The organism is Kitasatospora sp. NPDC056076, from assembly GCF_042266305.1.
Taxonomy (GTDB): domain Bacteria; phylum Actinomycetota; class Actinomycetes; order Streptomycetales; family Streptomycetaceae; genus Kitasatospora.
Map to the genome: position 1 here is coordinate 114,372 of NZ_JBHJWG010000005.1, position 56,745 is coordinate 171,116.

General features: G+C 74.1%; 50 protein-coding genes and 1 pseudogene (2 of these 51 running past the window's edge). 23 read left to right on the forward strand and 28 right to left on the reverse strand.

The genetic code is table 11. The features are described from left to right. Window positions 1–3,864: the 3' portion of a LamG-like jellyroll fold domain-containing protein gene (locus tag ACFC1T_RS06200; protein WP_375884212.1), read on the forward strand. It extends 3,702 nt beyond the left edge of the window; the window shows 3,864 of its 7,566 coding nt (coding positions 3,703–7,566); its start codon lies off the left edge, out of view; the stop codon is at window positions 3,862–3,864. Between the two features lie 66 nt (window positions 3,865–3,930). Here ACFC1T_RS06200 and ACFC1T_RS06205 read toward each other — a convergent pair whose 3' ends face one another. After that, window positions 3,931–4,809: an SDR family oxidoreductase gene (locus ACFC1T_RS06205; protein WP_375884214.1), complete on the reverse strand. Its 879-nt coding sequence runs from the start codon at window positions 4,807–4,809 to the stop codon at window positions 3,931–3,933. 84 nt (window positions 4,810–4,893) lie between these two features. Here ACFC1T_RS06205 and ACFC1T_RS06210 point away from each other — a divergent pair, with 84 nt between their 5' ends. Next, window positions 4,894–5,478 (forward strand): TetR/AcrR family transcriptional regulator, encoded by a 585-nt coding sequence (locus ACFC1T_RS06210; protein WP_375884216.1) that lies wholly within the window; start codon window positions 4,894–4,896, stop codon window positions 5,476–5,478. A gap of 97 nt (window positions 5,479–5,575) precedes the next feature. On the opposite strand, the gene ACFC1T_RS06215 is transcribed toward ACFC1T_RS06210, so the two are convergent. Then, complete coding sequence (locus ACFC1T_RS06215) at window positions 5,576–6,205, reverse strand: TetR/AcrR family transcriptional regulator (RefSeq protein WP_375884217.1); 630 nt, start codon at window positions 6,203–6,205, stop codon at window positions 5,576–5,578. A gap of 249 nt (window positions 6,206–6,454) precedes the next feature. Here ACFC1T_RS06215 and ACFC1T_RS06220 point away from each other — a divergent pair, with 249 nt between their 5' ends. Next, window positions 6,455–7,690, forward strand: a complete 1,236-nt coding sequence (locus tag ACFC1T_RS06220; RefSeq protein WP_375884220.1) for an MFS transporter — start codon at window positions 6,455–6,457, stop codon at window positions 7,688–7,690. 116 nt (window positions 7,691–7,806) lie between these two features. Here ACFC1T_RS06220 and ACFC1T_RS06225 read toward each other — a convergent pair whose 3' ends face one another. Continuing rightward, entirely contained in the window at window positions 7,807–8,097 is a 291-nt protein-coding gene (locus tag ACFC1T_RS06225; protein ID WP_375884461.1) for a muconolactone Delta-isomerase family protein, read from the reverse strand. 21 nt (window positions 8,098–8,118) lie between these two features. Further along, window positions 8,119–8,484, reverse strand: a pseudogene (locus ACFC1T_RS06230) (YybH family protein); the annotation flags it as partial. A gap of 188 nt (window positions 8,485–8,672) precedes the next feature. Here ACFC1T_RS06230 and ACFC1T_RS06235 point away from each other — a divergent pair. Continuing rightward, window positions 8,673–9,035, forward strand: a complete 363-nt coding sequence (locus ACFC1T_RS06235) for a DUF1304 domain-containing protein (RefSeq protein WP_375884222.1) — start codon at window positions 8,673–8,675, stop codon at window positions 9,033–9,035. Further along, window positions 9,032–9,649 (forward strand): TetR/AcrR family transcriptional regulator, encoded by a 618-nt coding sequence (locus ACFC1T_RS06240; protein WP_375884224.1) that lies wholly within the window; start codon window positions 9,032–9,034, stop codon window positions 9,647–9,649. The genes ACFC1T_RS06235 and ACFC1T_RS06240 overlap by 4 nt, the downstream gene beginning before the upstream one ends. 19 nt (window positions 9,650–9,668) lie before the next feature. Here the strand turns inward: ACFC1T_RS06240 and ACFC1T_RS06245 are convergent, their stop codons facing one another. From ACFC1T_RS06245 to ACFC1T_RS06260, 4 genes are all read right to left on the reverse strand, one after another. After that, window positions 9,669–10,544, reverse strand: a complete 876-nt coding sequence (locus ACFC1T_RS06245; RefSeq protein WP_375884227.1) for an alpha/beta fold hydrolase — start codon at window positions 10,542–10,544, stop codon at window positions 9,669–9,671. Window positions 10,545–10,601: 57 nt separating this feature from the next. Then, window positions 10,602–11,741: a glycosyltransferase family 4 protein gene (locus tag ACFC1T_RS06250; RefSeq protein ID WP_375884464.1), complete on the reverse strand. Its 1,140-nt coding sequence runs from the start codon at window positions 11,739–11,741 to the stop codon at window positions 10,602–10,604. A gap of 92 nt (window positions 11,742–11,833) precedes the next feature. Continuing rightward, window positions 11,834–12,955 (reverse strand): fatty acid desaturase family protein, encoded by a 1,122-nt coding sequence (locus ACFC1T_RS06255; protein ID WP_375884230.1) that lies wholly within the window; start codon window positions 12,953–12,955, stop codon window positions 11,834–11,836. A 282-nt stretch (window positions 12,956–13,237) separates the two neighbouring features. Next, window positions 13,238–14,167 carry an NAD-dependent epimerase/dehydratase family protein gene (locus ACFC1T_RS06260; protein WP_375884232.1) on the reverse strand — a complete coding sequence of 310 codons (930 nt, stop codon included), beginning with the start codon at window positions 14,165–14,167 and terminating at the stop codon, window positions 13,238–13,240. Window positions 14,168–14,281: 114 nt separating this feature from the next. On the opposite strand from ACFC1T_RS06260, the gene ACFC1T_RS06265 reads away from it, so the two are divergent. Continuing rightward, entirely contained in the window at window positions 14,282–15,250 is a 969-nt protein-coding gene (locus ACFC1T_RS06265; protein WP_375884235.1) for a GlxA family transcriptional regulator, read from the forward strand. Window positions 15,251–15,372: 122 nt separating this feature from the next. Here the strand turns inward: ACFC1T_RS06265 and ACFC1T_RS06270 are convergent, their stop codons facing one another. From ACFC1T_RS06270 to ACFC1T_RS06285, 4 genes are all read right to left on the reverse strand, one after another. Beyond that, the gene (locus tag ACFC1T_RS06270; RefSeq protein ID WP_375884237.1) at window positions 15,373–18,024 is read right to left on the reverse strand and encodes a TIM-barrel domain-containing protein; all 2,652 of its coding nucleotides are present in this window, start codon (window positions 18,022–18,024) and stop codon (window positions 15,373–15,375) included. An 88-nt stretch (window positions 18,025–18,112) separates the two neighbouring features. After that, entirely contained in the window at window positions 18,113–18,943 is an 831-nt protein-coding gene (locus ACFC1T_RS06275) for a carbohydrate ABC transporter permease (RefSeq protein ID WP_375884239.1), read from the reverse strand. Continuing rightward, window positions 18,943–19,815: a carbohydrate ABC transporter permease gene (locus tag ACFC1T_RS06280; protein ID WP_375884241.1), complete on the reverse strand. Its 873-nt coding sequence runs from the start codon at window positions 19,813–19,815 to the stop codon at window positions 18,943–18,945. The genes ACFC1T_RS06275 and ACFC1T_RS06280 overlap by 1 nt, the downstream gene beginning before the upstream one ends. Before the next feature lie 118 nt (window positions 19,816–19,933). Then, a complete protein-coding gene (locus tag ACFC1T_RS06285; RefSeq protein ID WP_375884243.1) occupies window positions 19,934–21,214 on the reverse strand; it encodes an extracellular solute-binding protein in 1,281 nt (426 codons plus the stop codon). Window positions 21,215–21,612: 398 nt separating this feature from the next. On the opposite strand from ACFC1T_RS06285, the gene ACFC1T_RS06290 reads away from it, so the two are divergent. The 10 genes from ACFC1T_RS06290 to ACFC1T_RS06335 all read left to right on the forward strand — a co-directional run bounded on the left by ACFC1T_RS06290 (window position 21,613) and on the right by ACFC1T_RS06335 (window position 35,075). Further along, window positions 21,613–23,079, forward strand: a complete 1,467-nt coding sequence (locus ACFC1T_RS06290; protein ID WP_375884246.1) for a transferase — start codon at window positions 21,613–21,615, stop codon at window positions 23,077–23,079. Window positions 23,080–23,288: 209 nt separating this feature from the next. Beyond that, the gene (locus ACFC1T_RS06295) at window positions 23,289–23,921 is read left to right on the forward strand and encodes a DUF4328 domain-containing protein (protein WP_375884247.1); all 633 of its coding nucleotides are present in this window, start codon (window positions 23,289–23,291) and stop codon (window positions 23,919–23,921) included. 5 nt (window positions 23,922–23,926) lie between these two features. Beyond that, window positions 23,927–24,397, forward strand: coding sequence for a hypothetical protein (locus ACFC1T_RS06300; protein ID WP_375884250.1), 471 nt, complete (start codon window positions 23,927–23,929; stop codon window positions 24,395–24,397). Then, complete coding sequence (locus ACFC1T_RS06305) at window positions 24,394–24,684, forward strand: hypothetical protein (protein ID WP_375884252.1); 291 nt, start codon at window positions 24,394–24,396, stop codon at window positions 24,682–24,684. The genes ACFC1T_RS06300 and ACFC1T_RS06305 overlap by 4 nt, the downstream gene beginning before the upstream one ends. A gap of 263 nt (window positions 24,685–24,947) precedes the next feature. Further along, window positions 24,948–25,100, forward strand: a complete 153-nt coding sequence (locus ACFC1T_RS06310) for a hypothetical protein (protein ID WP_375884255.1) — start codon at window positions 24,948–24,950, stop codon at window positions 25,098–25,100. Next, window positions 25,097–26,053: a trypsin-like peptidase domain-containing protein gene (locus ACFC1T_RS06315; protein ID WP_375884257.1), complete on the forward strand. Its 957-nt coding sequence runs from the start codon at window positions 25,097–25,099 to the stop codon at window positions 26,051–26,053. The genes ACFC1T_RS06310 and ACFC1T_RS06315 overlap by 4 nt, the downstream gene beginning before the upstream one ends. A gap of 4 nt (window positions 26,054–26,057) precedes the next feature. Further along, complete coding sequence (locus tag ACFC1T_RS06320; RefSeq protein ID WP_375884260.1) at window positions 26,058–27,611, forward strand: hypothetical protein; 1,554 nt, start codon at window positions 26,058–26,060, stop codon at window positions 27,609–27,611. Window positions 27,612–27,704: 93 nt separating this feature from the next. Beyond that, window positions 27,705–28,796 carry an AAA family ATPase gene (locus ACFC1T_RS06325; protein ID WP_375884263.1) on the forward strand — a complete coding sequence of 364 codons (1,092 nt, stop codon included), beginning with the start codon at window positions 27,705–27,707 and terminating at the stop codon, window positions 28,794–28,796. Between the two features lie 11 nt (window positions 28,797–28,807). After that, on the forward strand, window positions 28,808–34,783 hold the full coding sequence (locus ACFC1T_RS06330) for an SAV_2336 N-terminal domain-related protein (protein ID WP_375884265.1): 5,976 nt from the start codon (window positions 28,808–28,810) through the stop codon (window positions 34,781–34,783). Between the two features lie 4 nt (window positions 34,784–34,787). Then, window positions 34,788–35,075 (forward strand): DUF3027 domain-containing protein, encoded by a 288-nt coding sequence (locus ACFC1T_RS06335; RefSeq protein WP_375884268.1) that lies wholly within the window; start codon window positions 34,788–34,790, stop codon window positions 35,073–35,075. 17 nt (window positions 35,076–35,092) lie between these two features. Here ACFC1T_RS06335 and ACFC1T_RS06340 read toward each other — a convergent pair whose 3' ends face one another. From ACFC1T_RS06340 to ACFC1T_RS06380, 9 genes are all read right to left on the reverse strand, one after another. Then, window positions 35,093–35,980, reverse strand: a complete 888-nt coding sequence (locus ACFC1T_RS06340) for a 2OG-Fe(II) oxygenase family protein (protein WP_375884269.1) — start codon at window positions 35,978–35,980, stop codon at window positions 35,093–35,095. Between the two features lie 121 nt (window positions 35,981–36,101). Further along, window positions 36,102–37,046, reverse strand: coding sequence for an SAM-dependent methyltransferase (locus ACFC1T_RS06345; RefSeq protein ID WP_375884272.1), 945 nt, complete (start codon window positions 37,044–37,046; stop codon window positions 36,102–36,104). After that, window positions 37,043–37,684 (reverse strand): cysteine hydrolase family protein, encoded by a 642-nt coding sequence (locus tag ACFC1T_RS06350; protein ID WP_375884273.1) that lies wholly within the window; start codon window positions 37,682–37,684, stop codon window positions 37,043–37,045. The genes ACFC1T_RS06345 and ACFC1T_RS06350 overlap by 4 nt, the downstream gene beginning before the upstream one ends. Next, window positions 37,681–37,938, reverse strand: coding sequence for a hypothetical protein (locus tag ACFC1T_RS06355; protein WP_375884276.1), 258 nt, complete (start codon window positions 37,936–37,938; stop codon window positions 37,681–37,683). Before ACFC1T_RS06355 ends, ACFC1T_RS06350 begins: the two co-directional genes overlap by 4 nt. A 28-nt stretch (window positions 37,939–37,966) precedes the next feature. Further along, the gene (locus ACFC1T_RS06360) at window positions 37,967–38,500 is read right to left on the reverse strand and encodes an EF-hand domain-containing protein (protein WP_375884278.1); all 534 of its coding nucleotides are present in this window, start codon (window positions 38,498–38,500) and stop codon (window positions 37,967–37,969) included. A 272-nt stretch (window positions 38,501–38,772) separates the two neighbouring features. Then, window positions 38,773–39,528 carry an FAD:protein FMN transferase gene (locus tag ACFC1T_RS06365; RefSeq protein WP_375884467.1) on the reverse strand — a complete coding sequence of 252 codons (756 nt, stop codon included), beginning with the start codon at window positions 39,526–39,528 and terminating at the stop codon, window positions 38,773–38,775. 30 nt (window positions 39,529–39,558) lie between these two features. Then, entirely contained in the window at window positions 39,559–40,065 is a 507-nt protein-coding gene (locus ACFC1T_RS06370) for an FMN-binding protein (RefSeq protein ID WP_375884280.1), read from the reverse strand. A gap of 24 nt (window positions 40,066–40,089) precedes the next feature. Then, entirely contained in the window at window positions 40,090–41,457 is a 1,368-nt protein-coding gene (locus tag ACFC1T_RS06375) for a ferric reductase-like transmembrane domain-containing protein (RefSeq protein ID WP_375884283.1), read from the reverse strand. A gap of 249 nt (window positions 41,458–41,706) precedes the next feature. Next, entirely contained in the window at window positions 41,707–42,672 is a 966-nt protein-coding gene (locus ACFC1T_RS06380) for an NAD(P)-dependent alcohol dehydrogenase (protein ID WP_375884285.1), read from the reverse strand. 99 nt (window positions 42,673–42,771) lie between these two features. On the opposite strand from ACFC1T_RS06380, the gene ACFC1T_RS06385 reads away from it, so the two are divergent. Continuing rightward, window positions 42,772–43,458 (forward strand): TetR/AcrR family transcriptional regulator, encoded by a 687-nt coding sequence (locus ACFC1T_RS06385; RefSeq protein WP_375884286.1) that lies wholly within the window; start codon window positions 42,772–42,774, stop codon window positions 43,456–43,458. Between the two features lie 55 nt (window positions 43,459–43,513). Continuing rightward, complete coding sequence (locus tag ACFC1T_RS06390; RefSeq protein WP_375884289.1) at window positions 43,514–44,686, forward strand: macrolide family glycosyltransferase; 1,173 nt, start codon at window positions 43,514–43,516, stop codon at window positions 44,684–44,686. A gap of 52 nt (window positions 44,687–44,738) precedes the next feature. Here ACFC1T_RS06390 and ACFC1T_RS06395 read toward each other — a convergent pair whose 3' ends face one another. From ACFC1T_RS06395 to ACFC1T_RS06405, 3 genes are all read right to left on the reverse strand, one after another. Continuing rightward, a complete protein-coding gene (locus tag ACFC1T_RS06395) occupies window positions 44,739–45,155 on the reverse strand; it encodes a nuclear transport factor 2 family protein (RefSeq protein WP_375884291.1) in 417 nt (138 codons plus the stop codon). 15 nt (window positions 45,156–45,170) lie between these two features. Beyond that, window positions 45,171–46,172: an ArsR/SmtB family transcription factor gene (locus ACFC1T_RS06400; protein ID WP_375884292.1), complete on the reverse strand. Its 1,002-nt coding sequence runs from the start codon at window positions 46,170–46,172 to the stop codon at window positions 45,171–45,173. Window positions 46,173–46,369: 197 nt separating this feature from the next. Beyond that, a complete protein-coding gene (locus tag ACFC1T_RS06405) occupies window positions 46,370–46,960 on the reverse strand; it encodes an isochorismatase family protein (protein ID WP_375884294.1) in 591 nt (196 codons plus the stop codon). A 202-nt stretch (window positions 46,961–47,162) separates the two neighbouring features. Here ACFC1T_RS06405 and ACFC1T_RS06410 point away from each other — a divergent pair, with 202 nt between their 5' ends. Next, complete coding sequence (locus ACFC1T_RS06410; RefSeq protein WP_375884297.1) at window positions 47,163–48,221, forward strand: GlxA family transcriptional regulator; 1,059 nt, start codon at window positions 47,163–47,165, stop codon at window positions 48,219–48,221. On the opposite strand, the gene ACFC1T_RS06415 is transcribed toward ACFC1T_RS06410, so the two are convergent. Together ACFC1T_RS06415 and ACFC1T_RS06420 are read right to left on the reverse strand one after the other, a co-directional pair. Continuing rightward, window positions 48,187–49,677: a sensor histidine kinase gene (locus tag ACFC1T_RS06415; RefSeq protein ID WP_375884299.1), complete on the reverse strand. Its 1,491-nt coding sequence runs from the start codon at window positions 49,675–49,677 to the stop codon at window positions 48,187–48,189. The two genes, ACFC1T_RS06410 and ACFC1T_RS06415, sit on opposite strands and share 35 nt — an antisense overlap. Beyond that, the gene (locus ACFC1T_RS06420) at window positions 49,674–50,390 is read right to left on the reverse strand and encodes a response regulator transcription factor (protein WP_375884301.1); all 717 of its coding nucleotides are present in this window, start codon (window positions 50,388–50,390) and stop codon (window positions 49,674–49,676) included. Before ACFC1T_RS06420 ends, ACFC1T_RS06415 begins: the two co-directional genes overlap by 4 nt. Before the next feature lie 341 nt (window positions 50,391–50,731). Between ACFC1T_RS06420 and ACFC1T_RS06425 the strand changes: the two genes are divergently transcribed. After that, window positions 50,732–51,634 (forward strand): CAP domain-containing protein, encoded by a 903-nt coding sequence (locus tag ACFC1T_RS06425; RefSeq protein ID WP_375884302.1) that lies wholly within the window; start codon window positions 50,732–50,734, stop codon window positions 51,632–51,634. On the opposite strand, the gene ACFC1T_RS06430 is transcribed toward ACFC1T_RS06425, so the two are convergent. Continuing rightward, window positions 51,627–52,910, reverse strand: a complete 1,284-nt coding sequence (locus tag ACFC1T_RS06430) for a citrate synthase (RefSeq protein ID WP_375884303.1) — start codon at window positions 52,908–52,910, stop codon at window positions 51,627–51,629. The two genes, ACFC1T_RS06425 and ACFC1T_RS06430, sit on opposite strands and share 8 nt — an antisense overlap. Window positions 52,911–53,067: 157 nt before the next feature. Between ACFC1T_RS06430 and ACFC1T_RS06435 the strand changes: the two genes are divergently transcribed. Further along, window positions 53,068–54,219 (forward strand): citrate/2-methylcitrate synthase, encoded by a 1,152-nt coding sequence (locus tag ACFC1T_RS06435; protein WP_375884304.1) that lies wholly within the window; start codon window positions 53,068–53,070, stop codon window positions 54,217–54,219. A gap of 196 nt (window positions 54,220–54,415) precedes the next feature. After that, window positions 54,416–55,684: a (5-formylfuran-3-yl)methyl phosphate synthase gene (locus ACFC1T_RS06440; protein ID WP_375884306.1), complete on the forward strand. Its 1,269-nt coding sequence runs from the start codon at window positions 54,416–54,418 to the stop codon at window positions 55,682–55,684. Window positions 55,685–55,781: 97 nt separating this feature from the next. On the opposite strand, the gene ACFC1T_RS06445 is transcribed toward ACFC1T_RS06440, so the two are convergent. Continuing rightward, window positions 55,782–56,417, reverse strand: coding sequence for a TetR/AcrR family transcriptional regulator (locus ACFC1T_RS06445; protein ID WP_375884307.1), 636 nt, complete (start codon window positions 56,415–56,417; stop codon window positions 55,782–55,784). A 147-nt stretch (window positions 56,418–56,564) separates the two neighbouring features. Between ACFC1T_RS06445 and ACFC1T_RS06450 the strand changes: the two genes are divergently transcribed. Then, window positions 56,565–56,745 carry the 5' end (the start) of an SDR family NAD(P)-dependent oxidoreductase gene (locus ACFC1T_RS06450; RefSeq protein WP_375884310.1) on the forward strand. Its footprint extends 578 nt past the window's final position, so the window shows 181 of its 759 coding nt (coding positions 1–181); the start codon lies at window positions 56,565–56,567; its stop codon lies beyond the right edge, outside the window.

A 56,745-nucleotide genomic window follows, 5' to 3' on the forward strand; every position in this document is an offset into this window, starting at 1 on the left:
CTGCTCGGCACCCGGGCGACCTCCGGGCTGGTCTTCGACGGCGTGGACGACGCGGCCGTGGTGCCCGGCGCCTTCGGCTTCGGGGACGGCGACTTCACGGTGGAGTTCTGGGCCCAGCGCACCACGATCGACAGCCGGTCGCACTACGTGCTCGGCCACAGCGGCGACCAGGGGCGCGACCGCGAGAGCCTGCACATCGGTTTCCGCTCCAACGGCCGCTTCACCTTCGCCTTCTACGGCGACGACCTGGACACCGCCCAGGTGTTCGGCGACACCAAGTGGCACCACTGGGCCTGCGTCTTCCAGCGCGAGACCCGCCAGCAGGTGATCTACCTGGACGGCCAGGAGATCGCCCGGCGAACCGCCGACGCGCCGTACCGAGGGCAGGGCCGGTTCTCGCTGGGCGCGGTGCCCTGCTGGCCCCGTGAGTTCGCCTCCGTCCGGCTGGACGAGGTGCGGCTCTGGTCCAAGGCGCGCGGCGGCGACGAGCTGCGGGCCGACCAGGGGCGGCGGTTGAGCGGCAGCGAGGCCGGGCTGCTCGGCTACTGGACGTACTCGGCACCGGAACCCGGTGCGCAGGCCGTGCTGGCCGATCGCTCCGGGAACAACCGGCACGCCGAACTGCGCGGCATGCCGACCCCCGTCCCGGCGCGCTCGCCGGTCGCGGACGGCGGCTACCGGGCCGTCGCGTACGTCGGCGACCGCCGCGTGGTCAGCCGGGAGACCTTCCCGCTGCGCGAGTGGAGCCACCTCGCCCTGGCCTACCAGCAGTCCTGGGCGGTCGAGTTGACCGGCGACGCCTATCTCGACGTCCCGGACGACGACGCGCTGGACATCGCCGACGACCTGACGCTGGAGGTGTTCGCCCGCGTCGACCGCCTCGGCGAGACCCAGGGGCTGCTCTCCAAGGGCCGCACCGCCGACGGTGTCGGCGGCAGCGTGCCGTACCGGTTGGCCGTCCTGCCGGACGGGCGGCTGGAGTTCGCCTTCGAGGAGCCCGACGGCCGGGCCGTGCGCTTCACCTCCACCGAGGGCGTGAAGGCCGGGCAGTTCCACCGCATCGCCGTGGTCCGCAAGGGCGGCCGCTCGATGCAGGAGCAGAAGGGCACCAGGCAGATCACCGCGACCGGCGCTGACGGCAAGCCGGTCACCCAGAGCGTCGAGCTGGTCGAGTCGCTGGCCGTGCGCGAGTGGCAGGACATCCGCTTCCACCTGGACGGCCGGGAGATCGGTGCCGGCCGCTACGAGGGGGCCGGGCCGCGCGGCAACGACGCGCCGCTGGAGCTCGGCCGGGCCCGCGAGGGCGTCACCGTCCAGCAGCTGGCCGGGGTGCTCGCCGAGGTCCGGATCTGGGGCGCCGCCCGGGACGCCGCCCGGCTCGGCAGCGCCGTCACCGCCCGGGACCGCGGCCTGGTCGCGCACTGGCGCTTCGAGGAGAACGCGGGCAGCACGGCCGCCGACGCCACCGGCTCGCACCCGGCGCGGCTGCGCGGCGCCCGCTGGGTCCGCAACCCCGACCCGCGCGGCAGCGTCTTCCGGCTGTACCGCAACGGCGTCGCCGTGGCCTGCGACCCGGCCGGCACGCCGGGCCTGCCCGACACCGCCGCCTTCGCCGAGAACGGTGACGCCCAGCTGACCCTGGGCGCGGTGCTCAAGCGGGGCAAGCCCGTCGAGGCCTTCGAAGGCGTGCTGGAGGAGGTGCGGATCTGGCGCACCGCCCGCACCCACGAACAGCTGCTGGACAACCTGTTCACCCGGCTCAAGGGTGAGAAGGAGGACCTGGTCGCCTACTGGCCGTTCGACCGGGACTCCACCGAGGCGGGCACCGCCCAGGTCCGCGACGAGGGCCTGCGCGGCAACCACCTGGAGTTCGGCCCGGAGGCCACCCGCCCGCGCACCGTGCTCTCCACCGCCCCGGTCTCCAACGACGCCGCCCAGGTCCGCTCCGCCCTGGCCGGCCTGCGCAACGCGTTCCACCAGAGCGTCTCGGCCGCCCCGGCGGTCGCCGAGTACGCCGACATGCAGTACGGCTCGCGCGGTGAGGCCTTCGGCGTCCTCAAGCGCGCCTACAGCTACCTCCAGGACGGCCGCTGGCACCTGGTCACCGGCTACAAGGTCGGCGAGCTGGTCAGCGAGTGGGTCAGCCAGGTCCAGTTCGACCCCCAGCTGATCGGCTACGTCGAGGGCGCCCCGCCGATCCCCTCGGAGAACCTCACCGCGGGCCTGACCGACCCGGGCAGCGACACCTTCGAGGGCGCCTCCACGGTCAAGCTCACCGAGGCCGAACAGGTCGTCCGCTCGCTGTCCTCCGCCAAGGAGCGCAGCGTGGACGCCGCCTTCGGCTTCGCGCTCTCCAACGAGGTGGACGTCGACGTCTGGATGATCACCGCGCCGCTGGGATTCGGCATCGCCAAGTCCATCGCCAAGGGCGGGGTCTCGGCGAGCGTGCGGGGCAACCTGGAGTTCTCCAACAGCTGGGCCGAGGACACCTCCGTCTCCCAGGGCGAGAACACCGCCCGGACCACCAAGGTCTCGCTCACCGGCCACTGGGAGGACCCGGGCCGACTGCTCAACCCCACCGCCGGGCGCAGGTACGTGCCGGCCAACACCGGCTTCGCCGTCGTGCAGTCGCAGACCGCCGACGTCTTCGCGCTGCGCCTGGCGCACAGCGGCGCGCTGGTCGCCTACCGCATCCAGCCCAACCCCGACATCCCCAAGGACTGGAACGTCGTCCCGTTCCCGATCAACCCCCGCTACACCAAGCAGGGCACCCTGGACGGCACCGTCGGCTTCGACGAACGCGGCAAGGTCGCCGACCCCGACTACCGGGGCGGCCGGGAACGGGGCGAGTACAGCTACTTCAAGCCCCGCGAGGCGTACGCGCTCAAGCGCCGCATCCAGCGCGACCAGCAGCGCCTGCACAGCTACTACGACAGCGTCTCCACCGAGACCCACGCCCCCGACCCGCTCGCCCAGAAGGCCGGCCGGGTGCTCGGCGGCGCGATCGGCGCGGACGCCGCCCCGGCCCGCGGCCGGGAGAGCGCCGACAGCGCCACCGGACAGGGCTTCTCCCGCCGGGACCTGGTCAACACCTACGTCTGGACGGCCGCCGGCGGCTTCTTCGCCGAGACCACCGAGACCACCGACGTGGTCAGCGAGACCACGGCCGGCTCGTACTCGCTCTCCGGCTCGGTCGGCACCTCCATCGGCACCTCCTTCCAGATCGCTGGCATCGGCATCGGCGCCCAGCTCGACGCCTCCGTCGGCGGCGGGATGACCGCCACCCGGGCGCGCGGCAAGGAGGCCACCCGCTCCTTCGGACTGGAGGTGGAGGTCGCCCCCAGCAGCAACCTCCAGAGCTACGACACCGACCGCAACCCGGTCTTCGACCGGGACGGGAACCCCGTCAAGGTGCCCGGCAAGGTGGACGCCTACCGCTTCCTCAGCTTCTACCTCGGCGAGGACAGCGAGCACTTCGACAGCTTCTTCCACAAGGTCGTCGACCCGGTCTGGCTGGAGAACGGCAACGACCCCAACGCGGCGGCGCTGCGCCAGGCCCGCCAGGCGGACCGCAAGCCGCCGTGCTGGCGGGTGCTGCACCGGGTCACTTTCGTCAGCAGGGTCCTGCCCGACATCCCGCCGGCCGACGCGCCCCCGCTGGAGAAGGCGATGCGGCAGCTGGATGTGGAGAGCAACTACGAACTCGTCCGCCGCCTCGACCCCTACGTGAAGTCCGCCGCCACCGGCCTGCCCGAACTGGCCGAGGCCACCCGGGCGACGCTGGCCCGGGAGTTGCCGGAGCTGCTTCCGCACGCCGCCGACGTGATCGGCTTCCTCGCCCAGTACTACGGCGTGGACGCCTGAGCCCGGTCGGTCCCCCGGGACGGGACCGTCCCGTCCCGGGGGACCGCCCGGGCCCGTGCCGAGGGCTCAGCGGAAGTAGTGGCCCGATTCGAGGTCTTCGAGCAGCCCGGGGCCGGTGGGGTGCCAGTCGAGGAGGTGCTGGGTGAAAGTGCTGGAGGCGGGCTGGTCGACGGCGAGGATGCCGCCGAGGAAGCCGAAGTCCTCGGCCGGGGCGGCGGCCGTCGGGAGGGAGAGGTGGCGGCCGATCACCGCGGCGATGTCGCGGGTCGGTACGCCCTCGTCGCCGACGGCGTGCAGCATCGAGCCCGACGGGGCCTGCTCGGCGGCCAGGCGGAACAGGCGGGCGGCGTCGCGCACGTGGACGGCCGGCCAGCGCTGGGAGCCGTCGCCGACGTAGCCGGAGACGCCCTTGGCGCGGGCGGTGGTGACCAGCTGGGCGATGAAGCCGTGGTCGCCGTCGCCGTGGACGGTGCGGGGCAGTCGGACGACGGAGGGGCGCACGCCGCGCTCCGCCAGGGCGAGGACGGCCGCGGCGTTCTCCTCGCGGCCCGCCCCGAGGGAGCCGGGGGCGCTGCGGTCGTGCTCGGTGGCCGTCCGCCCGGGTGCCGCCGGTGTCCCGTGGGCGACGACCAGGGGCTTGCCGGAGCCTTCGAGGGCCTCGCCGAGGGCCTCGGCCGCGCGGGCGTCGGTGCGGATCGAGGCGTCGAAGGCGGTGAAGTCGTGGACGAAGGCGAGGTGGATGACGGCGTCGGCGGCGGTGGCCCCGGCGCGCAGGGTGTCCAGGTCGGCGAGGTCGCCGCGCAGGACCTCGGCCCCGGCGGCGGCGACGGCGACGGCCGAGGCGTCGGACCGGGCGAGCCCGGTGACCCGGTGGCCGGCCTTGATGAGTTCGGGGACGACGGCGGAGCCGATCCAGCCGGACGCGCCCGTGACGAACACCCGCATGACAGAACCTCCGGAAGAGTGATGTCAGTGACTGTCGTCAGGCTAGCAGTGATGTCAGGGACTGTCATCGCGTACGATCACCGCATGGGCAGATGGGAGCCGAACGGGCGCGGACGGCTGGCGGAAGCGGCGCTGGCGCTCTTCGCCGAGCAGGGATTCGAGCGGACCACGGCGGCGGAGATCGCCGTGCGGGCCGGGCTGACCGAGCGGACCTTCTACCGGCACTTCGCCGACAAACGCGAAGTCCTCTTCCACGGCACCGAGTTGATGCGGGAGCTGCTGGTGCGGGCGGTCGCGGGGGCACCCGCCGACGCGACCCCGATGGAGTCGGTGGGCGCGGCCCTCGAAGCCGCGGGCGCCGTGCTGCAGGAGAACCCCGAACGGGTCCGGCGGCGCGACGCCGTCGTGTCGGCCAACCCGGAGCTACGGGAGCGCGAGCTGGTCAAGCTCGACGCGATGGCGGCGGCGACCGCCGAGGCGCTGCGCGGCCGCGGCGTCCCCGCGCCGACCGCCGGCCTGGCGGCCGAGACGGGCATGGCCGTGTTCAAGGTCGCCGTCGCGCGCTGGATCGCCGAGCCGGACGCCTCGGGCGGCTCGGATCTGCCGGCGCTCATCCGCGCGTCCGTACGGGACCTGCGGCAGGTCCTCGCGGCCGGCGCGCCTGACTGAGGCGTGCGGGGATAGGGGCGTGCGGGGGAAGGGTCGTACGGGGAAGACCGGGACCCCGTACCGCACTTCGAGGAGATTCGGGGAGAGCCGCTGCGGATCAGGCGGTGCCCGGGCGCACGGCGGTAGCGGGTCGGGGTGCGGGTTCTGTGGTCCAGGCCCGGACCAGGACGTCGGCGTGGTCCGCGAGCAGGGCGGGTGGCAGCGGGCCGCCGGTCTCCAGGATGACGGCGAGGACGGGCCCGGTGAGCTGGGCCGCGGCCAGTGGCGCGGGGGGCATGTGGGCGGCGTGCGGGCTCACGCGGGCGAGTACGGCCTGGGCTGCGGTGCCGAGGAGGTCGGCGGTGCGGACGAGGTCGCGTACGGCGCTGTCGTGCTGCGCTTCGCCCAGCAGGGCCCGGTAGGCGAGACCTGCGGGTGAGGTGGTGAGGAAGCACGTCAGCGCTTCGAGGAATGCGGTGAGGTCGTCCGTGGGGCGGGCTCGGGGTTCCGTGGCCAGTTCGTGGGCGGCGTCACTGGTGCTTGCTTCGAGCAGGATCTCGGCCTTCGTGGACCACCACCGGTAGACCGTCTGGCGCCCCACCCCGGCCCGCTCGGCGATGCCCTTCATGGTCATCGCCGCGTATCCCTGCTCGACGAGCAGGTCGTCGACGGCGTGGAGAACGGCGACCCGCGCCGCCTCACTGCGGGGGCGCCCGGGTGAAGCGTGCTCTGGGGGGGTGCTCTGCATGGGACCAGCTTAACAAGACACCGTGCCTCGAAATGGTGCTAGCCTCTTTCGAGACACAGTGACCCGTAATTGGGTGGCGGCTACGCCGTGCCCAACGGCCCTCACGGCAGAGGAAGCCCTCATGAACACCACACGCCACCGCATCGGCCCGGCCCGGACCCTCGACCCGGCCGCACCCGCGGAGACCCGCCCCGCCGCCACGCCGGGAGACCGCACGTGAACACCCTGGCGCCCGGGATCCGCGACGGAATGACCCCACGGCAGGCGACGTTCGCCTTCCGCGGCCTCCTCGCGGTGCGGCTGCTCGGCGCACTCGCCAACGGCATCATGCTGCCGTTCATCGTCCTGTGGGCCCACCGCGTCGGCGGACTCGGCGGAGCAGCGGCCGGAGCCCTCTTCCTCGTCCAGGCCGCCGGCGAGTTCACCGGAGGCCTGGCCGGGGGCGTCCTGGCCGACCGGATCGGGCACCGCCGCATGATGCTGCTCTCCACGACGGGAATGGCCCTGGGCTACGGCAGCCTCTTCCTGGTCCACCACGCCGTCCTCGCCCTCGTGCTGTTCCTGGCGGCAGGGCTCTTCGAGTCGGCGTTCCACCCCACCATCGCCGCCCTCATCGGTGACCTCCACACGGATGAGGACCTTCACCAGGCCTACGGACTGACCCGCGTGGTGGCCAGCATCGGCGGTGTGGTCGGACCGGTCCTGGGCGCGGTCGCCGTCGCCTTCTCGCTGTCGAGCGTGTTCGCCGTAGCGGGCGTACTGCTCGTCGCCGCCGCAATCGCCGTGTTCATCACCGTCCCCGCCGACCGCGTCACAGGTCCCGAGACCGCACAAGAGGCAACCGGCGGCGAGGCCGAGAACGTGCACAGCCCGTTCACCCACATCCTGCGCGACCGCAGACTGGCCCTGCTGATCCTCGGCGGCAGCCTGCTGACCGTCACCTTCACCTGGTGGGAAGCGGACGGCCTGGTCCTCCTGAACCGCGTGGACTCCATAAGCCCCACGGCCTACGCCATCCTGTTCGCCGTCGACGCCCTCGCGATCATCCTGTTCCAGATGCGCGTCAGCCGCTGGGCCCGCCGCCGCGACACCGCCCGGCTCCTCTTCCTGGGCGCCGCCCTCCAAGGAGCCGGCCTCGCCGGGTTCGCCGCCGCCGGCCTCGGCTACCCCGCCCTCGTCGCCGCGGCCCTCGTCACCTCCTTCGGCATGATGATCTACGGTCCCACCACCTCGGCGTTCGTCAGCCGCCACGCCCCGGCGGGCAGCAGCGCCACCTACCAGGCCGCCCTGTCCACCTCGCAGGACATCGGCTCGGCGATCGGCCCGATGTCCGGGCTTGCCCTCGGTCGCATCGGACCACCCGCCCTGGTCTGGCTCACCGCACTCCCCCTGGGCCTGCTGGCCGCTCTCGCGACCGCCCGCGCCACCCGGGTTCCACAACAGCGGGGCGCCGGGACCGTGCCGGCGCAGAGGACAGAGCCGTAGCAGCCTCACGGTGCCCATCCGTCGGCGAGAAGGCGGAGACCGTCGAGCGCGCCCGGCGCGCCGTCGGGGTGGGGCGGGCCGAGCCGTGCCGACCCGTGTGGGGCCCGGTCCGGCCGTCAGGGCCGGGCCGGGTCGTTGGGGTGGGACTCCAGGGCGGTCACCGTGAGGGTCATCCACGGCCGCAGCGGGAGGCTGCCCAGCACCTCCTCGTGCAGCTCGTCCTCGTCGGCGGCCCGCCAGACGCCGATGCTGCGCAGCTCGCCGACCGGGCGCCACAGCCGCGCCAGGCGCCCGGCGGCGGCCAGCTCGCGGGCGCGGACGGCCTCGGCGGCGCGCCGGCGGTCGACCTCCGCCGCGGGCGTGCCCTCAGGCACGGTGGTGGTGATCTCGACCAGGAACTCGCGCAGGGGCGCGGCGGCGTCCCGGGGCAGGAGGGAGACCTGGTAGTGGGCGATCGCCCAGCCGTCGGCGGTCCGTTGCAGCAGGACGCCGAGGAAGACGCTCAGCGTCGGGCGGTCGGTGAACGAGAAGTCCACGGAGAGGTATCCGCGGACGAGGTCCCGGGCCGGGCGGTCGGTCGTCAGGATCGTGTACTCGGCGGTCATGCCGGCGGGTTGGGCGGCGTAGTAGGCGGCCACCCCGGGCCGCCCGACACTGTAGGGGTGCAGGCCCTGGAAGACCGCGTCCTCGGTGAAGAGGGCGGCGACGCGTTCGGGCTCGTGCCGGTCGACCGCGTCCTTCCAGCGGTCGAGCACCTCGCGCAGGACGGTCTCGTCGGCCGGGTCCTCGTCCATGGTCCGGGTCTCCTCTCGGGAGCGGCGGTGCCGCTGCGGTGGCCGGCGCTCGCGCCGCCGCCCAGGTGCAGGATCCCCCGGACCGGGCGCCGGCCGCTCGTCGGCGGGGGTGCGACGGGCGCCGGTGGACTTCATGGACAGGTGTCCAGTTAAGATGGACACCTGTCCATGAACCTCGGGAGCTGACGATGCGTACGACGGCGGAACTGCTGGTCGGCCTGGTGGCCGTGCTGCACGGGTACATCCTGGTGCTGGAGATGTTCCTGTGGGAGCGGCGGCCCGGCCGCGAGCTGTCCGGGTTCGACCCGGAGCTCGCCCGGGCGACGGCGCCGCTGGCCGCCAACCAGGGCCTCTACAACGGCTTCCTGGCCGCCGGGCTGGTCTGGGGGCTGCTTGCCGGCGGTACCACGGGCCACCAGGTGCAGGTGTTCTTCCTGTCCTGCGTGGTGGTGGCCGGGCTGTACGGCGGCGCCACCGCGAACCGGCGGATCCTGCTCGCCCAGGCCCTGCCCGGAGCGGTCGCCCTCGGCGCCGTCCTGGTGGCCGGATGAGCGCCGCCCCGGACCCGAGGGACGCCCTGAACCCCAGGGATGCCCTGAACCCGAGGGGCGCCGTGGACCCGAGGGCCGAGCGGACCCGGGCCGCCCTGCGGCGGGCGCTGCTGGCGGAGTGCGCCGAGCGGCCGCTCGCGGAGGTCAGCGTCGCCGCCCTGGTGCGCCGGGCCGGGGTGGGGCGGGCCACCTTCTACGTGCACTACGCCGATCTGGAGGCGCTGGCGGTGGACGCCTGCGCCGACCTGGTCCGGGTGGCGGTGGACGCGCTGCACGCCTGGCGCGGCGTGCCCGACCCGGACGTCCCGCCGCCCGCCCTCACCGGGTTCTTCACCGAGCTGGTGCCGCACGCCGGGCTCCACCGCGCCCTGCTGGCACCGGGCGGCGGCGGGCCGCTCGGCCTGGTGCTCAACCGCGAGCTGCGTGAACGCAGCCGCACCGAGCGGGCGTTGGCCGGAGCGCCGGAACCGGACCTGGTGGCGGCCGCGGTCGCCGGCACGTTCACCGGGGTGCTCGCCGACTGGCTGCACGGCCGGATCGCGGCGGAGCCGGAGCGGGTCGCCGAGCGGGTCTGGCGCCTGCTGATCTCCCTGCACCGCACGCCGGGGCTCTGACCGGCACGACGGCGGGGCGTCAGGCCACCGGGACGGGTACAGGCGCCCGTCCGGTCTCGGCGATCAGGGCGCGGAGGGCGGCGGCGACCGGGGCGGGGCGTTCCTGCATGGCGACGTGGCCGGTGTCGGGGAGGGTGAGCAGGCGGGCGTCGCGGAAGGCGGCGTAGGCGCGCGGGGCGAGCCGGAACGGGACGAGACGGTCCTCCCGGCCGTAGACCAGCAGGGTGGGGGCGGTGATCCGGCCCGCCTGGTGCCAGGGGGAGGCAGCGCCCCGGTGCAGGGAGGAGCGGACCACGGCCCGCATGCCCGCGGGCAGCATCCCTCCCGCGTACGGGAGTTCGCTGCGGCGCAGCCGTTCGCGGGCCTCCGCCGCGCGCACCTCGGGGCGGACCCGGGCGGGGTCCGCGTAGATCAGCCGGTAGAGGTCGTCCAGTTGGCGGTCCGGGCTCCGCTCGGCGAGCAGCCGGGCGTACAGGCGTGGGGCGCCGGGGAGGGCGAGCAGCGCCGCGCGCAGGGCCTGGGGGGAGGGGAGGGCGGGCAGCACGGGGGCGAGCAGGGTCAGCGAGGCGACCAACTCGGGCCGATGGGCGGCGATGTGCAGGGCCGTCAGGCCGCCGAGGGAGTTGCCGACCAGATGGACCCGGCGGTGCCCGGCGCGGTCCAGGTGGGCGGCGACGGCCGCGGACTGGCCCTCGACCGTGACGAGGCCGCCGGGCGGGGGCGCCGACCGGCCGTAGCCGGGGAGGTCCAGGGCCAGGCAGTGCACCGCGCCGCGCAACTGGCCGATCAGGGCTGCCCAGTTGTCGGTCCATCCGCCCAGGCCGTGCAGGAAGACGGCGGTGTCGGCGGCGGGTGCGGTGCCGGGGGTGTAGGCGGCGGCGAGCGGCTGGTGCACGGGGGCTGGTTCCTTCGGGAGCGGAGCTGCGGTGGAGTGGCGGTGGCGTCGCGCGGCTCACCGCCGCAGGGCTCCGGTGGTCTCCGCGATGGCGAGGCGGTAGTGCCCGATCAGCCGGTCGCCGATCGACGCCCAGTCGCGCTCGGCCACGGCGGCGCGGCCAGCCCGGCCGAGTTCGGCCCGCAGGCCGGCGTCCCGGGCGAGCCGGTCGACGGCCGTCCGGAACTCCTCGCCCACGCCGGGCGGCACCAGGAAGCCGGTGCGCCCGGGGCGGACCAGGTCCAGCGGCCCGCCGGCCGCCGGGGCGACCACCGGCAGGCCGCTGGCCATCGCCTCCTGGACGGTCTGGCCGAAGGTCTCGTACGGTCCGGTGTGCGCGAAGACGTCGAACGAGGCGTACAGCCGGGCGAGTTCGTGCCCGGTGCGGCGGCCCAGGAACTCCGCGTCCGGCAGTGCGGCCTCCAGCGGGGCGCGGCACGGGCCGTCGCCGACCACCACCAGCCGCACGCCCGGCAGCCGGGAGGCCTGCACCAGCCGGTCGACCTGCTTCTCGGCCGCCAGCCGTCCGACGTAGCCGACCAGCACCTCGCCGCGCGGGGCGAGCCGGCGGCGCAGCGCCTCGTCGCGGTGGCGCGGGTGGAAGCGCTCCCGGTCGACCCCGCGCGGCCACAGGTGGAGCCGGGGGACGCCGTGGGCGGCCAGCGCGTCCAGCGACGCCCGGGAGGGCGCCAGCGTCCGGGCGGCCGCGCCGTGGACCCGCCGTAGGATCCGCCAGGCCGTCCGGGCACCGGCCTCGCCCGCGAACGGGAGGTAGGTCCGGGCGTAGGCCGCCATGTCCGTCTGGAACACCGCCACGGCCGGGACGCCGGCCCGCCGGGCGGCCGCGGCGCCGGCCGCGCCGAGGGCGAACGGCCCGGCCAGGTGGACGACCTGGGGGCGGTGCCGCTCGATCGCGGCCGCCAACTGCCCGCCGGGCAGGGCGATCCGCACCTCCGGGTAGCCGGGCAGCGGGACGGACGGGACCCGGAGCACCTGGTAGCCGTCCACCCGCTCGGGGCCGCGCCGGGTGCGGGTCGCCGGGGTGACCACCAGGACGCGGTGGCCGCGGGTGCTCAGGTGCTCGGCGGTCCGTAGCACGCTGTGGGCGACGCCGTTGAGCTGCGGCGGGAAGGACTCGGTGACGATCAGGACCCGCAGCGGTCCGCCGTCCGGCCCGGGGGCGGCGGATGCAGCGAGTGCGGAGGGGCCGGCGGGGGCGAGCGGCACGGCCGGTCCGGACAGGAGACGGCTCACCGGGCGGCCCCGCTCTCGATGCGGGCGGCCCCGGTCTCGACCCGGGCACGACCGTCCTCGGCCCTGGCCCCGGGTACGGCCGCGCTCGGCGGCGCGTCGACGCAGCGGCCCACCGCCCGGAGGTCCCGCAGGATCTCCCGGAACGAGTCGACCAGCCCCGCCTCGGCGTACGGCAGGCCGACCTCCGCGAGGTAGGCGCGTACGATCCGCGAGGCCGGGCGCAGCGCCGGGACGGGTATGGCCGGGAAGAGGTGGTGCTCGATCTGGTAGCCGAGACCGCCGAACAGGAAGTGGGTGAACCGCCCGGCGCGCAGGTTGCGGGAGGGCAGCACCTGGCGCCGGAGGTAGTCGGCGGGCTGCTCGTCCGGTCCGGTCATCGGCATGCCCTTGTGGTTGGGCGCGAAGATGCAGCCCAGGTAGACGCCGAGCACGGCGCCGCACAGCACGGCGAAGGCGAGCGCCTGGAGCGGGGTGAGGACGGCCAGCAGCAGGCCTGCCGCGAGGGCGTAGTGCAGGGCGGCGAGGGTCCGTTCCAGCACCGGGTGGCGCAGCCGGCCCCGGGTCAGGGTCACGGCGGTGGCGACGACCAGGCCGAGGGCCTGGAGCGAGAGCAGCGGGAAGAACAGCTCCGCCTGGTACTTGGCGACCGTCCTCCTCAACCCCTTGGTACGGGCCGCCTGTTCGGCGGTGCGGACGAAGAGCATGGCGTTGGCGGCCGGATCGCGCCCTTCCCGGTTCGGGTGGGCGTGGTGGCGGTTGTGGTCGCTGACCCACCAGCCGTAGCTCATCCCGACCACCAGGTTGCCGAGCAGGATGCCCGCGAGGTCGGTGCTCCGGCGCCCGGAGAACACCGCGTGGTGCGCGACGTCGTGGCCGAGCAGCGCCAACTGGCCCAGCACGAGGGCGAGTACCGGCGCCAGCGCGAGCTGCCACCAGCTCGCGCCGACGACGGCGAAACCGGCCAGCAGCAGGACGAGGGCGCCCAGCAGGGCGGCGGCCCGGCAGCCGTAGTACAGCGGGCGCTTGCGGAGCAGCCCGGCCTCGCCGACGCGTCGGCGCAGCTCGGCGAAGTCCCCGCGCCGGGTGGTTCCGGCGGTCGGGGTGTCCTGAAGGGTCATGCCACCATCCCGGTCTCGGGTCGCTCCGGCCGGTCGTGGCCGCAAAGCCACCCGTCCCGGGGCCACACGCGGTGGCCCCGGGACGGGCGGCGGCCTCACCCTTCCGCACCCGACCGGCCGGTGTCCCCGGCGGACCCGTGTCGCGGTCGGAATGGGCTCGAACGGGCAGGAGACGGCGGGGGTTGTTCCGGCGGGAGTCCGAGTCTCGCGCGCCCGTGCGAAGCATCCGGGTGGCGGGAGCGGCGTGTCCGGCGACCTGCCAGGCCGTCGGCCGGGGGTGCGTCAGACCGTGGGCCGGGGGTGCTCGGCGGCCATCTCGTCGAGGACCGCTCCGAGCGGGGTCGGGGCGAGGTCCAGGACGGACGCGGTGAGCGACGCGTCGAGGAGGTTGGGGCGGTCGTACAGGTACAGCATCTCGGGGAACTCCGCCATGACCGGGTCCGTCCGTCCGATCTCCGCCAGCTCGGCCCCGGTCAGGTGGCCCAGCTCGGGGCCGGGGGCGGCGGCTGCCCGGGCCAGGCGGTCGGCCAGCTCGCGGACGGGGGCGTGCGAGGTGGACGGCACGTGCCAGGCCCGGCCCCAGGACTGCTCGTTCCGGGCGGCGGCGACCAGGGCCCGGGCCGCGTCGCCGGTGTAGGTCCAGCTGTGCGGGGCGTCGAGGTCGCCCGGGTAGGAGACGGGCGATCCGGCCAGGACCGGCGCCCCCACCATGAGCGTGAACGGCGAGTAGGCACCGGCACCGAGGTAGTCGTTGGCCCGGACCTCGGTCACCCGCACCCGGCCCGCCTGGTGGGCGGCGAGCGCGTCCTGCCACATCCGGGCGCGGACGCGGCCCTTGACGCTGGTCGGCGCCATCGGGAGGTCCTCGGTGACGGGCCCGTCCACGATTCCGTAGCCGTAGGTGTTCCCGAGCATGACGTAGTCCGCTCCACTGCTCTCCGCCGCTGCCAGCAACGAGGCGGCCAGCGGCGGGAAGTCGGCCAGCCACCGGTCGTAGGCGGGCATCGCGCAGTTGAACAGCACCGCCGCCCCGCGGGCGGCCTCGATCAGCCGCACGGTGTCGACGGCGTCGACGGCCACCCGCTCGATCCGCTCGTGGACCGGGCCGCCGCCCCGGCGGGTGACGAGCCGGACCCGCTCACCGGCCTCCGCCAACAGCCGTGCGGCGGACGAGCCGGTGGCACCGGCTCCGACGATGACGTACAAGGACACGGATGCACTCCCTGGTCGAAGGGCCGGGGCCGGTCGCCCCAGCGGGCTCTACCCTCCGCCACCGGTGATCCGTAAGGTAGTGGCCCGAATGCCAGACAACCGGAGGTTCGGGCCATGCACCGGGTAGCCGTCATCGCCGTTCCCCCGGCCACCACCTTCGACCTGTCCATCCCGGAACTCGTCCTCGGCGAGACGACCGTCGACGGCCGCCCCGGCTACCGGGTGCGGGTGTGCACCGCCCGCCCCGGGCCCATCGCCACCGGCAGCAGCCTGGAGGTCACCGTCCCGCACGGGCTGGAGGCCGTCGAGGACGCGGACACCGTCATCGTGACCGGAACCGCCGCCCGCGACGACGTCGACCCCGGCGTCCTGGCGGCCCTGCGCCGCGCCTCGGCCGCGGGCAAGCGCGTCGCCTCGATCTGCACCGGCGCCTTCGTCCTTGCCCGGGCCGGGCTGCTCGACGGGCGGAACGCCACCACCTACTGGGCCAAGTCCCAGGAGTTCACGGCCCGTTACCCCGAGGTCCGGCTGCGGCCCGATGTGCTGTACGTCGAGGACGGCAAGGTGCTGACCTCCGCCGGACTGTCGGCCGGCATCGACCTGTGCCTGCACCTGGTCCGCTCCGACTACGGCGCCGCGACCGCCAACGCCGTCGCCAGGCTGGTGGTCGCGGCACCGGTACGGCCCGGCGGGCAGGCCCAGTTCATCGCGACACCGCTGCCGCCCGAGACCGGCACCTCGCTGGCCGCGACCCGGGCCTGGGCGCTCGACCACCTGCACGAGACGCTCACCCGCACCGACCTCGCGGCCCACGCGAGGGTCAGCGTCCGCACGCTCGCGCGCAGGTTCCACGACGAGACGGGCCTGAGCCCGCTGCAGTGGCTCCTCCACCAGCGCGTGATCCGGGCCCAGGAGCTGCTGGAGACGACAGAGCTGCCGATGGACCAGGTGGCCCGGCTCAGCGGCCTCGCCACCACCGACTCGCTGCGCCACCACCTGACGCGCAGGACCGGGCTCACCCCCAGCGCGTACCGCGCCGGGTTCACCCGGCGCCCGGCCCCGGGGGAGCACCGGGGCGGCTGACGCCAGGGCGGTTGACGCGGAGGCCGCCGACGCCGGGCGCGCCGACGCCGAGGCCCCGGGTGGTTCCCCGGGGGCCTCGGCGTCAAGGGTTCAGTGGATCAACGGTTCGGTGAATCAAGGGTTCAGTGGATCAGGTGGAGCGAGAACTCGTCGTCGGTGGGGACCGACGGGGTCTTGACGTGGGTCACGCCCGTCGCCGTGTCGAAGTACCAGCCGGAGGTGGCGGTGTCGAGGGCGGCGGCCGAGTGGAGTTCGGGCAGTCGGCCGCCCTGGGTGACGACCAGGCGCGGGGCGGACTGGCCGTGCACGGTGAAGCGGTACGAGCGGGCGTCCGGCTTGCCGGTGTAGCTGCCCTCGCTGGCGCCGACCTCGACGGTGGTGACGGGCCCGTGGGCGTGGACCTCGACCTGCTGGGTGGCGGAGGAGCCGGCGTTGTACTGGCGGGTGACGCCGTCGTCCTCGTACAGGGTGTACGAGGAGTCGCCCTTCGGGTAGAGGTCGTAGTCGAGTTCGCCCTTGTCGCGGTTCTGCCAGGACAGCGTGCCCTGCGGCCACATCGGGACGATGGCGCCGCCCTTGACGAACACCGGCAGGGTGTCCAGCGGGGCGGAGTAGTTGTCGATGGTGGTGGGGCCCTGGTAGGTGCGCCCGGTCCAGTAGTCGGTCCAGGTGCCCTCGGGCAGGTAGATGCCGTTGCGCACCGAGGTGTCGGAGTACACCGGGGCGACCAGGAAGTCCGGCCCGGCGAGGAACTCGTACGTGGCGTTCGGGCCGAGCGCGGCCTTGTCGTGCGGGTACTCCAGGGCGAGCGGGCGGACGGCGCCGATGCCGGTGCGGGTGGCCTCGGCGGACAGGGTGTACATGTACGGCAGCAGGCGTTCCTTGAGCTGGAGGTACTTGCGGTTGATCGAGGTGTAGGGCTCGCCGTCCAGCCAGGGCTGCTGGTCGCGCTGCTCCTTGCCGGTCATGTCCTTGGCCCAGCCGTCCATGGTCATGATGGTCGGCAGGAAGGCCTTCCACTGGAGGTCGCGGGTGTACATCTTGGGGTCGCGGCGGAAGATCGAGCCGACGTCCCCGGTGTCGTAGGCGATGCCGGACATGGTGGCGCCCGCGTAGGTGGGGATCTGCCAGCGGATGTAGTCCCAGGACAGGCTCTGGTCGCCGCTCCACAGCACGCCGCAGCGCTGGGCGCCGGCCCAGGAGACCGGCAGCCAGACGAAGCCGCGGGCGTCACTGTTGTCCTCGATGCCGGCCTTGGCCTGGTCGCAGGCGTTCAGCGCGAAGTCGTAGCCGTTGCCGACCCAGGCGACGTCGAGCTTGCGGACCCGGACCCCGGCCTTGACCTCCTCGGCCTGGTTGGGCAGGCCGTTCTGGGTCCACAGGCCGAGCTGGGCGTGGTCCTTGCGCAGGCCGTCGCCGGTCTGCGGGAGGTTCTCGTAGCCGCAGCCGTAGCCGTCGTTGACCAGCATCCAGCCGAGCGGCATCTGGTTCTGAACGTAGCCGTCGGCGACCTTGAGGGCGTCGGTGGTGTGGCGCTCGCCGCGGTTGGCGTTGTGCAGGTAGCAGTCGGAGTCGCCGGGCTCCAGGCCGTAGACCGGCGGCATGAAGGGCTTGCCGACCAGCGAGGTGTACTGGCCGATGACGGACTTGACGTCCCCGGTGAAGTAGTAGGCGTCCAGGCGCCGTTCCTGCTGGCCGGTGCGCACCGGCGAGCCGAAGTCGTAGATGCCGGGGGCGAAGGTGTTGCGGAAGACGCCGTAGCCGCCGCTGGAGACGTAGAACGGCTGGGAGTTGTTGTAGCCGCCCTCGTTCCAGTTGGTGCTGTTGGCGACGTGGACCACCTGGTCGCGGTGCGAGAAGCTGCCGTTCTGCTCGCCGCCGCCGAAGAACTGCTCGTCGGCGCCGCGGGTCAGGCTCTGCCGCAGGCCGCTGGTGGACCAGCGCATCGGGGCGTTCTCCTGCCAGATCGCGGTGCGGTTGTCGGCCTGGTAGAGGCCGAACCGCAGCGGGTGCTTGTAGACCCGCAGTACGACGTGGCCGGAGCGGATGCCGTAGTAGTCGCCGGCGTCGAACGAGGAGGTGCGGGGCTGGAGTTCGGGCTGCTTGCGGATGATGGTGCTGCCCGCCGGGTCGGTGATGGTGCCGTCCGGCGCGGCGCGCAGCCGCAGTTGGTCGTCGGCGAGGAAGTCGACCTTGGCCTTGAGGGTGCCGGCGGCGATGTCGTAGCTGCCCTTGCCGCCGCTGAACGAGGTGAGGTCGCCGGCGTCGGCGGTCTGCGGCAGGTAGGCGCGGCCGGTGAAGGAGCCGCCGTGCACGTCGTAGGGGACGACCAGGACGTGGTAGGTGCCGGAGGCCTTGGGGATCACCGTCGCCTCCGGGTCGGCGGTGCCCGCGCTCTCGGCGACCTCCTTGCCGTTGGCGTCGTAGATGTACAGGTCGAAGTCGTCGGTGGGGTTCTGCCACTGGACGGAGATCGGGACGCCGCCCTCGGGGTTGTCGTCCCAGTAGCCGTTCGGGACGTTCACCGTCAGGTCGAAGCGGGCGCAGACCGCGCCGTCCGGGTCCTGGGCGACGGCGGGGCAGGAGGTGGCGCCGCCGAGGGTGCCCTTGGCGTAGGTGGGGCTCTGCCAGGTGACGTTCTGGTGGCTGCCGTCCAGGACGGCGGCGGGCGGGCCGGCGGCGTGGGCCGGCACGACGGGGCCGGTGACGGCGGCGAGGCTGGTCAGGGATGCCGCGAGGGCGGCCCGGCGGAGCTGGGGTCGGAGCAGGCGCACGGGGGTTCTCCTGTCGACTCGGGGGCTCGGGGGTTCGGGGGAGGGGGACGGGGAGCTGCGGTGTCGGTCAACGTGCTCGAACAAGGGGTTACTTGACGGATCCGGCGGTCAGGCCGGAGACCACGTGCCGCTCGATCAGCGCGAACAGCACCACCACCGGCACGATCGCGACGACCGAGCCGGCGAACAGGTAGTTCCACTGGACGGTGTAGTTGCCGATGAAGCTGTTGATCCCGACGGTCAGCGGCTGGCTGCCAGGATCGGTGGACAGCGTCAGGCCCATGACGAACTCGTTCCAGGCGGAGATGAAGGTGAAGATCACCGCCGTGACCACGCCCGGCAGGGCCAGCGGCAGCACCACCCGGCGCAGCGCCCCGATCCGGCCCAGGCCGTCGAGCAGGGCGGCCTCCTCCAGCTCCACCGGGATCGAGGAGATGTACGCGGTGAGGATCCAGACCGCGAAGGCCAGGTTGAAGGCGGCGTTGCAGAGGATCAGCGTCCAGACCGAGTTGAGCATGGACAGCTGGTAGAACTCCCGGTAGAGGCCCACCAGCAGGGAGGTCGGCTGGAACATCTGGGTCACCAGCACCAGCAGCAGGAACAGCCGGCGGCCCCGGTAGCGCACCCGGGCGGTGTAGTAGGCGGCGGGCAGCGCGACCAGCAGCGCCAGCAGGGTGGAGCCGCCGGCCACCAGCAGGGTGACCCGCAGGTTGTCGCCGAGCGTGGACTCCTGCCACACGCCGACGAAGTTGGACCAGGCGAAGTGCCGTGGCAGGTACGTCGCGTCGCGCAGCTCGTCGGCCGGGCGCAGCGCGGTGACGACCATCTCCAGGTACGGGAACAGGAAGACCGCGGCCAGCAGCCAGGCCGCCCCCGCGAGGGCCAGGGTGCGCGGCCTCCAACGGTTCTGACGCAACATCAGTTCTCCTCCTGGTTCCAGCGGCTGACCTTGAGGAAGGCCAGCACCATCAGCACCACGAGGGCGAAGTTGACCACCGACATCGCCGCGGACTCCCCGATGTCGGTGGACTTCAACTGGTACATGAACACCGTGCTGGTGGCCGTGTCGCTGTTCGGGCCGCCCTGGGTCATGCCCCAGATCACCGGGAAGGAGTTGAAGACGTTGATCAGGTTGATCACCAGGCCGACCAGGAACGCCGGGCGCAGCAGTGGCAGGGTGATCCGCCGGTACGCCTGCCAGGCCGAGGCGCCGTCCACCCGGGCCGCCTCGTACACCTCGGCGGGGACGGTCTGCAGGCCGGCCAGCAGGGTGTAGGTGGTGAACGGGAGGGAGACGAACACGGCGACGAAGACCATCCAGGGCCAGGCCGTCGAGGGGTCGCCCAGCCAGTCCCGCGGGCCGTCGACCAGCCCGAGGTCGGTCATGACGGTGTTCAGCACGCCCGCCGTCCGGTCCAGCATCCAGCGGAAGCCGATCGCGGTCATCAGCACGGACGCCGCCCACGGCGCGATCAGCGCCCAGCGGGCGTAGCGGCGGCCGGGGAAGCGCTGGTCGAACAGCTGGGCCAGGGCGAGCGACAGCAGCATGGTCAGGCCGACCACGGCGAGGGTCCAGGCCACCGTGGCCAGCAGGACGTGGCCGAGGTCCGTCTCGTCGAACAGCTTGCGGTACTTGTCCAGTCCGGCCGAGCCGCGGACGAAGCCGCTGGTGCTGACCCGCAGGAACGAGGTGCGGACCATCTCGTACACCGGCCACAGCACCACGGCGAGGATCAGCAGCACGGCCGGGGCGATCCACGGCAGCGGGCCGAAGCGACGGCCTCTGCGCACAGGGGGGTTGGGAGTCACGGGGGTGCCTTTCACGGCCGTCGCCGGGTGCCGGCCGTCACTTGTTCGGGGTCGGCCGGCACTCGCTCGGGGTGGGCCGTCAACTGTCGGGCGCCTGACGTCACTTGTTCGCGACGGCGTCCTGGGCCTTCTTCTGGAGGTCGCCGAGCACCTTGGCCGGGTCGCCCGCGACGGCGCTGCCGACCGACTTCTTGATCTCGGCCGAGACCGCGTCCCAGGTGGTGTCGCCGAGCGGGTAGAACACGGCGTTCGGCAGCAGGGCGAAGAACGGCGCGAGGTCCTGGTGCTTGCCCCCGGTGGTCAGCTCCTGCAGTGCGCTCTTGGTCACCGGCATCAGGTTGTACGTCTCGTCGAAGGAGACCTGGTTGGCCTTGGTGTACGCGAAGTCGAGGAACTTTCGGATCTGGTCGCGGTGCCCGTTCTTCTTGAACGCCATCATCCAGTCCGCCACGCCGAGGGTGGAGGCCAGCGGGCCGTTCTTGCCGGGGATGGGTGCGACCCCGTAGTCGACCTTGCCGTCCTGCGCCATCTGGATCAGCGACGGGTGCCCGTTGAGCATGGCGGCCTTCCCGGCCGCGAAGTCCGCGAACGCGGTCTTGCGGTCGGTGGTGGCCGGGTTGGCGTAGGTCAGCCCCGGGTCGACCAGGTTGGACCTGAGCCAGCGGAAGGTGTCGATGTCGGCCTGGCTGTTCAGGGTGTACGCGCCGTCCTTCCCGGTCGGCCCGCCGTCGTTGCCCAGCTCCCAGATCATGCTCTCGCCCTGGGCCTCCTCCGGCCCCAGCGGCAGCGCGTACGGCGTGACCCCGGGCACCTTGGCCTTCACCAGCTCGGCGTCCTTGCGCAACTCCTCCCAACTGGTGGGCGGTTGGCCGATTCCGGCCTGCTGGAACAGCGCCTTGTTGTAGAACAGTGCCCGCGCCGAGGACACGAACGGGATGCCGTACTGCACGCCCTTGACCTGCCCCGCCCGGGCGAAGCTGTCGATCAGGTCGCCCCGGGTGTCGGGCGACAGCACGTCCTCGGCCTTGTACAGCAGGTCGTCGGCGACCTTGTCGGCGTACCCGCCGGTCTGCAGCACGTCCGGCACGTTGCCGCTCTGGATCATCGTCTTGACCTGCTTGTCGATGTCGTTCCAGTTCACCACCTGGACGTCCACCTTGATGCCGGGGTTGGCCGCGGTGAACGCGGTGGCGACCCCGTTCCAGTAGTTCTTCGAGCTGTTGGACTCCTTGTCGCCGTAGTCGGCGGCCACCAGCTTGAGCGTCACCTTCCCGTCGGCGTCCGCCCCACCACTGCCGCTCCCGCCGCCACTGCCGCAGGAGGTGAGGGCGAGCGCCCCCAGGGCACACGCCGAGACGAGGGCCAGCACACGTTTGTCCACCGCAGATACCGCCTTCGTGCGTGCTTGATCGGATGATCCAAGATGCTTGAAGAACACTGGTTTTGAGCAGTTTCGAAAGAGCAGCTTGCTGCTCCGGGCGGTTCATGTCAATCGTGACTGCAGTTTTGAGCAACACAACCCCTGACTCTCGGCCCACCGCGCCCCGCTCTGCGCAGAAACGCTCAAACCATGGGGTGGTCCCGGCCCCGCCGCTCGGGCGAGTGGTCCCCGCAGCTCATATGTCGCTCAAATGTCTTCAACTCTTGGTGAGTTGGGCCACATCATGGAGTGCCCGCGGCGGCCGGACACGCCAGGTGTGTCCGGAACGCGGAGCGGGCACCCGTGGGTGCTCGGAGCAGGGGGGCCGAATGTCATCAGGTGTGCGGACGCTTTCCCGGGTGATCACGGCGATCGCGCTCGTGGCCGCCTATGCCGCGCTGCACGTGCTGATCACGGTGGTCGAGAGCCGACAGGCCGAGAGCCGCCTCCAGGACGGCCCGGCCCGCGTCGCCGCGTTCACCGTCCTGGTGGACCGCTTCGCGGCCGGTGACCCGACCGCCCGCACCGAACTCGTCGCGGCGAGGGCGTGGTTCGAGGAGAACGTGCCCGCCGGCCGGGCCCGGGCCACGGTCGCCGCGGTCACCGGCCTGGTGGACCTGGGCCGGGGCGCCTCCGCCCGGGCGCGGGCCGGTGCGCTCGCGGCGGACGTCGAGCGGGATCGGGCGGGCCTCGACCAGGACCTCCGCTCCGAGACCCTGGCGGGGCTGTGGCTCACGGCGGGCGCGCTGGCCTTCGCCGGACCGTCGCTCTGGCTCCGCCGCCGACGCAGGGCGGCGACCGCGGAAGCCGTTCGTACGGTCGGCCGGTTCGCCGAACGGCATCCGCCCTGGCGCCAGCCGCTGTTCCTGGCCGCGAGCGGCCTCGGCTACACCCTGTTCATCGGAGGGATGACCCTCGTGAGCATGGCCCAGCGAACGAGTCCGACCGAACACGACAGGCCGATGACCGTCCAAGTCCTGTTGCTTCCGGTGGGATTGGCCGCGGTCGGCGCGGGCTTCCTGATGCTGCGCTACAGCCGGCCCCGTTCGACCCGGGGTGCGGTGCGCGCCCTGCGGGCCGACGGCCGCCGGCCCGTCCTCTACCTCCGCAGCTTCGCCGACGACCGCACCGCGGCCCAGGTCGACGACGGACAGGCGCTCAATATCCACTCCCGGGAGGAGCAACTCGCCTCCGCCCTGGGGGCGTTCGGCCCGGTGATCGCGGTGGGCAGGCCCGGTGAGCCGCTGCCGCTGCTCGGTGCGGCACGGTTCTACCTCCCACTGGACGACTGGAAGCCGACGATCCTGCGGCTGATGGACCTCTCCCAACTCATCGTGCTGCGGGTGGGCGTCGGCGAGGGACTGCGCTGGGAGATCGACCAGGTCGTCGCCACCCAGCCCGCCCGCAAGCTCCTCCTGCTGACACCGGGCCGGGTGAGCGAGGCGATCGACAGCCTGGACGGTCGGCTGCCGGTGCCCCTTCCGCTGGAGGGGGTGGCGGCGGACACCTCCTGGATCTCGGCCGCCGTCACCTTCGCACCCGACTGGACACCGCAGGTGACGGCGGTCCAGCCCACGTCCGGCCCGGCGCCCCACCGGCGCTGGATCATGCGTCGCCTCAGGGCGGCCAAGGAGGTGACCTGGGACCCCTCACCGGCGCGCCGGACGGTCGGCGCGATGAAGACCGCACTGGCGGCGGTGGGCGTCCGCGGCCGGATGGTCGTGGTGCGCAGCGACATCAACATGCTCGGCACCTGGGGCAAGGGCATGGTGGCGCTCGCGATCCTGGTCCTGCTCTACCGGCTGCTCGCACTCGCCGCTCCCTGAGAGCGCCCGGCCGCAACCGGCGCCGGGCGGCGGAGCCCGGCGCGACGTCGAGGACGCGGTGAGGACGCGTCGGGAACGCATTGAGGACACCTCGAAGAAACGTCGAGGACACGTCGAGGACAGCACGTCAACGGAGGGAACCCATGAGCAACGCACAGCAACACGGCGCCGGTCGCACGGGCGGTACCGGAGCGAGGACGCACAGGCCGGTGACCGGTTGGGGCGTCGCCGCGGCGGTGCTGATCGCGGTGGAGGTCCTGCGGGAGGTGCTGGTCTCGGTGGCCAACTGGCGCGACTACCTGCTCATCCACGACTACCTCAACGGGGCGGCCACGGACGCGGACCTCGCGGCCGCCGATTCGGACACCCTCACGACGGTGTCGTCGCTGGGGGCGAGTTTCGTCCTCTGGGGCGCGGCCGGGGTGGCGTTCCTGGTCTGGCTGTGGCGGGCGCGGATCAACGCGGAGGCGCTGGGGGGTCGCGACGCCCATCGCCGCTCCCGGATGTGGGCGGTCGGGGCTTGGACGGTCCCCGTGGCCAACCTCTGGTACCCCTACCAGGTCGTCACGGACATCTGGCGGGCCAGCGCGCCCCGGCGGCCGGCCCCCGACACGCTGGTCAAGGCCTGGTGGGCCTGCTTCATCCTGGCCGAGGTCGTCAAACCGCTCCAGTGGCGCCTGGCCAACTCCGAGGAGAGCGAGTCGGACGTGCTGGCCAACGCCAACGCGTCCGCGCTGCTGACGGCACTGTTCCTGGTGGCCGGGGTGCTGGTCATCCTCCTCATCCGGCAGGTCACGACCTGGCAGAACCGGGCGGCGGAAGCCGCGGGCGGTGAGCGGTGAACCCCGTGGCCGCCCGCCCCGCCGATCCCCACCAGCCGCCGGAACTGCTGGAGTTGTACAAGCTCGCGGTGGAGATGGCCGACCGGGTGTCAGCCCGCCGGGGCGCGGCCAACGCCTTCTTCCTCTCCGTGCAGACCGCCCTGGTCACCGTCGTCGGCTTCGGTGTTCCCCAACTGCGGGAGGCCGCGTGGTGGTCGGTGGTCGCCGTCACCGCGGCGGGCCTGACCCTGTCCGCCGCGTGGTGGCTCCAACTGCGCAGCTACCGGGACCTCAACGCCGCGAAGTTCAAAGTCATCAACGAGCTGGAGAACGGCCTGCCGGCCAAGGTCTTCACCGACGAGTGGAACCACCTCAAGCAGACCCCGCGCCAGGCCGGGCGCAAGCGGTACGCGGAACTCGGCATCTCCGAACGGCTCGTCCCCTGGGTGTTCGCCGCGGTGTATCTGGTGATCCTCCTGGGAACGCTGCTCGAATGACCTACCTCGACGAGCTCGCCGACCTCATCCGCTCGTGCCTTCCCGCCGCCGCCGCGCCGCCGGCCGACTCCGACGACCTCTTCCGCAGCTACGCCGTACTGCTCCGGGCGAAGGGGACGCAGGTCACGGACGAGGACGTCCACGACGCCTGGTCGGCGTGGATGCAGTCGACGAACGCCGACCACGGCGCCCTGGTCCCCTTCCAGGACCTCACCCCGGAGACCAGGGCCCTCGACGCCCCGTACGCGGAGGCGATCCGCGCCGCGGCGCGCAAGGCCGGACGGTGACGACCGGCGGCCGGCCCCGGCCCGGGGAGCGCGTCCACTGAGACGCGGATCCTCGCGCTCCGAAGGGCCTCGGCACTCGACAAGGCTGCCTGCCGGAAGGAGGCGTGAGTGACCGTCACCCACCGGAAGCGGGGAACTCCGGACGGGCGGAAGACGGCCGAACGGCCCGCGCGCTCGCGGTAGGGTGGCGCGCGCGGTCGGGGAGGCCGCAGGCAGGCACGGCGGTTCGGGCGTACGGCCCGGACGTTCGGGAGGGGAGCGGCGTGGCCGGGGACGTGACGGTGGAGACGATCGACCTGGGGGACGGCACCACGGTACGGGCCGAGGTGATCGGCGAGGTGATCGGCGAGGTGGGCTTCGCCGAGGCCGAAGGACCCGGGGCCGCCCCGGCCGCCACCCCCGCCGCCGCGGAGTGACCGGCCCGCACCTCGACGGCGCCCGGGCCGAGGCGCTGCACCGCTGCGCCGTCCGGATCGAGGCCGCGGGCGCCTTCCTGGGCAGCGGCTTCCTGGTCGCCCCGGGCCTGGCGGTCACCTGCGCGCACGTGGTGCTGGACCGGCGCGGCCCGGCCGAGGGCCTGGTGGTGCGGTACGGGGCGAGCACGCACCCCGTGCCGCCCGACGCCGTCCGGGCCGAACCCGCCGAGCTGGGCACCGGCCCCTTCGAGGCGTTCCCCGACCTCGCGCTGCTCGCCGTCCCGGCGGCCGGCCCCGGCCACCCGGTGGCCCCGCTGGCGGGCGCCGAGGCCGAGCCGGGGACGTGGCTGACCGCCCTCGGGCACTCCACGGCCACCCCGACACCGGGGGTCAACGAGGACACGGTGGCCCTGCGGGTCGTCGGCCGGTCCGGGGAGTTCACCGCCGTCACCGGCTTCGTGCAACCCGGCCTCAGCGGCAGCATGCTGGCCGGGCCGGACGGGCTGGTGCGCGGCGTGCTCAAGAGCACCCGCTCGCACAAGCAGGACCTGGGCGGCTGGTACGTGCCACTGGCGGCCCTGGTCGCCTTCCTCGGCCCGGAGGTTCGGGCAGCCGCGCCCCCACCTCCGCCCACCGACGCCGACCTGGTGACGGCGCTGATGGCCCTCCCGTACACCGCGCGCGCCGACGGCCGGTTCGACCTGCTGGAGCGGATGGGCGAGCACCTCGGCCTGCCGAACTCCTTCGAGGTCGAGGAACGCTCCGACCGCCGCGACCACCTGTTCCGCATCGTGCGCCGCTGCCGCCACCACCGCGACGCCCCGGCGGCCCTCCGCGCGCTGTACACGGCACTGGAGGAACTCGCCCCCCACGACGGCGCGTTACCGCACCTGAGGGACGTGCTCGGCCGGGCCGCCGGGGACCGCCCCGCGGACGGTCCGGGGAGCTGGTAGGCCGATGCACCCAGGCGCGAACGGCGGCAGGCCGCCGCAGGCCGCCGTCGAGCGGGGCCCGTACCCCGCCGTCGAGCGGGGCCCCCACCTCGCCGCCCCGTTCGAGGAGGCCGAAGCCCTGCTGGCCGACATCCTGTTCGACTTCCAGGGCATCTCCCGACGGGACTTCCGCCAGGGCGTGCTGGAGACGATGGGCCGCTCCCCGGCGTCCCGCCTCTTCCACCTGGACGTCAAGGAGGCCGACACCCCGCGCGAACACGTCCTGGAGATCCTGCGGAGCATCCGCTGCGCCCGCGACCCCCGGGCCGTCCTCGGCTCGCTCGGCGAGGCGCTCAGGGACCACGACCCGTACGGCGGCGCCCTGCCCTGGCTGGAGGTGACCGTGCTCGCGCTGACCGCCGAGACCGGCCTCCCCGCCCGCGCCCTGCTCCACGCCATCACCCTGCTGCGCACCCTGGACCCGGCCCCCGGCCCGCACCAACTGCTCCTCCACGTACCCCCGAACGCGCCCGGCCGCCACCGGATCGACGAGCGGACCACCCTGCCCGAGGTCCTCACCCGCCTGCTGGACCACTTCGGCGGCCCCGACGCCGGCTACGCCCTGGCCTTCCTGGACGGCCTCGCCCGGGACCGCGACCTGCTGCTCCGGCACCCCCGGCTCGGCGACCTGGGCGCCCTGCTGTGCAGCCTCCCGGTCGCCCGCCCCGCGCCCCGGGAGGAGACGGCCGTCCGCCTGATCGTGCAGATCCGGCTGGAACCCGAGACCCCGGAGCACATCGAGGCCGGCCGCTACCACCTCCGGGCGTCCTGCTACCGGCAACCGCTGGCCGGCGGCCCGATCGCCCGCCTCCACGACCTCGTCGCCACCGACTCGCTCGCCCTGGAGGACCTGGTCGCCGAGGGCAGCGCCCGGCTGGCCGGCTGGCAGACCCTGCTCGCCGAACTCGGCCGGAACCGGCGCAGCCCCGTCCGGATCGAGTTCCTGCTGCCCAGGGAACTGCTCGGCCACAGCGCCGAACTGTGGTCCCCGACCCTGGACGGACGCCGGATCGGACTGCTGCACCCGGTGGTGGTCCGCTACCTGGACCGCTACATCAACCCGTGGCTGCAGACCGAGGCCTGGTACGACCGGTGGGAGCACCTGTTCGCCGACACCCTCGACCGCGACGCCGCCGACCGGATCGACTGGCCGCCCCTGCACCCCGAACGGGTCGCCGACCTGCCCGGCTGGCTCGACGGCCGCCCCACCGTCGCCTGCCTCGCCCTCGACACCCCCTACGACGAACTCGACCCCCGGGTGCGCGCGGCCGTGCTCGACGCCGTGGAGATCGACGGCGTCCCAGCCATGCTGTGGCGCCGCACCCCCGGCGCCCCGACCGAGGTGGTCGACGCCCTGCTCCGCGACCGCCCGCGCTCCCTCGCCCACCTGCCGGAAGCCGTCCACCGGCACCGCAAGGTCACCCGGGAGGCACCCGCCCAGGACGGCGTCGCCCTCTTCTGGGACGACCCGAACTGCATGGACCCGGACCAGGACGCCGGGTTCCCGGGGATGGTGTGAGGCGGAGGGTGTGGGCCGGACGGTGCGAGGCGGATGGCCGGCGGTGAAGCGGGAACCGACGGCGCGGGAAACGACCGCACACAGGGCCGAGGAGTGGGAAACGATGAGAACGAGAACGAGAACGAGAACGAGGACGAGGCGGTAACGATGCCCGAGAACTGGTGGATCTACCGGGGCACCGGCGTGCCCCACGGCGGCATCGCCGCGCTCCCGCCCGCCCCGGCCTGGCGCTCCTTCGGCGACTGGCTCGACGGCGACGAGGAACTCCCGCCGCCCCCCGCCCAGGAGGCCGCCGGCCTGACGGCCCGCCGCCTCGGCCGCGTCCAGCAGGCCACCGCCTACCAGGCCGACGAACGCGAGGTCCACCTCGTCAACCTGGCCCTCCACCTGCGCCGCCCGCTGCTGATCACCGGCAAGCCCGGCGTCGGCAAGTCCACCCTCGCCTACGCCGTCGCCCACGAGCTGGGCCTCGGCCCGGTGCTGCGCTGGCCGATCAGCAGCCGCTCCACCCTGCGCGACGGCCTCTACACCTACGACGCCATCGGCCGGCTCCACGAGGCCGGCCTGCACGCGCCGCAGGACGGCCCGCACCGCAGGCCGCCCGCCATCGGCCGGTTCCTGCGCCTCGGCCCGCTCGGCACCGCCCTGCTGCCCTGGCGCACCCCCCGCGTCGTCCTCATCGACGAGATCGACAAGAGCGACATCGACCTGCCCAACGACCTCCTCAACGTCTTCGAGGAGGGCGAGTTCGAGATCCCCGAACTCCAGCGCCTCGGCCCGGGCCCGCAGGAGGTCGCCGTCGCCGACCCCGGCCGGCGCGCCGTCGTCCGCGGCGGCCACGTGCGCTGCGCCCACTTCCCGCTGGTCGTCCTCACCAGCAACGGCGAGCGGGAGTTCCCCTCCGCCCTGCTGCGCCGCTGCGTGCGGCTGGAGATCCAACCGCCCACCGAGGAACGGCTGGCCGCCATGGTCGCCGCCCACCTCGGCGCGGACGGCAGCCCGGACGGCACCCAACGCGCCGAGCTCATCACCGAGTTCCTGCGCCGCCAGCGCGAGGACGGCGCCGACCTGGCCAACGACCAGCTGCTCAACGCCCTGCTGATGGCCGAACGCGGCCTGTGGGGCAGCGGACCGGGGCGCGACGTCATCCAGGACGTCCTGCTGCGCCCGCTCAACGAGAGCTGAGGCGGCGGCCGGTGGACGGGTTCGGCACGGGCGGTCACGGTGCGGACGGTTTCGGCGGGTCCGACGCGGACGGCGAGCCGGCGGTGCACGCCGCGCTGCGGCAGGCGCTGGCCGCCCTCGTCGCACCCGAGGACGGCGCGTCGCAGCCCCAGGACCTGGCCGACGTGCTGTGGATCTCCCAACTGGCCGGCCTCGGCCCGCTCACCGCCACCGCCACCGCCACCGACGCCGACGCCGATGCCGATGCGGACCCGGAGTCGCCGGGCGGCCACCCCGCACCCCCGGCCACCCCGCACCCGAACCCGCACCAGCCGTCCGCCGACCCCCGCCAGGACCCCCGCCGCCCCGCCGACCTCGACACCGACCCCGACCGGCCCCGACCGCCCGCCCCCACCACCCCGCGGCCCGGCCCCAAGGTCGAACTCCACCCCCGCCACGCCCCCGCCGACCCCGACCACCCCGGCGGCCCCGCCCGCGGCGCCGAGGTCGTCCAGGTCACCCGGCCCCCCGCCCTGCCCGGCGCCCTCGCCATCGCCCGCGCCCTGCGGCCGCTGCGCCGACCGCTCACCCAGCGCCCCGGCGGCCGTAGGCCCTCCCACCTCGACGAGGAGGCGACGGCGGAGGCCACCGCCGAGGCCGGGGTGCTGCTGCCGGTCTGGCAGCGGACCGAGCCCCGCTACTCCGTCGACCTGCTGGTCGACACCGGCGCCACCATGGCCGTCTGGCACGACCTCGCCGGTGAACTCGCCACCCTGCTCGAACGCCACGGCGCCTTCGAGGAGGTCCGCACCTGGTCCCTCGACACCGACCGGGGCACCCCGCACCTCACCCCCTTCCGCCGCCGCCGCACCGCCGCCCCGCCCCCCGCCGCCCCCGACCCGAACTGGTCCCGCCCGCTCGCCGACCCGCACGGGCGCCGGATCCTGTTCGTCCTCACCGACGGCGTCGGACCGGCCTGGTACGGCAAGGAGTTGGTGCCCTTCCTGGCCCGCGCCGCAGCCACCGCACCGGCCGCCGCCCTCCAGGTGCTGCCCCGCCGGCTCTGGCACCGGACGGCCCTGCGCCCCGCCCCCGTCGAGGCCCGCGCCGCCACCCACGGCCGGCCCGTCCCGCGGCTGCGCACCGAGAGCACCCTGCCCGGCATCCCGCGCGGCCGGGCCGGCGCGTCGGCCCGGGCCTCGGTCGGCTGGCTGCCGGTCCTGGAGATCGACGCCGACTGGATCGCCCCCTGGGCCGACCTCACCGCCGGCCGCACCACCGGCTGGACGCCCATGCTGGCCGCACCGCTCAGCGGGATCCCGCGCCCGCCGCGCCCGCGCACCAGGGACACGGCCGCGCGCCCGCCCGCCGACCGGGTCGCCGCCTTCCGGGCCGGCAGCTCCCCGAACGCCCACCGGCTCGCCTGCCACCTGGCGGCGGCGCCGCTCAGCCTGCCCGTGATGCGGCTGGTCCAGCGGTCGACCGTGCCGGAGTCCGGGCAGCGGGAACTCGCCGAACTGTTCCTGTCCGGGCTGATCGAGGTGCGGGAGAAGGCCGCCGACCCGGACGAGGTGGTGTACGACTTCGTCGACGGCGTCCGGGAGGAACTGCTGGGGGAGCTGACCCGCACCGAGTCGGTCCGGGTGCTGGAGCACGTCCTCGCCAAGGTCTCCGGCCGGGTCGCCGCGACCTTCGGCGGCACCCTCGACTTCCGCGCCCTCGCCGCCGCGACCAAGGACTCGCGGCACCGGCTCCCGGAGCGCAGCCGCCCGTTCGCCGAGGTCGCGGCCCGGGTCCTGGCCGGGGCCGGCGGCCAACACGTCACGATCGCCCGGCACTTGAGCAGCGCCGTCGGCGACCGGACGTTCCGGCGGGAGCTGCTGACCCCGCCCCCACCGGTCACCAGCCCGCCGGACCCGCCGCGGATGATCGGACGGCAGGAGGAACTCGACCGGCTCGTCCAGGCCTGCGAACGAGGGGGCACGAGGACCCGGCTGATCGCGATCGAGGCGGCCCAGGGCATGGGTAGGCGCCGCCTCCTCCAGGAGTACGTCCGGTTGCACGGCGGGCAGCACCCCTTCATCCACTGGATCAACGGGCAGACCGCCGACACGATGGCCACCGGCTTCGAGCGACTGCGGGCCGCCCTGGGCGCGGAGAGCGCCGACCGCCTCGACGAGCGGCTCGACGCCCACCCGAACTGGCTGGTCATCGTGGACGACCTGTGGTCGGACGACCTGTACCCGCGCGAACTCGCCCGGCTCCTCGACTCCGAGGGGGGCCGGGTGATCGTCACGACCAACTCCCGCGAGGGAAAGCCCTTCCTGCAGTCCGCGACGACCATCGTCCTCGCCTTCCTCACCGAGGACGAACTCCGCGAGGAGATCCGCCACCGCCTCGGCGACGCCTACCGGCGGATCGAGTACGCCCAGGAGTTCCAGCACCTCCTCGACCGGATGCCCCGCCGCCCGGACGAACTGGCGACCTGGCACCTGGACGAGAAACTGGCCGTGCTGGTCGGGCCGGAGGGGGCGGGGGACTCCTACTCCACCGTCCGCAGCTTCCGCCTGCCCAGCCCGGCCCTGGCGATCGCGACCGTGCCGAACGCGTACGGCCTCGGGCGCGGCTACGTCGCCGTCTACGGCGCGGACAGCCTGCTCCGCTACCTCGACGTGACGACCGGACAGGTGGTGGAACCGGCCCTGTCCCTCGGGACCACCGCAGCCGACGTCGTCGCCATGACCGAGGTCAGTGACCGGCCGGCCCTCCTCTGCACGGCGGCCCCCGACGGCGGATTCTCCTTCTGGGACGCCCGGGACGGCTCCCTCGTGTCGGGCCGGGCGGGCCGTCCGGAGCCGCCCGTGGCCATGTCGCCCTACGTGCACGGCAACGGGAGCCAGTACTACTGGACCTCCGACGCCGACGGCCGGATGTTCTTGTGGAGCTCGTTGGGCAGTGACGACGGTGACGTTCCCCTGGAACTGCCCGGCCTCCCCGGCGGCCACCGGGCCTGGGCACTGACGACCCTGCCGGGCCGGGGCGGGCGGTCACTCCTGATCGGCGTCGACCCCACCGGACGCCTCCACCGCTGGCAGCCCGAGGACCCGTCGACCGCCGAGTTCTTCGCCGCCGCCGTGGTCGACCCCGGCCGGGCGCGGACGATCGTCGGGATCAGCGGCGATGACACCCGCTGCGTGCTCGCCTCGATCGGCGACCGGGACACCCACATCCACATCTGGGAGTTCGAGGGCCGCTGGCGCCGGGACCAACGCACCGACGGTGAACAGCCCCTGCTGGACGGCCGCTTCCGCCTCATCGAGCGGATCGCCCAGGGACGGCGGAGCGAGGTGTGGCGTGCGCGGGACGAGCGGGACGGCTCGACCGTCGCGGTGAAGGCCTTCGCCCGGGAGCACCTCTTCCCCGAGCTGGACCGGGAGCTGTTCCTGCAGCAGACCGGGACGCTCGCCGGGCTCGGGCATCCGGGCATCGCCGCATTCCGCGCCGCCGGCAGCGACGCCGAACGCCTCTACCTGGCCATGGAGTTCATCGACGGATCAGACCTGAGGAGCCTGCTCGACGGCGACACCGTGCCCCCGCAGGAGGGGGCGGTGATCGGCCGCGGGGTGGCCGAGGCACTGGTGTACCTGCACGAGCGGGGGATCACCCACGGCCGGATCGAACCCGCCAACATCCTCATCCGTCCGGACGGCAGCCCGGTCCTCTGCGACCTCGGTATCGATCTCGACGGGAACGGCACGACGGACCGGACCGTGGACGTCTTCAACCTCGGTACGGTCCTCCAGGAGACGGGAGTGCCCGAGGCCCTGCACGGCCTCGTCCTCGACCTGGTGCACCCGGACCCGCGCCGCCGGACGACCTCCGCCGCCGAGGTCCTCCAGCGGATCGCCGCCTCCGGCGCCCTGATCCGCCCTGACCGCACGGCGCCGCCGCTCTTGCGGTTCACCCTGCTCGGAGAGGTCCGCGCCTGGCGCGGGGACGAAGCGGTGGAGCTCGGGTCGCGGGAGCGAAAGGCTGTGCTCGCCGCCCTGTTGAAGTACCGCCGCCGCCCCGTCCGGGTCGAGGTACTGATCGCGGAGGTACGGCACCAGTACACCTCGTCCACCCGCGACATCGACGAAGTGCGATCCCACATAACGGAGTTGAGTATGGTCCTCAACTCGCCGTCGGACCCTCGCAGGGTGCTGGAGGAGCTGGCGGACCACCACACCTGGGTCCTGAACGTCGTCTCCGAGCAGATCGACACCGTGCTCTTCGAACAGGCCCTGGAACGCGCCGAGACGGCCCGCGCCGACGCCGACCCGGCGGAGGCCCGGCGGCACGCCGAGAAGGCCCTCGCCCTCTGGCAGGGGCCGCCACTGGCCGACGTGCCGGGACCGCTGGCGGACATCGAGCGGATCAGGCTGACCCTACTGTACGAACGCGCCCAGGAGTTGATGGTCGAAACGGCGGAGGACACCCGCCTCGGCTACCGGCTGCTCGGCCCCCTACGCGTCCTGCGGGGCAGCGAGCCGCAGCCCGTCGGCTCACCGGAGCAGCAGGCCGTCCTGGCCACCCTCCTGCTGCACGCCCCGGCACCGGTGCCGACCGCGGGCCTGGTCGACGCCCTCCACGGCGACGCTCCGCCACCCCAGGCCGTCGCCGCCGTGCGCACCTACCTCTCCCGGCTGCGCTCCGTCCTCGGCGACCCCACCCAGCCGCGTGGTACGGCCGACACCCTCCAGACAGTCGGCGACGGCTACCGGCTGAACGTCGATCCGGACTCCCTCGACGTCGCCGTCTTCGAGCAGCGTCTGGCCGAGGCCCGGCGGGCGCGGGAGGTCGGGGACGTGTCGGAGGAGCACGCCCTGCTGCGCTCCGCGCTCGACCTCTGGGACGGCCCGGCGCTGGACGGCGTTCCCGGGCCGTACGCCTCCCGGGAACGCACCCGGCTGACCGAGCAGCGAATGACGGCCACCGAGGACCTGTACGCCACCGGCCTGGCGCTCGGGCGGCACTCGGAGCTCGCGAACGCACTCGAACGGCTCGTCCACGAGAACCCGTTGCGCGAGCGGTTGTGCGCGCTGCTGATGCTCGCCCACTACCGGTCCGGTCGTCGGGCCGTCGCACTCGTCGCCTACGGGCAGCTCCAGCGCGCGCTGCAACAGGACCTGGGCCTCGACACCAGCCCGATGGCGAAGCGGTTGTACCGGATGATGCAGGCGGACGATCCCGATCTCCGCACGCCCGGGCCGGCGGAGGCGCTCATCGGATCGTCCGTCGGGGCCGCCGTGTCCGCTGACCGAATCCCGGGGGGTGAATCCCTGCGGGGCGTGGTGATCGGGCGGCGCGACGATGCCCGACAGTCCCCGGTGGTCGTCGACTTCGAGGCCGATCCGCTGTTCGCCGTGTTCGGCGACACCGGATCCGGAAAGACCGCGCTGCTCCGGCTGCTGGTCAGGAGGCTCGTCGAGCGCTACACGCCGGAACAAGTGGGCTTCCTGGTGGTCGACTTCGAGGGCTCCCTGGGGGACGAGGTTCCGCCCGAGTACCTCGTCCACCACGCGGGGGACATGGCGGGCCTGGCCACCCTGGTCCGGATCCTGAGCGTCGCGGCCACCAGCCGTACGCCGGGATCCCGGGGGCACAAGGACGTCTTCCTCGTCGTGGACGACCTGGACCTCGTTGCCGCGAACGGGGACGACCCGCTCTCCGACCTCGTCAGGTTCCTCCGCCAGTCCCGTGAACTCGGTCTCCGGGTGATCGTTGCCGACCACGGCGTGGGCGCCGGCCGGGCGCGGACCGCCGAGCCGTTCCTCCGCGCGGTGTGCGACCTCGGGCGTCACGGAGTGCTGCTCTCGGGCGACGAGCAGGAGGGAAGTCTGCTCGGCTACACGGCGGCCGAGCCCCTCCCGCCGGGCCAGGGAATTCTGGTGACACCGAGGCGCTCGTCCGGAACACCGTTCCAACTCGATTGGGTACGAATGTTGGGGAGTGACGGCGGCGGATGACGCGGTGGAAACGCATGCGGCGGAGAACCCGGAGGAGCTGGACGCGATCCACGGCCGGTGGATCACTCGGCGTCACCGTGGAGCTTCGGACGACGAGGAGTACCCGGACGAGTGGTACCGCCGGCAGTGCGGCTTCTGCCGCCACTGGTTCCCGTTGGCCGGCACCCTGGGGCTGGACCACGGGGCGTGCGCGAACGGGGAGTCGGAGTTCGACGGGACGGTGCGGTTCGAGCACGACGGCTGCGAGCGCTTCGCGCGCTCGGGCCGGTGGTCCGTCCCGTCGGACTTCTGACCACGGCCGGCGGGGGATCAGAGTGCCGGGACCTCGGGGAGGCCGAACATGCCGGGGTTGGTGCGGATCTTCTCCCGCAGGTCGACCCGCTCGGCTCCCCGCTCGGCTCCCCGCTGCGCCCCCGGCTCCGCCGTCCAGGCGTACACGGGCTCGGTGAGTTCGGGGTTGACGAAGTACATCAGTGCGGTGCGCTCGGGCAGGCGCAGGTTGCGGACCTGGTGGTAGAGGGCCGGGACGCGGCCGGCGGTGAGGTCGGTGAGGACCGAGCCGGGCATCAGGATGACCTCGTCGGGGGCGGTGTCCACCGGGCGGGGGGTGCCGTCGAGGAAGAGTTCGAGGCCGGGGGCGGTGGCGTGGATGACGGTGACCAGGTGGCCGTCCTCGTGGCGGTCCTGGAGCAGGTCGCGGTCGGAGCCGGTGGCCGCGTAGTCGTTGAGCTGGAGGTAGGAGGCGGCTTCGAAGGCGGGGGCCCGGTGCCCGCCGAGTCGGGCGGCGAGCTCGCCGACGGTGTGGGTGACCAGTGCGGCGAGGTGGCGGCGCCAGGCGAGCAGGGCGTCGGTGAGGTCGGGGAGTTCGGCCGCGTGGGGGATCAGGTCGAGGCGGTCGTGCCAGAGGGTGAAGCAGTCGTTGAGGTCGGGGCGGTCGGAGCGGACCGAGAACTCGCGGCCGAGCGGGCGGTAGCCGAAGTTGAAGTCGCCGGTCGAGTAGCGGAACTTGCGTTCCGTCGGCCAGCCGAAGAACGTCCGGCTCTCGCCGAGCACCCGGTGCAGCAGGTGCGCCGCGCCGTCGTCGAGCGTGACCCGGGCGTAGCCGTCGCGCAGCAGATCGTCGGCGGCCCGCGCGGCGGCCCGCACGGCGGCCCGCGCGGCGACGTGGGTGGCGGTGTGCGTGGCAACGGTGTGCATGGTGCGTCCCTCCTCCGTACCCGGGCCCTTGATCGGGCCCCGGATCGACGGTACGCGGAGAAGATGCCGGGATTTTGAACCGTTGACGGAACGTGTGTACCGGGCGTGCGTCAGGAGTGTGTCAGGGCCGGACGGCGAAGACCCAGCGGTTGGCGGCGAGGGTGTCGTCCGGTTCGGGGAGCGGCCCGCGGCCGTAGTGGCGGGTGAACTCGAAGGGGGTGTGGTCGGTGGTGGACCAGCCGTGCGCGCGCAGGTCGGCGGGGGTGTCGGGGCGGGGGTCGGCGTCGAAGAGGGCGAGCAGGTCGATGCCGGTCCGGTCGCGGGTGGCGGTGTAGACGGGGTTGGCGCGGACGGCCGCGGACTCGATGCCGAGCTTGGCCTCGTAGGCGAGGGTGGAGCCGGGGGCGCTGAGCCGGGCGACGGTGGCGAAGAGTTCGCGTTCGGCGGTGCCGGGCAGGTAGAGCAGCAGGCCTTCGGCGAGCCAGGCGGTGGGCCGGTCGGGGCGGAAGCCGGCGTCGGTGAGCGCCTGGGCCCAGTCGGTGCGCAGGTCGGTGCCGACGGTGACCCGGTGGGGGGTGGTCGGACGGGCTTCGATGCCGTCCAGGACGCCCTGTTTGAAGGCCAGTACCTCGGGCCGGTCGATCTCGTAGAGGGCGCAGTCGGACGGCCAGTCGAGCCGGTACGCCCGGGCGTCCAGTCCGGCGCCGAGCAGCACGACCTGGCGGGCGCCGAGTTGGACGGCGCGCAGCAGCTGGTCGTCCAACGCCCGGGTGCGCAGGGCGAAGTAGCGGCCGAGCCGGCCCCACAGCGGGTCGGCCTCCCCGGCCGGGACGTCCTGGGGGTGGAGCGGCCAGTCGGCGGCGGCGGGGACGGCGCGGACGAAGTGCTCCGCGTACGGGTCCCGGGCGAGGGCGTCGGGGCGGTGGGTCTCGATCGCCCGGGCGGCGGCGACCAGGACGGCGGTGAGGGCCACGCCTTCGGCGACGGCGTGGCCGTCGGTGCCGGGGGTGCCGGGGGTGCCGGGGGTTCCGGCCGGGTCGAGGGTCTCGGTCGCGCCGACACTCATGTGCGCTCCTGTGGTCGGGGGGCGGGGGTCTCGGGAGGGTTGGTCCAGACGTCGAGCCGGTCGCGGGTGGTGACGCGGGCGCCGTACACCCGCTGCATGAAACCGAGGACGGCCTCGTCGGGCAGGTGCAGCGCTGCCGTGCAGTCGGCGAGGACGGTGATGTGGAAGCCCTTCTGGAAGGCGGTGCGCGCGGTGGTGTCGACGCACACGTCGGCGAACACGCCCGTCATGGCGAGGTGGTGGACGCCGCCGTCGACGAGGTGCCGTTCGAAGCCCGCGCTGAGGAAGGCGTCGAAGCAGGCGTGCTTGGTGAACACGGCCTCGTCCGCCCTCGGCGTCACGGCGTGGAACTCGGCGCCCCAGCTGCCGTCGAGGCACTTGGGCCGTTTGCCGAGCGCGGCGTCCCGGTGGCGCCAGCTCGCGCCCTGGTGGGCGGGGTCGCCGAGGAAGCGGACGAAGACCACCTCGGTGCCGTGGGCGCGGGCCGCGTCGACGGCCCGGGCGGTGTTGGCGGCGACGGTGGCGAGCCGGGTCGGGTCGCCGGGGTAGCGGGCGGCGGCGACGGGCCCGGCGCAGAAGTCGTTCTGCAGGTCGACGACGACCAGGGCGGTACGGCCGGTCGGCGGCGCGGCGTTCACGCGACCGCCCCGGGCAGGGCGCCGGCGGCGGTGTCGGCGGTGGCGTAGGCGGTGACGTGGCAGGCGTCGGCGTGCCGCTCGGTGTCCGCGGCCTCCTCGCGCAGCGGGACGGAGGAGTGGTACGTCCGGGGGGAGCGGGTGATCTCCACTGCGGTGTCGTGGAGTTGGGCGATCCGGTGCGGGGTCTGCTCGAAGACGGTCGCGAGTTCCGCGCCCGTTCCCCGGCCGACGGCGCGTGCGACGACGGGTGCCAAGGTGCCTCCTCGGGGCAGGGTCGAGGGGTCAGGTGGCCGGGGTGCCGACCAGCAGGTCGCCGGGGATGCCGGCCTTGTCCGGGGCGTAGAAGTCGCGGATCCCGTCGGCCCAGGTGGCGACGGTGATCCGGTCGTCGGGGGTGGGGCCGAAGGCGTCGAACAGGGCGTCGATGTTGGCGGGTCCGAAGCCGATCGCGGTCATCAGCGCGACGAACAGCGGCCGCTCGACGTACCCGTCGCCGTCCGGGTCGCCGAGTGCGGACAGCGCCTGGGCGAACTCGGCGGCGGTCGGGCCGAAGCGCTCGGGTGCCAGGACGAAGGCGCGGAACTCGTCGCGGCTGACCACGCCGTCGCCGTCGGCGTCCAACTCGCGCTCCAGGGTGGCCCAGTAGCGTCGGAAGGCGGCCCGGATGGCCTGCTTCGCGGGCTCGCCGGAGTCGGTGGCGGCCTCGACCACGCGGGCCGACATCAGCGCGAAGTCCTCGGCCTCGATCACTCCGTTGCGGTTGGCGTCGAAGAGGGTGAAGACCAGTTCGACCCGCTGGGCGGCCTCGGTCAGCATGAACGGCTCCTGGGACGTGGTGCGTCGGGGAACGGGGCGCCTCGGCGCCCGGTGGTTCCCCCACTATCGACGACCGGGCGGGTGTGAGCGGGGGCATGATCGTCGTGTTCACCTGATGGGGTGAAATCGTCCGAATGGCCCGGAGGTTGCCGGTGCCGCCCGCGCGTCGTAAGGACTCGCCCGCGCGTGAGGACAGGTCCGCGCGTGGGGTACTCGCGCGCACGCAGGCCCGCCCGCGCGTGGTCCCGGCCGCGCGGCGCCGGTCGCGGGCGTCAGCGCGCCGTGGCGAGCTGCCAGTCGGCGGGACCGGCCGGCGGCAGGTGGCCGGGCAGGCCGGGGGTCCAGCGCTTGGTGCCGTCCGGCAGGACGGCGAGCGCCTCCACCCCGGGCCGGCGGGCCGCCCAGGCGAGGGCCCGGTCCGGGCCCATCGCGAAGGCGGCGGTGGCCCAGGCGTCGGTGCGGGCGATGCCGGTGCCGGGGGCGCCCACCAGGGTGAGCGAGGCGAGGCCCTCCGCCGGTCGGCCGGTGTGCGGGTCCAGGACGTGGGTGCCGCGTTCGGCGGTGCCGGAGGTGGCGATCGCGAGGTCGCTGCCGCCCAGGACGGCGGCGAGTGCGCCCGGCCGTCCGGGGTGGGCGACGCCGATCCGCCAGGGCCCGCCGCAGGTCTGCACGTCGCCGCCGCCGTTGACGCAGAACTGCCGGGCCCCGGCGGCGCGCAGCAGCCGGGCGGCCTCCTCGACGGCCCAGCCCTTGACCCAGCCGCTGGGGTCGAGCCGGCCGCCGGGGCACTCGGTGAAGTAGCCGTCGGTCTCGGCCGCGACCTCGCGGCAGGCGTCCAGGACCGTGCGGACCTCGGGATCGCAGTCCGCGAGGGCCAGGTCACCCCGGTCGAGCCGGCTGATGTCGCTCTCCGGCCGGTACGGGGAGAACACCGCGTCGATCCGGTGCAGCCGGTCGGCGACCTGCCGCAGCGCCTCGGGGGTGCCGGGGCCGGGGTCGCGGACGGCGATCGAGAACACGGTGCCCATCACGGGCTCGGCGTGCCGCAGCACCGGGCGTCAGCCCTTCGCCCGGTCGAGGGCGCTCTGCAGCGAGCGGATGTAGCCGTCGCTGGTGTAGGTCGCGCCGCTGACGGCGTCGATCTGGGCGTTCTGCGCGGAGATCGCCTCCTGGTTGAGGGTGGGGAGGGCGTCGGCGTTGATCTCGCGGTCCCGGCGGTCCTCGGTGGGGTACTTGACCACGTCGACGCCGGTGATCCGGCTCCCGGCGAGGGTGACCTGCACCTGGACCGGGCCGTACCGGGTGTTGATCGTGTCGCCGCTGACCTTCCGGGTGGCGCCGCCCGCCGCGGACGCGGGCGCGGGCGCGGGGGACGCGGACCCGGTCCCGCTGCCCGAGGACGAGCCGGACCCGGACCCGGACCCGGAATCGGCCCCGGCCCCGGACGAGCTACCCGCCCCCGAGCTGATCACGGGCGCGTTCCCGGTCGCCTGGTGCGGTTTGAGGGAGAGCAGCAGCACCACCCCGGCGGCGGTGGCGGCACTGGTGACGACGGCTCGGCGCATGGACGGCTCCTCGTGTGGTCGGGCTCAGAAGGCGAAGGACTCGTGGTGGATCCGCCCCGGCCGCACCCCGGCCGCCCGCAGCGCCCGTACGGCCTCCGCGGTGACGGCCTCGGGCCCGCACAGGTACACCTCGTGCTCCGCGAGCCCCGGCACCAGCCGGGCCAGCGCCGCCCCGAGGTCGCCGACCTGCTCGCGGGGGCCGAGCAGCTCGTGCACCGTCGCGCCGCGCCGCCGGGCGATCTCCGTCAGCTCCGCCCGGAACAGCACGTCCTCGGCGCGCCGGGCCCGCTGCACCAGGGTGACCTCGCCCGGCAGGGTCTCGAACAGGGCCCGCAGCGGGGTGATCCCGACGCCCACCCCGAGCAGCAGCACCCGGCGCCGGCGCTGCCGGCGCCCGGTGAACGCGCCGTACGGCCCTTCGGCCCGGACCGGGGTGCCCGGGCGCAGCCGGGCGACGGCGGCGCTGTGGCCGCCGAGGTCCTTGACGGTGAACCGGAGGAAGTCCGGGCGGGCCGGCGCGGACAGCGAGTACGGGTTGGCGGCCCAGCGCAGCCCGGGGGCCTGGAACTGGAGGCGGAAGAACTGGCCGGGCTCGGCGCGGAGTTCGTCGAGCCGCCGACCGGACAGGAACAGCGACACCACGCCCGGTCCCTCCGGCCGGATCTCGGCGACCCGCAGCCCGTGCCGCCGGTCGAGCAGCCAGGGCCGCAGCAGCCGGAACCAGCCGAGCAGCGCCGCCGTCCCGAAGTAGAGCGCGTACCAGGCGGCCCGGCCGGGCCCGCCGCCGAGGTCGGCGCCGGTGGTCAGCTGGTGGGCGAAGGCCAGCGCCACCGCGAGGTAGGTGGCCAGGTGCAGGTGGTACCAGGTCTCGTAGGAGAGCCGGCGGCGGGCCGCCCGGGCGGAGACCGCTCCGGTGCCGAGCATCAGCAGGGTGCCGAAGGCGGCCTTGAGCATGTCGGGGTAGTGGAAGACGATCTCCACGCCCTCGTCGAGCGGCCCGCGCCCGTCGGTGAGCGCGTACCCCCAGACCACGGTCAGCAGGTGCACGGTGACCAGGCCGACCAGCCAGCGGCCGCCGTACGCGTGCCAGCGGGCCAGCCGGTCGGCGCCGACCCCGCGCTCCACGGCCGGCAGCCGGGCCATCAGCAGGAGCAGCACCGGTGCGGCGTACCCGGCGAGCAGTCCGGTGATCCGCCCGGCGCCGGTCAGCCAGCCGGCCGCGCCGGCCACCGAGGAGGTGTCCGCCCACCACAGCCCGAGCACGCCGAGCGCGCCGGCGGCGATCAGGCCGAGCGCGGCGCCCGGCGGCAGCGCGAGCGGCGGGCGCTCGGCCGCCCGGTGACGCGGGCCGGCCGGCGCCTGCCGGGACTTCGGTGCGGTGGCAGTGGCCATCGGGGAACCTCCTTGACTCCCGGGGGCGGCACGGCCCCGCCCGGGCGGTCCACGATCGCACCGCAAGCTCTGAGTCGCCTCTGAGCGGGCCCGCCGCCAGCGCCCGCCATCAGCACCGTTTCCCCTGGTCAGAGGCCGTATGGGGACCACGAACGGCCCCCGCTGATCTCACGGCTTTCTCATCGCGGCAGCCCGGCAGCCCGGCAGCCCGGCAGCCCGGCAACCCGGCAACCCGGAAGTCCGGAAGTCCTAGCCGACCCGGACCACGTACTTGCCCCGGACCCCGCCCGCCTCCAGCGCCCGGTGGGCCGCCGCCGTCTCCTCCAGGGGGAAGACCGTGTCCACTGCGGGGCGCAGCTTGCCCTCGACCACGTGGCGGGCGAGGTCGTCGAAGTCCGCCTGCCCGGGGTTGCCGCTGAAGAAGCGCACCCGGCCGCGTCCGTGGACGGTGCTGGCCGCGAGGTAGCCGAAGGACGCGGCGGGCCGTTTCGGGTCGAAGGCGATGGTGACCATGCGCCCGCCGGGCGCCAGTCGGCGCCGGTAGGCCCGCAGGTCGGTCCCCGCCGTGTCCAGGACCACGTCGAAGCGGTCCAGGTCCGCGGCCCGCACCGTCCGGTGGTCGATCGCCCGGTGCGCGCCGAGCCCGCGGACGAAGTCGAGGCCGGTGGCGCGGGCGAGGGCCGTGACCTCGGCGCCGTAGGCCCGTCCGAGCTGGACGGCGGCGTTGCCGACACCGCCCGCCGCGCCCCGGACGAGGAGCCGCTCGCCGGGGCGCAGCCCGGCCTTGTCCCGCAGGGCGGTGATGGCCGCGGTGGCCACCGGCAGGGCGGCGGCGTCCACCGGGTCGATGCCGTCGGGGAGCCGCCCGACCCGCGCGGCCGGCACGCTCACGTACTCGGCGGCGCTGCCGAACCCGGAGGTGCGGCCCAGGACTCCCCACACCCGGTCGCCGGGCGCGAACCGGGTGACTCCGACGCCCGGTTCGGCGACCTCGCCGGTGAAGTCCAGGCCGACCCGCTGGGGGAAGGTCCGGCCGCTCAGGAGCCGCAGACGGCCCGAACGGACGGTCAGTTCGCCGCCGTTGACGCTGAACGCGCGCACCTTCACCAGCACCTCGCCGGGGGCCGGCTCGGGGCGCGGCACGCGGCCCACGTACAGCACCTCGGGGCCGCCGTAGCGGTCGTACAGCACGGCCTTCATCATCCGGTCGTTCATCGTTCTCCCTTTCCGGCCCGGGGACTTGCGGGTCCGGCAGCGACCGTAGGCTCTCAAGCGGACGCAATCGTCCGTTTGGATCGGAAGCGAGAGACAGTGATGGTGGATTCCTCTCGGATCACAGCCCGGGGCGGGGTGCGGGCGGACGCCCGGCGCAACCGGGAGCGCGTCCTCGTCGCCGCCCGGGCGGTCTTCGCGGAGCACGGGATCGACGCCCCGATGGCCGCCGTGGCCCGTCGGGCCGGGGTCGGCGTGGCGACGCTGTACCGGCACTTCCCGACCCGGGACGCCCTGGTGCGGGGCGCGTTCGCGCAGCAGATGCAGACCTGCGCGCGGGCGCTCACCGAGGCCCTGGCCGCCCCCGACCCCTGGCAGGGCTTCCAGCGGTTGATCGAGACGGTCTGCGCGCTGCAACGGGAGGAACGCGGGTTCCCGGCCGCGTTCGTCACCGCCTTCCCGGACAGCGGGTCGCAGCACGCGCACGCCCGCCGACGGGCCGAGCGCGACGTCGCGACCCTGGTGCGCCGGGCGCAGGCCTCGGGCGCACTGCGGCCCGACTTCCACCCCTCCGACCTCGCCGTGGTGCTGCTGGCCCACTGCGCCCTGGTCACCGCCCTGCCCGACGACGGTGCGGCGTCCCGGCGCCTGGTGGCCTACCTGCTCCAGTCGTTCCGCGCCGACGGGGCCCGCGGACCGCTGCCCCCGCCGGCCGCGCTGACCCTGCGCGACCTCCCGACCGCGGCCGACGGCCGAACCCCCTCGCCGCCCGCCCACCCCGGTACATGACGTAACGTCAGAAGCTCACGCGCAGGATTCTGACGACCACGTGAGAGGTACCGACATGCCCCGCCCAGCACACATCGCGATGGTGAACATCCCGGCGCACGGCCACGTCAACCCCAGCCTGGACGTGATCCGGGAGCTGGTCTCCCGCGGCCACCGCGTCAGTTACGTCAACGACCCGACGTTCGCCGAGCAGATCGGGACCACCGGCGCCCGGCTCGTGCCGTACGAGACCGGCCTGGAGATCCTCAAGGGCCGTGCGGTCGTGCCCGGGACCAATGTGCACGGCATGGTCTTCGGCGAGGCGCAGGCCATGCTGCCCCGGATGCGGGAGGCCTTCCACGACGACCGGCCCGACCTGGTGCTGTACGACTTCATGGCGTACGCGGGACGGGTCCTGGCCGACGGCTGGGGCGTCCCGTCGATGCTGGTCTCGCCGTCCCGGATCGCCCAGGCCGACCCCGGGGCGGAGCCGTTCCGGACGGTCATGGCGGCCCTGGAGGCGGAGGGCGTACCGGAGCGCTTCGCCAAGTGGCTGGCCGAGAACGGGGTGGCGCCCCGCGACATGTTCTCGTACATGCTGCGCCCGGACCGCGGGCTCGCGCTGATCCCCCGGGCGCTCCAGAGCGCGGTCGACGAGGTCGACCCCGAGGTCTTCTCCTTCGCCGGCCCCTGCCTCGACAACCGGGAGCACCAGGGCGGTTGGACCAGGCCGCAGGGCGCGCAGAAGGTCCTGCTGGTCTCGCTCGGCTCCGCCTTCACCCACCAGCCGGCCTTCTACCGGGCGTGCCTGGAGGCCTTCGGGGACCTTCCCGGCTGGCACGTCGTGCTCCAGGTCGGCAAGGCGACCGACCCGGCGGAGCTGGGGCAGATCCCGGCCAACGTCGAAGTGCACCCCTGGGTCCCGCAGTTCGCGGTGCTGCGCCAGGCCGACGCCTTCATCACCCACGCCGGGATGGGCGGGTGCAGCGAAGGCCTGTACTGCGGGCTGCCGATGGTGGCGGTGCCCCAGGCAGCCGACCAGTTCGAGAACGCGGACCGGCTGGTCGAACTCGGCGTCGCACGGCGCCTGGACACCGAGCAGGCCACCGCCGAGGCGCTGCGCTCCGCCGTACTGGAGCTCACCACCGACCCGGCGGTGGCGGCCCGGCTGGCCGAAATCGGCGCGGAGGTCCGCGCGGGCGGCGGCGCGTCGAGGGCCGCCGACCTGATCGAGGCCGCCCTGGTCTGACACGGCCCGCGCGCTGCCCCCGCCCCCGCCCCTGGCCGGGGGCGGCGTGCGGTCAGCGCGGCGCCGTCGCCCCGCCCAAGGGGGCCCGGCGCGGCGAGACCCGGCGGTGACTGATCCGCCAACCGTCCGCGGTGCGCACCACGGTGTCCTCGTAGGAGACGGAGCCGCAGGAGCCGTCCGCCCGGACCCCCAGCCCCTTGGAACGGACCCGCACCCGGCCGTCCGCCCCCGCCGTGACGACGACATTGGTGACGTGGTGCGCGACCGGGTTGCCCGCGCCCAGCGCCCGTGCCGCCGCGCGGACGGCCGCCACTCCGGACAGCGGCTCCTGGCCGAACTCGGTGAGGTCGTAGACCGCGTCGACGGTGAACACCTCGTCCAGTCGGTCGAGGTCTCCGTCGTCGACGAGGTGACCGTGCATCGAGACCAGGTCGACGACGGCCCAGCGGTCCTCCGGGGTGAGCGACACGAGCGTCCTTTCCGGTCAGACCGAGTCGGGGGTCAGGTCGGGGGTCGGGGTGGGGAGGCGGCCGGTGAGGAGGGCGCGGCCGAGGGGGGTGGGGCGGTGGGTGACGGTGCGGCCGTCGCGGTCCTTGGTGGTGAGGCCGGAGTCGGCGAGGACGGTGGCGTGTTCGCTGGCGGAGGCGGTGGAGATGTCCAGCAGCCCGGCCAGGTCCTTGGTGGAGCACGGGCCGTGGGTGGCGATGGCCTCCAGGGCGGCGGCGCGGGTCTGGCCGAGCAGGGCGGTGAGGTTGCGGCTCGGGGCGGGTTCGGGCTCGGGCTGCAAGGGGCCGCTGATCCTCGCCGGGTAGAGGAGGACGGGCTGCTGCCCAGGGTCCTCGAAGCGGGCGATGACGGGGCGGCGGGGGCCGAACACGCAGGGCTGGAGCAGGAGTCCGCGACCGTCCAGCCGGATGTCGTGCCGGCAGGCCCCCACCAGCGGGAAGCTGAGCACCGGGCGGCGCCAGGAGACGGACGGGTGCAGCGAGGCGAGGACCCGGTCCGGTTCGCCGAGCCGGCGGCGCCGGCCGTGGTCGGTGGTGACGATGGTCTCGATCTGCCGCCGGTAGGGGTCGATCGCGCGGGTCTGGTAGTCGGCGGTGACGTTGCCGAGCAGTCGCCGGGCCCGCCGGTCGCCCGCGGCCACGCCGCGCGCGAAGGCGCTCAACTGCCTGGTCCCGCCGACCGATCGCAGGTGGTCGCGGAGCGGCTCCTCGGGCGCCTCGGCGGTGGCGCTCTCGGTGGCGCCGGGGTCGCGGCGCACGGCGAGGAACTCCGGGATGGCCGAGGGGGTGTAGAGGTCGAAGAGCAGCGCGGTCCGGGGGTTCCAGGACGCCCGCAGCCGGTTGCGCCACACCTGGAAGCGTGGATCGCAGCGGCCGCTGACCAGGCCGTGGACGCTGAGGGACAGCTCCATCGACATGTCCGGACGCTCCGCCACCCGGACGCGGTCCAAGTCGTCCGTACCGAAGATGATTCGCAGCACGGACAGGATCGTCGCCCCGCGGGCGGCCGCTCCGCAAGACCGTTCGGCGAGGACCGAATCCATTGCCCTCCGGCCCCGGGGCCCGGCAGGCTCGGAGGGCCGGCGGGGCGGCGCCCGTCGCCCCGCCCGGGCGGGGTGCCCCGGGTGACGGACCGGGGCACCCCGCCGGCGCGGGAGGCGGTGGAACGCGGCCGGGCTCAGCCCAGCTCGGCCGCCGACTCGACGACCACGCCGTACAGGTCCCCGACGGTGGCGAGCGCGCCCCGGTGGACCTGGGCGGCGGTGAGCTCCTCGGCGCCGGAGCCCAGCGGGCGGGTCGCGCAGGCGTCGGCGACCACGGTGGGGCGGTTGCCGCGCAGGAAGGCGCCGGCGGTGGTGAAGGCGACGCACATGTGGGTCATGAACCCGGCGACCACGACCTCCTGGTGGCCGGCCGCGTCGACCAGTTCGCCCAGCTCGGTGCCGACGAAGGCGTCCGGGGCCTGCTTGACCACCACCCGCTCGCCCTCGGCCGGGGCCACCGCCGGGTGGATCTGCCCGATCTCCTCGCGGATGTCGTACGGGGTGCCGGCGCCGCCGTCGTTGACGACGTGGACGACGGTGGCGCCCTCGGCCCGGGCCCGGGCGAGCAGGCCGGCGGCCGCGTCGAGGGCCTCCCGCCAGCCGGTCAGCTCCATCACCCCGCGGGTGTAGGTGTTCTGGTAGTCGACCAGGACGAGGGTGCTCGCGCCGAGCCGGGCGGGCTTGTCGTCGAGACCGGTGAGGGTGCGCAGGGTGGTGCTGGGCATGGCTGTGCCGCCTTCGGGCCTGGGGGGGTGTCGGGGCAGGTCACGCGGGGTGCGGCCTGCCCCAGGAACGCTACGGGTGGGCCCGGTGTGGCGGCAATGCCGTCTAACATGCAGAATCCGACATCGGCGTCGGCATCGACCGTCGGCGCCGACATCGACCGTCGGCACCGGCACCGGCACCGGAGTGAGAGAGGGAGGCCCCGTGGAGAGCGCGCAGCGGCTGGTCGTCATCGTCCTGTTCGAGGGCGTCGACCTGCTGGACGTCACCGGACCGCCCGAGGTGTTCGCGCTGCTCCGGCGGGAGACCGGGGACGCGGTCGGCTACCGGGTGGTGCTGGCCGCCGCCACCGCCGAGCCGGTCACCACCGCGGCCGGGGTGCGGATCCTGCCCGACCTGACCTTCGACCGGGCCGCCGCCGAGGGCGGCATCGACACCCTGCTGGTGCCCGGGTCGGTGGAGGTCGACGCGGCCGGGCGGGTCCGGGCGGTGGCCGACCCGGAGGTGGTCGGGCAGGTGCGCCGGCTCGCGGCCCGCTCACGCCGGGTCGCCTCGGTGTGCGTCGGCGCGCACCTGCTGGCCGCCGCCGGTCTGCTGGACGGCAAGCGGGCCACCACCCACTGGTCGACCGCGGGCCAACTCGCCGCCGAGTACCCGCAGATCGATGTCGACGCCGACCCGATCTTCATCCGCGCGGGCGAGGTCTGGACGGGCGCGGGCATCAGCGCCTGCCTGGACCTCTCGCTCGCCCTGGTCGCCGAGGACTTCGGCGAGGAACTCGCCCTGCGGGTCGCCCGCCAGCTGGTGATGTACCTCAAACGCCCCAGCGGCCAGAGCCAGTTCAGCGTCCCGCTGGAGCCGGTCTCCACCACCCGGCGGATCGAGGAGCTGCGCCACCACATCCTGCGCCACCTGACCGGCCGGCTCACCGTGCCCGAGCTGGCGGCCCACGCGCACCTCAGCGAACGGCAGTTGATCCGGATCTTCAAGACCGAGCTGGGCACCACCCCGAGCGCCTACATCGAGTCCGCCCGGGTCGAACTCGCCCGCCACCGGCTGGAGTCGGGCGACGACACCCTCGAGCGCATCGCCACCGCCTGCGGGTTCGGCACCACCGACACCCTGGTACGGGCCTTCCGCCGCCGACTGGACACCACGCCGACCGACTACCGCCAGCGCTTCCGCACGGCCGTCACGGCCCTGGCAGATGGGACGGGTACGACGGACGTCACGGCCCCACGGGCTGGCACAGCCGGACCGTGAACACCGTGCGGCCCGGCCGGCTGGCCGCCTCGACCGTGCCGCCGTGCGCCTGGACCACGGCCCGGACGATGGCCAGGCCCAGCCCGGTCGAGCCGGTGGCCCGGGAGCGGGCCCGGTCGCCCCGGACGAAGCGTTCGAAGACCCGTTCCAGCAGCTCCGCCGGGATCCCCGGCCCCTCGTCGGTGACGCTCAACTCGACGTGCTCGGCGCCGGGTTCGAGGCGCAGCTCGACCGCCGTGCCGGCCGGGGTGTGGGTGCGGGCGTTGGCCAGCAGATTGGCCACCACCTGGCTCAGCCGGTGCTCGTCCCCGTGCACCAGGACCGGCTCCTCGGGCAGCGCCAGGCGCCAGCGGTGGCCGGGCCCGGCCGCCCGGGCGTCGGCCACGGCGTTCAGCGCGATCCGGGTGAGGTCCACCTCGTCCCCGGCCAGCGGGCGGCCCGCGTCCAGCCGGGCGAGCAGCAGCAGGTCCTCGACGATCGTGCCCATCCGCAGCGCCTCGGCGTCGATCCGCTCCAGCGAGTGCCGCACCTCGCCGGGCACCTGGCCCGGGTGGCGCAGCGCCAGTTCGGCGTGGCCGCGGACGGCGGCCACCGGGGTGCGCAGTTCGTGGCTGGCGTCGGCGGCGAAGCCGCGCAGCCGTTCCTCCACGGCGTGCCGGCGGGCCAGCGCGTCGCCGACGTGGCCGAGCATCCGGTTGAGGGCGGCGCCGACCCGGCCGACCTCGGTACGCGGGTCGTCGTCGGGGACCCGCTCGGCGAGCAGCACCTCGCCGCTGGCGAGCGGCAGCGCGCTCACCCGCTCGGCCATGCCGACCACCCGGCGCAGCGGGCGCAGCGACCAGCCGACCCAGACCGCCCCGGCGGCGCCGGCCGCGGCGACGGCGATCGCGAAGACGGTCAGCTCCAGGGTCTCCAGCCGCGTCACGGTGTCCTCGGCCGGGCCCAGCGGCAGCCCGCACACCAGCACGTCGGCGTCCCGTCCGGCCACCGCGCGGACCCGGTAGTGGCCCAGCGTGCCGCCCAGGTCGAGGGTGCGGGCCGAGCCGCCGACCGGCAGGGCGGCCAGCGAGCGCTGCTGATCGGGCGTGAAGGTGACCCGGTCGTCCGCGTCGTCCGGGTTGTCGGCGTCGTCGGCGTCGCCGTCGACCACCCCGGCGGCGGTGACCTTGCCCCCGAGCAGTCGCACGCCCAGGGTGCCGGGGGTCTGGGCCCGGGTGTCCGGGCCGGCGCCGGTGCCGGTGTGCTCCAGGCTGGCGGCGTACCGGCCGCCGGCCTCGGCGAGCTGCTGGTCGAGGCGGTCGACCAGGAAGTGCCGCAGGGCGGCGGCGGTGGCGAAGCCGACGGCGGCGCAGGTGACCACCAGCAGCACCAGCAGTCCGGCGATCAGCCGGGCCCGCAGGGTGCGGGGCAGCAGCTTCCGCAGCGCCCTGGTGGCCCGGGCGGCGGCCCGTCTCACGGCGCGGCCTTGATCAGGTAGCCCGCGCCCCGGACGGTGTGGATCATCGGGCTGCGGCCCGCGTCCAGCTTCTTGCGCAGGTAGCTGATGTACAGCTCCACGATGTGCGCCTGCCCGCCGAAGTCGTACGACCAGACCGCGTCCAGGATCTGCGCCTTGCTGAGCACCTGCCGGGGGTGGCGCATCAGGTGGGCGAGCAGCGCGTACTCGGTCGGGCTGAGCTCGATGGTCTCGCCGTCCCTGGTGACCTCGCGGGCCCGGTCGTCCAGGACGAGGTCGCCCAGCACCAGGGCGTGCGCGGGCGGTCGGCGCGGCCCGTCCGTCGGCGCGGCCCGGCGCAGCAGCCCGCGCAGCCGGACCACCACCTCGGCCAGGCTGAACGGCTTGGTGACGTAGTCGTCACCGCCGGCCGCGATCCCCGCGATCCGCTCCTCGACGGCGTCCCGGGCGGTGAGGAAGAGCACCCGCACCTCGGGCTGCTCGGCGTGGATCCGGCGCAGCACCTCCAGGCCGTCGAGGTCGGGCAGCATGACGTCGAGCACCACGGCGTGCGGCCGCCAGTGCGCGGCCTCCCGGACGGCCTCCAGGCCGGTGGTCGCGCCGCGGGCCTGCCAGCCCTCGTAGCGGACGGCGCCGCAGACCACCTCGACCAGGTCCGGTTCGTCGTCGACGACCAGGACGCGCCAGTCCGGGCGGTCGGCGGTGTCGTCCATGCTGCTCCCTCGGCTCCCTCGGCTCGGCGGTGGACGGCGTCCGTCCTGGCGGCGTTCGTGCCGGCGCCGCTCATTCTGGCCCGCCGCGATGAGAAACCCGTGAGACCACCGGAACCGTTTCCGGGCCCCCGCACCTCCACTGACCTGGGCAAACGTGGCCGGTGGCAAGCGCCGGCCACGGGACGGACCGGCCGTCCGGCGGCTCGTCGGGCGCCGTGCACGAGCGCTTCCCGCGGGTCATCCTGGGAGGGGAGGGGTGCCGCCGCCTGACATCCACCCCGCTTAAGCGGCGAGGGGCCCGCACGAACCAACAGGTCGTGCGCAGAGTCCTGGAGGATCCCATGACGAATCTGCTCGACTGGCGCTCCTGCTACAAGTGCCAGACGCTCTTCTTCGACATGCTTCCGGAGAAGGGCGCATGCCCTGCCGGGGAGGGCCACAAGGCCTTCGGCTTCGCGTACAGCTTCCCCTCCGACGCCACCGAGACCCCGACGCAGCAGTCGAACTGGCGCCAGTGCGGAAACTGCTACGCACTGTTCTTCGACGGCTTTCCCACGAAGGGCACCTGTCCCACGGGTGGTGGCCACCGGGCGAGCGGCTACCTGTGCACCGTCCGGCACGACGGCTCGGCGGACGCGCCGACCCAGCAGACGAACTGGCGCTTCTGCGGCAACTGCTACGGCATGTTCTTCAACGGTTTCCCGGAGAAGGGGCGGTGCCCCGCGGGCGGCGGACACCAGGCGAGCGGCTGGGTGTTCGTCATCGACCACTGGCCGGACGAACCCCAGGACTTCATGGACTGGCAGGAGCTCACGGCCTTCGACCTCGTCAACAGCGCCCGCCGGCAGAACGGGGCCCCGGACGTGTCGATCGATCCCGGGCTCGTCGGTACGACACGCGCCCACAGCCAGGACCTCGCCGACCACCCCGGTCTGAAGGACCGGACGTGGAACGGATGGCCGGGCCACCTGGGGTCGGACGGCAGCACGCCGCCGGACCGCATCCTGCACGCCGTCGGGATCTCCGGCAGCGAGAACGTCTACATCGGCTGGTCCTCCGGCAGCGCTCCGCTGCCCGCGCCCCAGGACGCGTTCACCTGGTGGATGGGCGAGCCGATGCACCGGGCCAACCTGCTCGACCGCAACCACACCCGGGCCGGCCTGGGCATCTCCTACGGGCCCGGTACGGCCCCCGACGGGAGCCCGGCCACGTACTTCTACTTCACGCAGGACTTCGTCAACTGAGCGCGGTGCCCGCCTCGTCGCCCGCCCGGTCGTCCTGCGGGCGCGGCCCGGTGTAGGCGGCCCGGGCGCGCATCCGCAGGGGTTCCTCGCGGTACTCCTCCACCGCGTGGGCCAGCCAGCCAGGGGTGCGGGCCACGGCGAAGATCACCTCGCCGGCCTCCGCGGGCAGTCCGGTGGTCAGCGCCATGGCAGCCAGTGCCAGGTCGATGTTGGCCCGCTGGGCGGGCCGGCCGGCCGGGCCCGCGGCCGCCTCCACCGCGGCGACCGCCGCCACCACCTCCGCTCCGCCGTCGAGTCGGCGGACCGCGTCGAGCAGGGCGACCGCCCGGGGGTCGCCGTCCGGGTAGAGCCGGTGGCCGAGCCCCGGGATCGGCCGGCCGGTGCGCAGGTAGTCGGAGACCACGGGCACCGCGCCGTCGGCCAGGACCTCGGCGAGCATCCGGTGCGCCAGCGGGCTGGCGGCGCCGTGCAGGGGGCCGTCGGTGGCACCGAGTCCGGCGGAGACCACCGCGTACGGATGCGCCCGCGCCGAGGCGGCCACCCGCGCCGCCACGGTGGAGACCGCCAGCTCGTGGTCGATCAGCAGGACGAGGGCCCGGTCCAGGCAGGCCAGTTCCCCGGGGGCGGGGGCGGTGGGCGCCAGCCGGCTCCACAGCCGCGCGGCCAGCGGGGCGTCGGGCCCGGGGTCGGGCGCGGTGCGCGGCAGGGCCTCCACCATCCCGGCGATCAGGGCCGCCCCGGCGGCCCGGACGGTCTGTTCGCGCAGGTCGAAGCGGAGCGGGTCGAGCGCGGCGGCGACGGTGACCGAGATCCGGAGCCGGTCGGGCAGCCGGATCCCGTCGGGCAGCGCGGCGGCGGCCCGGGCCAGCGCCTTGGCGGTGGCCGGCGGCACCCGCAGCTCCACCGGGGCGTCGGTGTCCAGCCCCCAGAACCAGCCGATCACGGCCTCGAAGCCGTGTCCGGCGGCCAGGTCGACGGCGTCGCGGCCGCGGTAGTGGAGCCGGCCGTTCTCGATCAGGGTCAGCCCGGTCCGGACCTCGACCGGTTCGCTGCCCCACCCCGGTTCGGCGCCCGACGGCTCGCCCGCCGCCGGTCGCACCGGCGCGCGACGGCCGCGGGCGGCCAGCTCGGCGACCTCGCGGGCGTCGAAGGTGCTGCCCTTGCCTCCCGGGGCCCGCTCGCTGCTGAGCTGCCCGCGGCTGGCGTAGGCGTACACCGTCTCCACCTTCACGCCGAGCTGCTCGGCGACCTGCTGGGTGGTCAAGCGTTCGGCCATGGTCCGTCCTCGTCGTCCTGTGACGCCTCCGCGCCTTGATGATCCACAGTATTACACATTGATTTCAATCAACATTGACAACATGGATCAATGGTCGGAGAGTACAGAACGTCGCCGGAGCACCCGGCCGGGAAGATCCACGAGAAGGGCCACTGCCATGCCGAGCACCACCGAGATCGAGGTCCCCCGCGGCCTCAAGGGCGTCGTGGTCACCGAGACCGAACTCGGCGACGTCCGCGGCCTGGAGGGCTTCTACCGCTACCGCCAGTACTCGGCGATCGACCTCGCCGAACAGCGCACCCTGGAGGACGTCTGGCACCTGATGCTCCTCGGCGAACTGCCGGACGCACCCGCCCGCGCCGCCTTCCTCGCCCGCACCACCCCGCTGCGCCGCCTGCCGGACGCCCTGCGTCCGCTCCTGCCCGCCCTGGCGGCGAGCACAGCGCACGGCGGCCCGCTTGCCACCCTGGGCGCCGCGCTCTCGGTCGCCGCCGCCGACCGCGGCATCCGCCCCCTCTACGACACCGCGCCCGAACAGCGGATCGAGGACGCGCTGTTCGCCACCGCGCTGGTCCCCACCGTCCTGACCGCGCTGCACCGGCTGCAGCAGGGCCGGCAGCCGGTGGAACCGCGCGACGACCTCGGCTACGCCGCCAACTACCTCTACATGCTGACCGGCGAGGAGCCCGGGCCCGCCGAGGCCCGGGCGATCGAGCAGTACCTGATCTCCACGGTGGACCACGGCTTCAACGCCTCCACCTTCACCGCCCGGGTGATCGCCTCCACCGGGGCCGACCTCGTCGCCTGCCTGGTCGGCGGGCTCGGCGCGCTCTCCGGGCCCCTGCACGGCGGCGCGCCCAGCCGGGCCCTGGACACCCTGGACGCGATCGGCACCCCGGACCGGATCGACGGCTGGATCCGCGAGCACGTCCTGGCCGGCGACCGGATCATGGGCTTCGGCCACGCCGTCTACCGCACCGAGGACCCGCGGTCCCGGATGCTGCGCGGCGTCGCCGAATCCTTCGGCGGTGAACTCGTCGACCTCGCCGTCCAGGTGGAGACCCGGGTCGAGGCGATCCTGGCCGAACTCAAGCCGGGCCGCGAACTGCACACCAACGTCGAGTTCTACGCCGGCGTGGTGATGCACCTCTGCGGCCTGCCGAGGGAGATGTTCACCCCCACGTTCGCCGCGGCCCGGGCGATCGGCTGGAGCGCCAACATCCTGGAGCAGGCCGCCGACCCCAAGATCATCCGCCCGGCCGCCCGCTACACCGGCCCCACGGCTCCCCAGCCCCTGCCGACGGCCTGACCGCCCTGACCGCCCTGGCCGCCCGCCTGCTGAGGGCTCCGGGCTTCGGGCTCGGGGTGGATCGGAACAGATTCATCCGAACGAGTGAACGACACAGGTGCCCCATGCCCACCCCTCGCTAACGTGCCCGAGGATTCCCGGCAGACCATCGGAGGGGGTGGGTTCCATGGAAGCGGATCGGCGTTTGCTGGTCAGTGTGTTCGGACCGCAGGAGGCACGCGAGGCGGTGCTCGGCGGTGCCCGCATCATCGACAGCGAGGACCCGCGCAGCGCCCTCGGCACCATCAAGCCGCGGCGGATCATGGACATCGCCGACGCGGTGCTCGCCGCCCGCCGGGCACTGCCCGTCCAGCTGAGCACCAACATCGGCGAGGACCAACTGCTCTTCCGCCGGGCCGACAACGGCCTGGCCCTGGCCAAGTCGGCCTACGAGCAGGTCGGCAAGGCGGCGCAGGCCGCCCTCGGAGTGGCCCTCGCGATGGGCACCCGGGTGCACCCGTGCGGGATCGTCAAGGTCGGCCTGGACGGCATGACGGCGGATCAGGCCGGCGAGGTGCTGCGCGAGATCGTCGCCACCGTCCGCCGGGCCGACGGCCTGTCGGCGACCCGGGTGATGGCCGTGCTGTTCGCCCAGGACCTCGACCTGTGGGACACCCGGAAGACCCTCCCGCAGGTCCGCCGCGCCCTGGTCGGCCTGCGCGAGTACCAGCCCTGCGCCCCGGACGCCCCCGGCGCCTTCGACCTCGCCGACCACGCGGACGCCCTCGGGCTGCCCGGCCTCCCCGAGGAGGCTGCGCTCAAGGCCGCCGACGCCCTCCCGGACGCCGCCCGCGGCACCCACGTCGCGGCCACCGAGCCCTTCCCGCACGGCCGTTACGGCCTGACCCGGGCCCGCCGCACCGACCGCGCGGCGATCCGGTCGATGGTCGAGGCGAGCGCCGCGGCCGGTGCGGACGCGATCATGCTCGACACCAGCATCCTGCTCAAGGTCGCCCGGATCGGTCTGGTCTCCACTGCCGGCAGCACCGAACTGGTCGACCTCGACCGCCACGACACCGACGCCCACGGCCTCGCCCGGGCCGGCATCCTCGCCCTCGACGAGGTCCGCTACTTCGTCGACCTCTGCCACGCCCACGGCCTGGAGGCCAACCTGGCCGGCTCCCTCCAGAGCCACCAGGCCCAGCAGCTCTGGCGCCTCGTCCCCGGCCTCGACCAGCTCTCCGCCCGCGGCGGCGTCAGCGCCCTCGCCCGCGACCCCGAGGGCGGCACCGGCCGCGCCACCCGCCACGACCGCACCGTCCAGCGGTCCCTGGTCCGCGGACTCGTCCCACCCGAGCAGCACGGCCACCTCCTCGTACCGCCCCCGATGGCCGGCACCGAGGACCTCGCCACCCTCCTCAAGCGCCACCCCGACCTCCCCGCCTACCTCACCACCCCCCACGGCGACCTCACCCCCCTCGCTTGAGCTCGCCATCGTTCGACGACGGCTACGGGGTCCCGCACACCCACGGCTCCGCGAACCCCCTGCGGCGCTGGGCGGCGGCGTACGAGTTCCCCGTGGATCAGGCCTGCCGGTCGGAGGCGTACCGGGCGAGCGTGGTCTCCACCGCCTGCTCGACGGCGTAGCGGACGTCGGAGGCCGAGGGGTCCCAGTCGGTCAGCAGCATGCGGGGCCACAGGACGTAGTTGGCGATCATCCCGAGGAACTGGTTGGCGGCGCTCTCGGCGTCCGGGACGTCGGCGTTGCCGGCCTCGTGCTCCGACTCCAAGTAGCGCTGGACCGAGGTGAAGTAGGGCAGCTTGCCGAGCCGGAACTGCATCTGCCCCAGTTCGGGGAAGCGGGGCAGCTCGGCGATGACGATGCGGAACAGGGCCGTCATGTCGGGCCGGCTGATCAGGTCGGCGTAGCGGTGGCCGATGGAGGTCAGGCCGGAGCGCAGGTCTCCGGCCTGGGGGCGCGCGACGGTGTCCGCGGTGTCACGCTGCCAGGACTCGGTGACGATGGCCTCGAAGAGGGCTGCCTTGGTGGGGAACTGCTTGAACAGGGTGGACTTCGAGACGGCCGCCCCTTCGGCGATGCGGGCGAGGGAGGTTCCGTCGTAGCCGCCGCTCAGGAAGAGGTCCGTGGCTGCGGAGATGATCGCCGCACGCTTCTGCTGGGCGAGACGGCGGTGGTGTGCGGAGAGCTCTGCTGCCATGCGTGCAGTATGCCCCAGGCCCGAGGCGAGTCACTTGACTCGCCTCTTTCGGCGTGCTTACGCTGCCACAGAAAGGCGAGTCGTCCGACTCGCATCTGATGACGGTGCCCGACGCCGCTTCGGCGCCGTGCGATGAGGGAGCAGCTGATGACAGCCGACAGGATCGCTCTGGTGACCGGTGCGAACCGCGGCCTGGGCCGGAGTACGGCCCTCGCGCTGGCGGCGCGCGGGGTGCGGGTCGTGGTCACTCATCGCGGTGATGCGGCCGGGGCCGAGGAGACCGCGCGGCACGTGCACGCCGCGGGTGGGACTGCCGCTGTCGTACGTC

Bases quoted from the DNA above. Each gene is read 5' to 3' on its own strand.
- ACFC1T_RS06445 (WP_375884307.1), bottom strand. From the start codon at position 56,417: ATGGCAGCAGAGCTCTCCGCACACCACCGCCGTCTCGCCCAGCAGAAG.
- ACFC1T_RS06205 (WP_375884214.1), bottom strand. From the start codon at position 4,809: ATGCGGGTGTTCGTCACGGGCGCGTCCGGCTGGATCGGCTCCGCCGTC.
- ACFC1T_RS06405 (WP_375884294.1), bottom strand. From the start codon at position 46,960: ATGCCCAGCACCACCCTGCGCACCCTCACCGGTCTCGACGACAAGCCC.
- ACFC1T_RS06375 (WP_375884283.1), bottom strand. From the start codon at position 41,457: ATGGCCACTGCCACCGCACCGAAGTCCCGGCAGGCGCCGGCCGGCCCG.
- ACFC1T_RS06320 (WP_375884260.1), top strand. From the start codon at position 26,058: ATGCACCCAGGCGCGAACGGCGGCAGGCCGCCGCAGGCCGCCGTCGAG.
- ACFC1T_RS06385 (WP_375884286.1), top strand. From the start codon at position 42,772: ATGGTGGATTCCTCTCGGATCACAGCCCGGGGCGGGGTGCGGGCGGAC.
- ACFC1T_RS06240 (WP_375884224.1), top strand. From the start codon at position 9,032: ATGAGCGCCGCCCCGGACCCGAGGGACGCCCTGAACCCCAGGGATGCC.
- ACFC1T_RS06380 (WP_375884285.1), bottom strand. From the start codon at position 42,672: ATGAACGACCGGATGATGAAGGCCGTGCTGTACGACCGCTACGGCGGC.
- ACFC1T_RS06235 (WP_375884222.1), top strand. From the start codon at position 8,673: ATGCGTACGACGGCGGAACTGCTGGTCGGCCTGGTGGCCGTGCTGCAC.
- ACFC1T_RS06275 (WP_375884239.1), bottom strand. From the start codon at position 18,943: ATGTTGCGTCAGAACCGTTGGAGGCCGCGCACCCTGGCCCTCGCGGGG.
- ACFC1T_RS06265 (WP_375884235.1), top strand. From the start codon at position 14,282: ATGCACCGGGTAGCCGTCATCGCCGTTCCCCCGGCCACCACCTTCGAC.
- ACFC1T_RS06210 (WP_375884216.1), top strand. From the start codon at position 4,894: ATGGGCAGATGGGAGCCGAACGGGCGCGGACGGCTGGCGGAAGCGGCG.
- ACFC1T_RS06215 (WP_375884217.1), bottom strand. From the start codon at position 6,205: ATGCAGAGCACCCCCCCAGAGCACGCTTCACCCGGGCGCCCCCGCAGT.
- ACFC1T_RS06340 (WP_375884269.1), bottom strand. From the start codon at position 35,980: ATGCACACCGTTGCCACGCACACCGCCACCCACGTCGCCGCGCGGGCC.
- ACFC1T_RS06255 (WP_375884230.1), bottom strand. From the start codon at position 12,955: ATGACCCTTCAGGACACCCCGACCGCCGGAACCACCCGGCGCGGGGAC.
- ACFC1T_RS06420 (WP_375884301.1), bottom strand. From the start codon at position 50,390: ATGGACGACACCGCCGACCGCCCGGACTGGCGCGTCCTGGTCGTCGAC.
- ACFC1T_RS06345 (WP_375884272.1), bottom strand. From the start codon at position 37,046: ATGAGTGTCGGCGCGACCGAGACCCTCGACCCGGCCGGAACCCCCGGC.
- ACFC1T_RS06430 (WP_375884303.1), bottom strand. From the start codon at position 52,910: ATGGCCGAACGCTTGACCACCCAGCAGGTCGCCGAGCAGCTCGGCGTG.
- ACFC1T_RS06360 (WP_375884278.1), bottom strand. From the start codon at position 38,500: ATGCTGACCGAGGCCGCCCAGCGGGTCGAACTGGTCTTCACCCTCTTC.
- ACFC1T_RS06425 (WP_375884302.1), top strand. From the start codon at position 50,732: ATGACGAATCTGCTCGACTGGCGCTCCTGCTACAAGTGCCAGACGCTC.
- ACFC1T_RS06370 (WP_375884280.1), bottom strand. From the start codon at position 40,065: ATGCGCCGAGCCGTCGTCACCAGTGCCGCCACCGCCGCCGGGGTGGTG.
- ACFC1T_RS06390 (WP_375884289.1), top strand. From the start codon at position 43,514: ATGCCCCGCCCAGCACACATCGCGATGGTGAACATCCCGGCGCACGGC.
- ACFC1T_RS06435 (WP_375884304.1), top strand. From the start codon at position 53,068: ATGCCGAGCACCACCGAGATCGAGGTCCCCCGCGGCCTCAAGGGCGTC.
- ACFC1T_RS06365 (WP_375884467.1), bottom strand. From the start codon at position 39,528: ATGGGCACCGTGTTCTCGATCGCCGTCCGCGACCCCGGCCCCGGCACC.
- ACFC1T_RS06305 (WP_375884252.1), top strand. From the start codon at position 24,394: ATGACCTACCTCGACGAGCTCGCCGACCTCATCCGCTCGTGCCTTCCC.
- ACFC1T_RS06220 (WP_375884220.1), top strand. From the start codon at position 6,455: ATGACCCCACGGCAGGCGACGTTCGCCTTCCGCGGCCTCCTCGCGGTG.